We start from the raw sequence: 57,671 nt of genomic DNA on the forward strand, positions 1-57,671 counted from the left end.
AGCNNTTCAAGGCGCCAAGCGCTCGCGGGCTATGCACGTTGCGTGCAATTACCGCCGGTGGGGAATTGCACCCCGCCCTGAGAACGTTTTGCCACCAGATTGTTTGGCGGCGAAGCGTTTTTAACACATATTTCCGAGCCGTGCATTGCTGCTATCTGATGATTGCTATCGACTTTTTCGCTCACTTGACGGGTCTTTTCATTCGCCTGGGGTTGATTAATCGTTGTCATGACCTCAGTAATTCCTACCTGAAAGGGATTTTCCCCTGCTTACCGAGGCCCGATTCATGAGCGTTATCGATCTACGCAGCGACACCGTCACCCAACCGACCGCCGGGATGCTCGACGCGATGGCCACTGCGGCCACCGGTGACGACGTCTATGGCGAAGATCCGACGGTCAATCGTCTGGAAGCGGAACTGGCAAAACGGTTGGGTTTTGCCGCTGCGTTGTTCGTGCCGACGGGCACCATGAGCAACTTGCTGGGCCTGATGGCTCATTGCGAACGGGGTGACGAGTACATCGTCGGCCAGCAAGCGCACACGTATAAGTACGAAGGCGGCGGCGCGGCCGTCCTCGGTTCGATCCAGCCGCAGCCACTGGAAGTGCAGGCCGACGGCTCGCTGGACCTGACGCACGTCGCGGCGGCGATCAAGCCCGATGACTTCCATTTCGCCCGCACCCGGTTGCTGGCCCTGGAAAACACCATGCAGGGCAAAGTCCTGCCGCTGGAGTATCTCGCCCGGGCGCGCAGCTTTACCCGTGAACATGGGTTGCAGCTGCACCTGGACGGCGCCCGGCTCTACAACGCGGCCGTCAAGTTGGGTGTTGATGCTCGTGAGATCACACAGCACTTCGATTCGGTCTCGGTCTGCCTGTCCAAAGGCCTGGGCGCGCCGATTGGGTCGGTGTTGTGCGGCTCGGCGGAGTTGATCGGCAAGGCGCGTCGCCTGCGCAAGATGGTCGGTGGTGGCATGCGCCAGGCCGGTCTTTTGGCGGCGGCGGGGCTCTATGCGCTGGATAACAACGTTCAGCGTCTGGCCGACGATCACGCCAACGCGCAATTTCTGGCTGACGGACTGCAAAAGGCCGGTTACGAAGTCGAACCGGTGCAGACCAACATGGTTTACGTGAACATGGGCGACAAGGCCGAGGCGATCAAGGCCTTTGCCGCCGAGCGTGGCATTAAGCTGAGCGCTGCCGGACGCCTGCGAATGGTCACGCACATGGACGTCAGTCGCGCTCAAATCGAGCAAGTTGTGGCGACATTCGTCGACTTTTCTCGCAACTGATCGCCTTGGCGGTCCAATTGACCGTTTCTATCGTATAAACACGCTGTACCCCGCGCGCTGGGCCGATATAATGCGGCCCTTTGCCGTCGCTCCGTCTGATGATGTTGCGCACTGGCCTTTGGCCGCAGACTCCGTGGAAGAACCTAATGAAAAGCGCAGAAATCCGTGAAGCCTTCCTTCGCTTCTTCGAAGAGCAAGGTCACACCCGTGTAGCCTCCAGCTCCTTGATCCCAGGCAACGACCCAACCCTGCTGTTCACTAACGCGGGGATGAACCAGTTCAAGGACTGCTTCCTGGGCCAGGAAAAGCGCGCTTATACCCGCGCGNCNNCCAGCCAGAAGTGCGTACGCGCCGGCGGCAAGAACAGTGACCTGGAAAACGTCGGCTACACCGCTCGCCACCACACTTTTTTCGAGATGCTGGGTAACTTCAGCTTCGGCGACTACTTCAAGCGCGACGCGATCACCTACGCCTGGAACTTCCTGACCTCCGAGCAGTGGCTGAACCTGCCGAAGGAAAAGCTCTGGGTTACCGTCTACGCCAGCGATGACGAGGCCTATGACATCTGGACCAAAGAAGTCGGCGTCCCGGCCGAGCGCATGNTCCGCATCGGCGATAACAAGGGCGCGCCCTACGCTTCCGATAACTTCTGGACCATGGGCGATACCGGCCCGTGCGGCCCCTGCACCGAAATTTTCTACGATCACGGCGCCGACATCTGGGGCGGCCCACCCGGCTCGCCGGAAGAAGATGGCGACCGTTACATTGAAATCTGGAACAACGTGTTCATGCAGTTCAACCGCACCGCCGATGGCGTGTTGCATCCGCTGCCGGCGCCGTCGGTCGACACCGGCATGGGCCTGGAGCGGATCAGTGCGGTGATGCAGCACGTTCANTCCAACTATGAAATCGACCTGTTCCAGAGCCTGCTGAGCGCATCGGCCAAGGCGATCGGCTGCACCAACGACGCTCAGGCCTCCCTGAAAGTCGTGGCTGACCACATTCGTTCGTGCGGTTTCCTGATTGCCGACGGCGTGCTGCCGTCCAACGAAGGCCGTGGTTATGTGCTGCGTCGGATCATCCGTCGAGCCTGCCGTCACGGCAACAAACTGGGTGCCAAGGGCAGCTTCTTCTACCAGATCGTTGCGGCCCTGGTTGCCGAGATGGGCGAAGCCTTCCCTGAGCTGAAATCCCAGCAGGCGCACATCGAACGCGTCCTGAAAGCCGAAGAAGAGCAGTTCGCCAAGACCCTGGAGCAGGGCCTGAAGATTCTGGAGCAGGACCTGGCCGAGCTCAAAGGCACCGTGGTGCCGGGCGACGTGGTGTTCAAGCTGTATGACACCTATGGTTTCCCGATGGACCTGACCGGCGACATCGCTCGCGAGCGCAGCTTGACCATCGACGAAGCAGGCTTCGAACGCGAAATGGAAGCCCAGCGCGTCCGTGCCCGTTCCGCCAGTTCCTTCGGCATGGACTACAACAGCCTGGTCAAGGTTGATGTGGCCACCGAATTCACCGGTTACAAAGCCACCAGTGGTTCGGCGAAGGTCGTCGCTCTCTATAAAGATGGCCAGTCCGTGGACATCTTGAGTGAAGGACAGGAAGGCGTGGTCGTGCTGAACCAGACCCCGTTCTACGCTGAGTCCGGCGGCCAGATCGGCGACTGCGGCTACCTTCAGGCGGGCAGCAGCCGCTTTGACGTGCGCGACACCACCAAGACCGGCGGCGCGTTCCTGCACCACGGTGTGCTGGCATCGGGCAGCCTGATCGTTGGCGCACCGGTGGAAACCCACGTTGAAGCCGACGTGCGTCACGCCACTTCGCTGAACCACTCGGCCACTCACTTGCTGCATGCGGCGTTGCGCAAAGTGCTGGGCGATCACGTTCAGCAGAAAGGCTCGTTGGTCGACAGTCAGCGCCTGCGCTTTGACTTCAGCCACTTCGAAGCCATCAAGCCTGAGCAACTGAAGGCTCTGGAAGACATCGTCAACGCNGAGATTCGCAAAAACNCCGCCGTTGAAACCGAAGAAACCGATATCGAGACCGCCAAGAAAAAAGGCGCCATGGCGCTGTTTGGTGAGAAGTACGGCGACGAAGTACGCGTACTGAGCATGGGCGGTGATTTTTCCGTCGAGCTGTGCGGTGGCATCCACGCCAACCGTACCGGCGACATCGGTCTGCTGAAAATCATCAGCGAAGGCGGTGTGGCGTCCGGTGTACGTCGTATTGAAGCGGTGACCGGCGCTGCGGCCCTGGCCTACCTCAATGCGGCTGAAGAACAACTCAAGGAAGCGGCCGGCCTGGTCAAGGGCAGCCGCGACAACCTGATCGACAAGCTGTCGGCCGTTCTGGAGCGCAACCGTGCGCTGGAGAAACAGCTGGAGCAGTTGCAGGCCAAGGCGGCCAGTGCGGCGGGCGACGATTTGTCGGCTTCTGCCCTGGACGTCAAGGGTGTGAAAGTTTTGGCGGTGCGCCTGGACGGTCAGGATGGCAAGGCGCTGTTGGCCTTGGTCGATCAGTTGAAGAACAAGCTCGGCCGCGCAGTGATCCTGCTCGGCGGTGTCCATGAGGAAAAGGTCGTTCTGGTTGCCGGTGTAACCAAGGACCTGACTGGCCAACTCAAGGCCGGTGATTTGATGAAGCAAGCCGCCGCGGCAGTGGGCGGGAAGGGCGGTGGTCGTCCGGACATGGCGCAAGGCGGTGGTGTAGACGCTGGCGCACTGGACGCGGCACTGGCCCTGACTGTTCCATTTGTAGAGCAGGGTTTATAAGGCAGGGTGTCCGGCCTGCAGTCTAGTGGCGGGCCGGAACGCTGTTTGAGTGATTATTTGGGCGCCCTTCATGGGCAGAGGCGGCTTTGAAATGGCTTTGATCGTACAGAAATTTGGAGGCACCTCGGTCGGCTCTGTCGAAAGAATCGAGCAGGTCGCCGACAAGGTTAAGAAATTCCGCGATGCCGGCGACGACCTGGTGGTGGTGCTGTCGGCCATGAGCGGCGAGACCAATCGCCTGATCGATCTGGCCAAGCAAATCAGTGGCGACGGCCAACCGGTTCCGCGTGAGCTGGATGTGATCGTTTCCACGGGCGAGCAGGTGACGATTGCACTGTTGGCCATGGCGCTGATCAAGCGCGGCGTGCCTGCGGTGTCGTACACCGGCAACCAGGTGCGGATTCTGACGGACAGCGCGCACAATAAAGCGCGTATCTTGCAGATTGATGACCAGAAGATTCGCGGTGATCTGAAGGCAGGTCGTGTGGTGGTTGTCGCCGGNTTCCAGGGTGTGGATGAGCAGGGCAACATCACCACCCTCGGTCGTGGCGGTTCGGACACTACCGGCGTGGCGCTGGCAGCAGCCCTCAAGGCTGATGAGTGCCAGATCTATACCGATGTGGACGGCGTGTACACCACCGACCCGCGTGTGGTGTCCGTGGCCCAGCGTCTGGACAAGATCACCTTTGAAGAGATGCTGGAAATGGCCAGCCTCGGTTCCAAGGTGTTGCAGATCCGCGCGGTGGAATTCGCCGGCAAGTACAACGTTCCGCTGCGCGTATTGCACAGCTTCAAAGAGGGTCCGGGCACCCTCATTACTATTGATGAAGAGGAATCCATGGAACAGCCGATCATTTCCGGCATCGCTTTCAATCGCGATGAAGCCAAGCTGACGATCCGTGGCGTGCCAGACACCCCGGGCGTGGCCTTCAAGATTCTCGGGCCTATCAGCGACGCGAATGTTGAAGTCGACATGATCGTGCAGAACGTTTCGCACGATAACACCACCGATTTCACCTTCACCGTGCACCGCAATGACTTCCAGGCCGCACAAACCGTGCTGGAAAACACCGCTCGCGAGATCGGTGCCCGAGAAGTGGTGGGTGACATCAAGATCGCCAAGGTCTCGATCGTCGGCGTCGGCATGCGTTCTCACGCAGGCGTGGCCAGCCGCATGTTCGAATCCCTGGCCAAGGAAAGCATCAACATCCAGATGATCTCCACGTCGGAAATCAAAGTCTCGGTGGTGATCGAAGAGAAGTACCTGGAATTGGCTGTGCGCGCTCTGCACACGGCTTTCGAACTGGACGCACCGGCCCGAACGGGCGAGTGATGCGTTTGCCAAAGGGCGCGGTCTGACCGCGCCCTTTGTCTTTTTTGAATAGCGCGACCCAAGAACTGTTCTTTTGCTCGCGCTGGTCAATACTCAGGCATGTAGGGCTGCGATCGTTTCCGGTTGTAGGTCGAGNGCCTTTTTTTTGCAGACTGTTGTTCCTGAACTGAAATGCGTGAGGAGAAAGGTATGCTGATTCTGACTCGTCGGTGCGCAGAAAGCCTGATTATCGGTGATGGCGAAATCACCGTGACCGTGCTCGGCGTCAAAGGCAATCAAGTACGTATCGGGGTTAACGCTCCGAAAGAGGTAGCTGTCCACCGCGAGGAAATCTACCTGCGGATCAAGAAAGAGAAGGACGAAGAACCAAGCCTTTAATTTTTATCGTTTTTTATGTTTGCAAACGGGGATGAACGTGGTTAATATACGCCCCGTGTTGCGGAGAGCTGGCCGAGTGGCCGAAGGCGCTCCCCTGCTAAGGGAGTACACCTCAAAAGGGTGTCGGGGGTTCGAATCCCCCGTTCTCCGCCATTATTTGCTTAGTACGTTGCAATCTGGTTTTTTCGGTAAGTTGTTGAAATTACTCGAAAAAATAGCTTTACATAGAGATTGAACGGCCTATAATGCGCGGCAACAAATGCACTCGTAGCTCAGCTGGATAGAGTACTCGGCTACGAACCGAGCGGTCACAGGTTCGAATCCTGTCGAGTGCACCATTTAAGAGTCAGTTGCAGTAATGCAGGTGATTCGGCTTCAACCAGTTGTGATCTGGTCTAAAAACACAATCTGCACTCGTAGCTCAGCTGGATAGAGTACTCGGCTACGAACCGAGCGGTCACAGGTTCGAATCCTGTCGAGTGCACCATACAACAAAAAGCCCGCGTTTAACGCGGGCTTTTTGCCGTCCGGGATTTGGCATTTCCCTTGGTACATCCTTTCTCGTCGAACTCCACGTGTGCGCTGCGACCTCGCTTGATGTCGTAGCGGTAGCTCGTTGCGGAATTCCTGATACTTATCTTGTCCGGCTTGCCCAGGGCGCTCTCGACGTCCTGTTGTGTCATGCCCGCGACTATCCGTTGATTGATGATTGCTTCGCGACGCTCCTTGGCGGTCATCAGGTTTCCGCACTTGTCCTCAGGCTGGCCGACAACGGTTGGCTCCTTCCTTCCGGTTTTCGTCGTGGGTGTCCCCCGAGCGTCAGCCTCCGGCATGAGCGCTATCGCGTTGCCAGGCGTGAAAGTGCGCACATCTTGTAGAGAGAGGCTTTCACCGTCCGCGCAACTCAAAGTCGTGAAGGTGAGGCGACCGTCGGGTGCTTCGCAACGGTGAAGGGTGGTTGCCTGCAACCGGGGTGAAAGGCAGAGCAGGGCAAGCAGTAAAAAATAAAAGGTAATCGATGGCATTAAACGTCCTCCATGACGGTCCATGTCAGGGTAGCCGCTACATTTTTCGACGTGGGTGTGTTTTCTTTTCAGAATGAGTCGTCGCACTTGGAGAGATCAGGACTGCACTCAGCTTTGTCTTGCAACCGCTTGTTTCAGCCATGATTTTTTAACGTTTAAAACCGTCGGGCGGTGTATCATTGCGCCCGTCAGCCCCGCCGGGGCTTGTGGAATACCTCCATGGACTTACCCAGTAGTTACTCAGTACCCCGCTTTACCAATCATGAATTGACTGATTGATCCTTCCGGCGTGCCCCGCTGCTGGGAGTGGAGTTCGCCTATGACCGAAGTAGAAGTAAAGAAAACACAAGACAGCCTGCAGGATCGCCTGGCTCAAGTCATCGAGCTGCTGCAGCGCCAGCGCGTGGTCGAAGACCTNACTCATCGCCAGGAAGGTCCGCACCACGACCGCGTTGAAAACCTGGTTCACCGGCAAAACCTCGTCGAGCTGCAACGCAAGCTCGATGACCTGCACTCTGCCGACGTCGCCTATATCCTTGAAGCGTTGCCACTGGGTGATCGACTGACCCTCTGGCAGTTGGTCAAGGCTGACCGTGACGGCGACATCCTCCTCGAAGTATCCGACTCGGTCCGTGAAACCCTGATCGCCGACATGGACGATCATGAGCTCCTGGCTGCGGCCAGGGACATGGACGCCGACGAACTTGCTGACCTTGCTTCCGAGCTGCCGCGAGACGTCGTCCACGAGTTGATGGAAACCCTCGATGGTCAACAGCGTGAGCGCGTGCGCTCTGCGCTGTCCTATGACGAGGACCAGGTCGGTGCGCTGATGGACTTCGAGATGGTCACCATCCGCGAAGACGTCAGTCTGGAAGTCGTTTTGCGTTACCTGCGGCGTCTCAAGGAGTTGCCGGGCCACACCGACAAACTGTTTGTGGTCGACTACGATGGCGTGCTCAAGGGCGTGCTGCCGATCAAGCGTTTGCTGGTCAACGATCCGGAAAAACAAGTTGCGGATTTGATGGCCAGCGATACGGTGAGTTTTCACCCGGATGAAGACGCCTACGAGGCCGCGCAGGCGTTTGAGCGCTATGACTTGATCTCGGCCCCTGTGGTCGACAAAAACGGTAAGCTGATAGGCCGTTTGACCATCGATGAAATGGTCGACCTGATTCGTGAAGAGAGTGAAACCGAAGTCCTCAACATGGCGGGTTTGCGTGAAGAGGAAGATATTTTTGCATCGGTCTGGCGTTCCCTGCATAACCGTTGGGCCTGGCTGGCGATCAACCTGATCACGGCCTTCATCGCCTCGCGCGTGATCGGGCTGTTCGAAGGCTCTATCGAGAAGCTGGTGGCCCTGGCGGCATTGATGCCGATNGTGGCCGGTATTGGCGGCAACTCCGGTAATCAGACCATCACCATGATCGTGCGCGCGATGGCGCTGGACCAGGTGAGCACCGGCAATACCTCGCGATTGATGCGCAAGGAGCTGGCCGTCGGTTTGATCAATGGCCTGGTCTGGGGTGGCGTGATTGGCGTCGTGGCCTATCTGCTTTATGGCAGTTGGTCCCTCGGCGTGGTAATGACCGCCGCCATGACGCTTAACTTGTTGCTGGCGGCGTTGATGGGGGTCTTGATCCCGATGACCCTGGCGCGGCTTGGGCGCGACCCTGCGATGGGGGCGAGTGTGATGATCACCGCCATGACTGACAGCGGCGGGTTTTTCATCTTCCTCGGGCTGGCGACGATTTTCCTGCTCTGACTTGCCTGCTTTAAGAAACCCGCCAAATCGGCGGGTTTTTTATGGCCGAATTTCAGGCAAAAAAAAGCCAGCGATTATGCTGGCTTGGCTTTCGGGTCGAATCAGGAAGCGTCTGCGGCCATTTCGGCGTCATGGGCAATCAGCGAAACAAGAGCATTTTGCTGACGGTGGGAGAGTTGGCGGAAGCGTTGCAGCAATTCACGTTCGTGCAGTGACAGCTCTGGGCTGTCCAGGCGCATGCTCAACTCTTCGCCCAACGCACCTTCCTGAATAAGGCTCTGTTCCAGGCGCGCGATGATTTCGGAGTTCATGCTGCGGTGATGATTGCGAGCCACCTCGGCAATGCGTTCCCGCATTCCGTCTGGCAGACGTACGACGAACTTGTCAGCCGTACGGCTGGAATAAATTGCCTGTTTCAATGGGCGCATATATTTAACCGGTTAGTTCAGGGGAGCGGTTTTTGGAATTGGCCGCAAGATGACTGATAGGACAAGCTCTCTGGCCAAATGTTCAACCTGAATTGATAGAGGCTCGCATCATGCCTCAAAGCAGCCAGATCATTGGCGTCAATTCTGTGACAAATATTGAGCTGGGTAAAGGCGTTATGCCAGCACCCTTATCAAAAATGTGGACTGGTTAGAAAACTTTGGCCCATGCCCGTATCGCTGACCGCGTCCTTTACCTCGTCAGGTGATGCCCGAAGACGCCTGAAGGTGCATGCTACGCGGATTCGATCCTTGGTCCTTGCCTTATACAGGATAGTGGCAAATGGCCGATTTACTAGTGGCAGATCCGCATTGGGGGGTGATTCAGGATGGATGGCAGGTTGATTTACTTGATGGGGCCTTCCGGATCCGGCAAGGACAGCCTCATCGAAGCGGCTCGGAGACCTTTACGCTCGATAAACGGCGAAGTGGTACGGCGGGTCATTACGCGTTCGGCTGAATCCGTAGGCGAAGACGCCATCGGAATCTCTCGCAAGGCGTTCGCGCAACGCCGCGCCAACGGTGACTTCGCGCTGTCTTGGCATGCCAATGGCCTGGATTACGGCATTCCGGTCCAGATCGACCATTGGCTGAGGGACGGCTGTCTTGTGTTGGTCAACGGCTCTCGCGGCCACCTGGCCGAAGCGCTACAACGCTATCCCACGCTGCTGCCGGTGCTGTTGACGGTCAAGGATGAGGTGTTGCGCGAGCGCCTGATGAGGCGTGGTCGTGAAAGTACTGAGGAAATTGAAGCGAGATTGCGCCGCAACGGGCTGTTTGCGGCGCAGGATTCTCTCGGTGACGCGAAGATCTATCGACTCGACAACTCTGGCGAGCTTGCCGACACTGTCGCCAATCTTCTGAAATTGCTGAACATCAGCGCAAAACCGGATCGAACTTGATTTTGCGCCCGACAATCAGCGCCAGCACGAACAACGCGCCGAATACGCCGCAGGCAATCAGGGGCAGGGTGGCGAGCGCATCCGGAACCCATGACAAATGAAGAACGCCGCTCAGTAAGGCGAGGATCAAACATCCTGCGGCTGATTTGGACATGCTGTGCTCCTGATAGGGTGATTCAAAATACCAAGCGTTCTGAAGACTGAGACACCAGCGGATAAGTGTGCTGGCTCACATCCTGGCCAACAAAGCCGCGCTGATCGTTCATGACCGCCAATTGCGGGGCTTTTTGCAGCTGGAGGTAATGGGGCATCCGTTGCGCAACCTGCACAGCGCCGTTCTCCTCGGGGGCAAAGTGGACACCCAGCAGGACGGTGAGGGCGATCGCATTCGAGAGTAAAAGGACGCTGTTCATGAGGCTGACCTCGGTTGTTCGTAAGAACAGCTAAAGCAGCCCGCGTGCCAAGAGTCTAACGGGTATTAAATCCTTTAAAAACAAAGAATTAACTTATTGCTCAAAGAGGTCGTCGTTGCAAATTGCAATGATGGCATTTTGAGAGGATGCAATTTGCACGGTAAATTAAGCCACGATGAAAAAGGGCTGCTGCCTACACTTAAAAAGCCCTACGGACGACATGACAAAAGCAGGCCTGCCCGTTAACATGCACGCCGTCCCTCGCACCGCATTCCTCGCGGGCGATCTGTGTCNCAGTAGCTCAATTGGATAGAGCATCCCCCTCCTAAGGGGAAGGTTGGCCGTTCGAACCGGCCCTGGGACACCAGATTCGTGGCCCGTATAAAAAGCCTCGCACATAAAGCCCCGCACAGATTGCCAGCAGGGTGGCAGCAGCAGGCAAAAAGAAGCCCCGCCGGGCTATGCTCAGGCGGGGCTTTTTATTGCCGGTTTTCGACCCTTACGAAGGGTTGTATCGGCAGTGCTTAACCTCCCGTTTCGGTATGACAGGCGCGCTGCTTTGAATTTGGGCTTCTCAATCACCAGTGGCCAGTTTCCAGCCAGCGTTCGATGCTTTCTCGCATAGGCCCGGCATCGGCCCAGGCGGTGGCGTCTAAACGCTTGATCTGTCCCACCTTTTGCTCGAAGGTCCGCCAGTGCATGCCCTTCGGCTTTAGAATGTCTTCGGCAGGACAGGTTAGGAAACCTTCTGGGCAACCTAGGGCGCTGCGCAGCTTCCACGAATGATCTGCGGCACGGTCGCGCTTGTTGGCCTGCTGGCTCTCGTAGTTGAGGCGCAGACAGTGACGGCAGGCGAACACGCGGCTCAGGTACAGCATGGCGGCTCGCCCGCCACAACAGGGACACAGGAACCACGCTCGATTGCCCCCTAAGTGGCAGGGTGTCCAGGTGATCGGGACGGGATAATCCTTCGACTCAGATTCACCATTTGTTGTCACTCGATACCGCAAGCGCAGACGGGTCAGGCTTTCGACGTCGATGCCGATTGTCCCGACCAATTCGCCACTGCGCTTCCACACCCAGTTGCAGGCAAAGCCAGCGCGCAGCAGCCCGGCACGGTGTAGTGCAGATTTTACGTAGCAACGCAGTCTTCAAGACTGTGCCCGCTTTTTTTCAGCCTGAGGCGTTTTCTACCTGTCACGACTGACCGGCTGGGTCGTCAGCTAACCTCTGTGACCGGCAACTATCGGCCGAGGCTGTGTAAAAACGTTTTTGAGCGCGACAGGTACTCAAAACCGGACTGAAATTCGCGCTNCTACGCGAAATCCACATCTGCTGACGTGCCGATAAATTTCAGATTTAACGTAGACGCGCATACTTCAATTTTGGCGAAGCGTTTTTACACACTCTGGGCCGGTTGCTGCCGTTCGCGACCGGCAACTCTTGGCCAACATCGACCTTTCACCGCCATAAATGAATGACCCAATACAGTCCTGTTTTTTCATGTCTTTCACCCCGCGACTTTCAGCAGGGCATGTGAATTAGACGCCCTCGGACACTAACCCAGTAAAGCCACTAGATGGGGATTTGGAGTCTTATATTGCTGGCTGGAAGCGAATGACTTTACATACCGCACTTCAGGATTTGCTAGAGCAGTCTATTGATGGTATCAAGTTGCCATCTTTGAAGCTTCCGTGAATACTGAAAATTAGAGTTGGCGATCCTCTCTCCGGTCCCAACCAATTGAACGAGAAGGTCTCAATCGGCAAACCAGCATGAAGTCGGATTAACTTGGATTCGAGCCTTTAGAGCTGAGGGTAGGAACGGATGCCATTAACGCTTACGCCAATAATCCACGCGTCGCTCTGTCATGGAGCTCGCTGGGTAATAACTGATGAGGACGAGCTGGCGCGAATGGTGGGGCGCATAGCCCTCGGACAGTCGCGTCATGTAGCGGCAATACTTGCCTGCATCGATAAAAAAGCCCCTAGTACCCGCGCCGACACAGCTAAGGGTGCAATAACGCTGCTTTCAGTACCAGATGGTGCGGAACCATATCATCGAGATGGATGGGTCTTCCAAGCAATTTCCTGGATCGCTGCTCATCGGAGCTCGTTGGGCGCGATCGTTAGAGCTCCCCACAACATCGTCGCTCATAAGGGCTTTGACGGCATACAACTCAAGCTAGATGTAGCAAACGAAAATGTAATTGCAGTAGTCATTTTCGAAGACAAAGCCACGGAGCTCCAGAGGAAGACCGTCAGAGAGGATGTTTGGCCAGGCATTCGGGCACTGGAGGAAGGCCAGAGGATGCCTGAGCTAATTCAAGAAACCGGCGGGATTCTTGAGGCGCACATGAACCGTTTTCCAGATTTGGATATAGATGCGGCGGTCGAAGCAATAGTTTGGGAGCAGGCTCGACACTACCGCGTAGCCATGACCGCCGAAGCTGCTCACGACAAAGACAAGCGTCGTGCTTCTCTGTTCAAGGGTTTCGATACAGTCGCTCCCGGAGATGTTACGCGTAGACAGGCAGAAACCATCTATATTCCGGATTTGCGTAATTGGATGAGTCAGTTTTCGGCGAACGCCATCAAGCAGATTGAGGCATGGAGAGACGATGTTTGATCCGGTTACAGTCGGTTTGATTAATGCAGCGCCTCCTCTTCAATCGCTTAGTTTGGAAGAGCTACCACAGCAGTTCACAAATGCTTTCGCTGAGATTGTTGCCGCGCGTGTCAGATTGCGGGGGGCTATCGATACTGAGGGACGTAGTAAGGTGCTGGAAGAACTCCTTGAACAAATGGGTCGATTGGCGGCCACTCAGGAGCTTTTGGTCGCAACTTCTCCCGAGCGTTCGGACCGCATAGCCGCAGCATTTGTCGCTGGAACGGCACACCAGCTTTGTCTCATGGCACAAACTGTGGCTGAGGATATCGGAAAGCGAGGGTCTTATATTGGCGCCGCTCATGTGGCACCTGAGATATCTAGCACCTTGCTTTTCTTAATTGCGGACTCACAAAGCGACGCCGCCGAGATGGCGAAACGACTGACGCCCCTGAGTGGTGGGCGCTCTTCGGAAAGTCAACTAATCAGAGCCATTGGGGATCTGGCTACCGGCCGTCTTGAGGTTCCTTTCCCAGTAGATGAAGCGCTTCCTTATGATCTCCCCGTCGACACAAGTGGACCAGGGCGTGCGGTTGATGCGCTGTTTAGGCGGCTACATGAAGGCGTTCTGGAGTTAATGCGTGAGCTGCTCTCCCGCCCCGGGGCTTCTGTGTCGCGCGAGCTCCTCTCAGCGAAAGAAATTTTCTCTGAGGTCATAACTTTGTGCGTTGCCACCATCGAAGACGTTTTCGATGCTGATGGGCCTCGTGCAGTTAGTATTTTTCCTGGCCCCTTGCACCTCGCGAAGCTTCTATACGCCGTAGCGAGTGATCTCGCCTCTTCCAGTTTGTGCCGCGTGAATGCCCCTGCTGGTGTCGATGAGAATCAATGGTGGGGAGTAATCCGTAGAGCCGCCGGTAAGCGTCCGTATTTGTGGCGTAACCATCGTACTGCGCTCAATCAGGGATTTCTCACAAGGGGGATTTCTGCCACCGTTAGCTTCCCTACCGGTGGTGGAAAGTCGACCCTCGCGGAGCTAAAGATCGCTGCGACATTACTGCAAGGTCGTAAAGTAGTAGTTTTGGCACCGACTCTGGCGCTTGTCGATCAAACGGCTTTCACCCTTCAGAATGCATTTAGTGGCTTCAGCGTATTTGGTGACCTCGACGAGGAAATCTCTTTCGCTGTAGAGGCGGAGCTGCCAGAGATTATCGTAACCACCCCTGAACGATGTCTCATGCTGCAATCTTTGCAACCGGACTCGTTCAATGATGTTGGGTTGGTAGTATTCGACGAGTGCCATCTGTTGCACCCAAGAGAGGCGGACCGTAGCCGTCGCAGCATCGACTCAATGCTATGCATCCTTAATCTCACGTATTTAGCACCGGAGGCAGATCTTCTTTTGATATCAGCGATGATGCAGAACGCTGAAGAGATATCAGGATGGATTGCGGAGCTAATAGGTAGACCCTGTCTGGCACTTGATTTGGCTTGGAAGCCAACAAGGCAAGCACGTGGATGTGTAGCCTACAGTGCTGACCGTATATCAGAGCTTGAAACATTACTCCGTAAGGAACTTGCAAGCTCAACCACACAGGGGGTCCCGGCAAAGCTCAAGACCAAGCTAAATGCGCCACCATTCGCCTTTTTCTGTTTAAGACAGACTTGGGCCACACGGAATCGAGATGACTATGCCCTAATGGCGTTGCTCGACAAGCCGGTTGCGTTCGGAACCGGAGCGGTTAAAAAACCCAAAAAATGGTATCTCACTCCAAATGGGAACCAAGTCGCTGGAGCTATCGCCGCTGCCGCAGCAGAGGTAGGTCTGAAAACACTGACGTTTGTACAAAGCACGGTTATGGCAGAGTCTTCGGTTCGCCATTTTCGAGAACTATTGCCTACACGACGAACCTCACTCACTGACGAAGAGCAATCCTGGCGAAAGCTTGCAGAGGAGGAGCTTGGGGGAGCGCAATATTGTTACTTACAACTCGATTCTTCTGGTTGCGTTGAAGGTGGCGCTGCCAGTCACCACTCACAGTTGATCAAATACGAGCGACTGCTTCATGAGTCGTTGTTCAAGCGTCGCGACGGTATAAACGCGCTTTTCGCAACTTCTACACTCGCCCAAGGAATGAATCTACCTAGTGACATCGTTCTCATTGCTGGGGACAGCAGGTGGGACGTGGCAGGCGACAAGATGAAGCAACTCGACGCTCATGAACTGCTGAACGCGGCGGGGAGGGCGGGTCGGGCCGGTGAGGGAGGCCAAGGTTTCGTTCTAGTCATACCTAGCAAAATCATCAACCTAGACGATAAAAATAACAGCATCGCCAAGCATTGGATGACTTTGCAGGGGATTTTCTCCCAGTCTGACCAATGCTTGAAGATTGATGACCCTCTCACGAGTCTTCTGGACCGTATTCATTCTGGTGCTTTTGGGGGGAACGAAGACTACCTTCTTGCACGCCTACCAGTCGGCGACAAGGAAGCGCCAGACGATTTGGCAAGGTCGATGATCGGAAGATCCTTTGCTGCGTTTCGTATGCGGCGGGAGAAGAACCTAGAGTGGATCGAAAGTCGAATCGAATCAGCTCTTGGACGGCGCACCGAATTGACACCCACCCAAGAATTTAATTGGCTGGAGAGAGTGGCTTCATCATCGGGGCTTCCGTATGAGATCGTGGTTAGTTTAGAAAAATTGATCGGAACGGGTGCTTTCGCTGGAAACTCTTTGGATTGCATACAAGTGTTGTTCGACTGGATAGAAACTCAGCCTGAGTGGCTCCTCCAGTTGATTCGGCCGACTGATGTCGAAGGGTTGTTTGGAAATGACTATCGCGCACTCGAGAGCGATACTGCTAAAGCGAAGATGGCTCTCCCAGTGATAAAATTGCTCCTAAAAGCATGGATGGATGGAAAGCCACTTTGCGACCTAGAGCGTGCAATAGGGACTGCGGAAAAAAATATCAAAACCTGTGAGACTGCTCGCCATTTCTCCGTGCGCTTGGCAGCTGACCTTGCCTTTGTCGCAGGGCTTCCGGCCCGAATCCTTGCCGCTAAAGCAGTCGCTGCTGGTGAACCCCCATTAATTTCGACGACGTTGCTTACCTTAAGCGGAGTCGTTCGAAAGGGGTGCGCTAGTCCAGAACATCTTGCGAATGCGGTTTACCTCAAAGGAATTTCGCGGCCTAGCGCTCGTGCCCAATTCGTAAGGATTCAGCCTTACTTAGCTCCTAGCAACGGATATGAGAGTTTCGATGAGTTGTCAGCGCGGGTACGACAAGCCAGTGTGATGGCTGCTTTCGGAGGGCCAACGAAGAATATATAGCGGCTGAATGGCTACTTTATAGCTACTGAATCGGCCTAAAATTCGAAAACAGCATTACAGTCTGCTTCTGGCAGGTAGCGGTCTCTTGCGAACGTCCGCTTTTGGCCGCTTTCTGCCTGTCACGAAGGCCAGCAGTCGACGCATAGCGGAGTCTTTGCCAACCAACCCGGCAGCGAGATTAGGCGCCGCCGGGGAGTTTCGAAGCTTGGTCCCTGATCCTTTCGAGGGTCTCGTTGACGTGCTTCGGATATTCGCCGCTGAAATACTCAAAGGTGAGCGGGTTGGCAGTGTAGAAGTGACAGCATAAATCGACCCAGTCTTTCGTCTTCAGCGGGCCATTTATCTTGAAGAGCTTGTTTGATCTGGCCTTGATGTGCGCAGGGTTCTTCATCGTCATGTTGAAGTCGGAATCGCGCCGCTGGAAATATTCATCTTCCGTGAAAAGCTGGATCGCGCCGTCGAAGTGCCTGAAACAGTTGGTCGCGAGGTCGAACTCAGCGTGCAGGTAGCGGGCGGGGAAGTAGTGCTGCCCTTCAACCTCGATCCGAATGTCCTCCGTCTTCATTTCCAAGGCCTGAAACGACTTGATGCCATTCAACTCGCTCCATTTGATGTCGAGACAGTACGCGCTGGCAAAGAAGAAAGAGATGTGTCGAGGTTCGAGATCCAGGGGCGGGCGCAGCTTGGCGATTCCGGTTTTGATGTTTCGTATATCCTCGTCGAAGGGAGCACCGTACCAGGTGTCGGCCTCGAAATAGCCAAGCCCGTCGACATCGATCCGGACCCGGTCTTCGTCGAGGGCAATGTATTTTTCTATGCCGGAACTGTCGAAACGCCAAAACAGATCTATAAATCTCGGGGCCCAGTTATTAACTGGGTGCATTCCTCGTCGGTAACAGGAGTGGGCCATCAGAATAAATTCGGGGCCGGCAAAGCATCCTTCGTAATGGGGGCTGGGAGGGAATCGGTATGCGATCTCGTTGAACGGCAGCAGTCCATCGCGCTCGGCCTTGATTGGTCCCAATAGCGTTCTTGCGATGCCTGGCGCCTTGGCAACGATGCCGATGGTTTGGATGTACTCGAAGGACTCCGTGCCGAGGATCACGCCTTTGGATGCGGCTAGATCGGTGAACTTCGCAATTAGGTCAGTTGCGTCGGCAAGCCGTTTGCGGGCCTGTTTTTCGATGTCCGCTAAGTAACGGGCCATTATTTCTTCGTATTCTTGGTCAGCCATCGCTATTTCCGAGCAGATGATAGGGCGCATCCAATATACATTCGCAATACTTATGAATGGACGATTATCCCCGTAGAGCCAGTTCGGAAGCGCGGCGTCCAAGTCCTGGAGTGACCGCCACTGGCCAGCAGCATCTCTCGTCGAACGTCCACTATTGGCCGGTTGCTGCCTGTCGCGAAGGGCGGCAGCTGGTCGCTCTCTAGTTTTTGGTAAAAAGCTGGTCCGTCCAATCGGCCATGCCACAGACTGGCCGCCTGGTGATGATCCACGCGCGTACTGATAACAAACTATGAAACCTTCTCACCCATTAGCGGCTCCGAAATCATCGCTTACTTTGTAGCGACTGCTGAAAACAGCTCAATGGTTCTGGATTCGAACCATGCCGAAAAGCCGTTTTTATTGATGCTTTCAGGCGCTAGCTAAGTCCCTGATCCTGAGGACTGTTGTGGTTGAGCAGTTGGCGTGCCGGGCTGTTGCACGGATGCCAAGGCCTGCACCGAGCAGTTCCGTAACGCGCTTGTGCAGATCTTCATCAATCGGACGGCCCTGATACTTGCCGGCAGCTTTGGCCTTCTCGATACCTTGGGCCTGACGCTCGCGGCGTTGTTCGTAATCCTTGCGCGCAATGGCTGCCATCATTTCCACCAGCATCGAGTTGATAGCGCCAAGCATCCTTCCTGTGAACTCGTCGCCCTTCGTGTCCTGCATTCCCTGGTGGCTGGTCGGAAGATCAAGCGCGACGATGCGCAGGCCCTTGGAATCAATCGTTGCCTTGAGCTTCTGCCAATCCTCCACTGGCAAGCGGGAAAGCCGGTCTATCGACTCCACCAGCAGCACGTCACCCTTGCGCGCATCTTTGAGCAGGCGTAGCAACTCGGGCCGGTCTGCGGAGGCGCCGCTGGCATTCTCCAGATACACGCTCGCGATGACCTTGTTATGGTCGCTGGCGAATTGTTCAAGCGAGGCCTGGGCGCGGCTGGCGTCTTGCTCTTCGGTTGATGCTCGGAGGTATGCGCGGATGAACATGATGTGCCTTCCGTATCAGTTAGGGTGTTCTACTAATACTGTTGCACTATGAGTGTTACTTATCAAGCGGGAATGGAAAATAAATTTGAATGTGAGCGTATCAGCTAAGGCATACCTATAACTGCCGTAGTCGCAAAATGGCGTCTGTGATGTCTTGAGCATTCGCGTCCAGTGTTTCCATGAAGGCTTGAACTTGTCTACTAAGACGCTTGCGGTGCATCGAGCTTATTTAGCCGCAGTGCAAGGTGACCTGCCTACCGCGCAAAGTAGAGCAGCCGAAGTAGCCAAGCACTTTACGGATGAGGCACGCACAAGGTTTCTCGAGAAGCTCGCAGCGTTCGCAGCGGGCGCGCCGGCAGGTAACGGGAATGGTGCCCGAGCGAGCTTATAGTTATTGATGCAACAGCTTGGCGACGTCAGGGTGCCCTTAGATCGTCCGCATGAGTCAAAGTGGTCGGATGCGTTCGACCGCTTTTGGCCGTTTTCTGCGGTTCACGACCGGCAGCTTTTGGCCAGAAGCTGCCATTTGCTTAGGAATGCCATACAGCGAAGCAGGTGATCAGGGTCTTCGCTGAATGAGCCGGAGCTCAGGGGGACTTTTCAGTGGCTACTGTGCAGCGAATGAAGCTCTTGTTTCGATTGCCGCAAGTGCTTTGCGAGCACTCCCTGAGAGGTCTACTTGATCTACAAAAGTACGAAGCAGCGGCAAGTCTTCTGTCCCCCCGTAAGAACCAATCATGCAGATCGCAAATCGCTCGGCATCGCTACGCCCGAAGAAGTGAGGGCCAGAAAAGTATCCTTCCATAGGGCCTTCTCGCTGTAGGGCTGCGCGAGCAAGCATGACCATACGGGCGGGAAAGGCTGTAACCAGCAACGTGCCGCGCGGGTCATGGCCGATGATCGACCGGGAGATCTCGCACAGCACGCCAATTGCGCGCGATGGATCTACGGACAGAGCCTCGAGCGCAGCCACCACTTGTGGTTCCGCCTCTGCTGCTTCGCAGGTACGCCGTTGCAACCAGTAGTAGATCATCCCGCATGCGGACATCGCATCTTCACGGGGTCCGAGCCCCATCGGACACGACTCTACCGGTAGATCTGATTGAAGTTTCCCCAAGGCCATCAGTGCGAAAATATAGATTTCAACCGCGTTCTGTCGTACCGGAGTGGTCGGATCTGGCAAGCGTGCCCAGCGTAAGATCGCCGGAACCGCGAGGGCATCACCTTCACCGGCGAGCTTGTCCAGTAGCGACCCTACAAAGAAGCTGTACTCGGAAGCTCCCATGCAGGCCAATCGCATCAGTGTCAGTTGCTGCTCCTTTGAAAGGTCGTCGACAACGTTGATGTACGCTGAGTCGAAGGGGTGATCGAACTGGCCACTGTAGATCTCCCAAGCGATTTCCACCGCACCTTCGGCACCAGGAGAGCTGAGGACTTCGGTAACTTGTAGTCGAACATGGGCCTCGTGCTCACTGATCTCTTCATCCATTGCGCCCAGGCCGCTGAGGGCTTCGAAAGCAGTGCCTGCAAGAACGGGATCTAGCGTTGGAAGCAAACTTTCGAGCACCTTCGATAGCTTTTCTCGCAGGGCTATATCATCCCGCGGAAGAAAGCGCACAAAATGCATGAGATCTAGTTGAACGTGATATGGCAGATACTTCCAGCGCTCGATTTCGAACAGCGGCAGCGTTTGGTCAACCGCCAGTTTCAGAATGTCACGCTCCAGCCTGTAGGCCTCACGCGACAATGCCAGCGCAAAGTAGATTTGCCCCGGCGTAGCCACGTTTAGCCATATGTATCGAAGGCTCGCTTGTAGTTCCGCCTGCTGCGAAAAGGGCTCTACACCACCACTGTGGAGAATTGACATGACAAGCGAAATTCCAAGGTCGCCCTGATCAAATACGTAGGCAATAGCAAATAAACTGGTTCTTAGCTTCACAAAACCCTTTTCAATTGCCTCACCTCGAAGTCGCGCTCGCTCTCCGTCCAGCTTCTGATCAAGCAATCGGAGGATATCCAGCAACTCCCGTGAGTACTGATCGAGAGCCAATGCGGCGGGCAAAGCAGACAGCATCGCTCGTTCATGCTCGGTCCAGGCGATGCAACTGGTGGGGTCAACGCCAATCCTCCAGAGCTTGTCAGGAGCAATGAAGAAACGGACCGTTTCGACCTCACTCCGCAGTTTGCGCATTACGGTGTTTAATCCTTGGGTCACGAACCATTTAGCGTCGTTGCCACATTCTCCCTTCATGCTCGCCTTCAGCAATTGCGCGTCCGTAGTCGCGCTTATTAAGCGGGCGAGCAACTCCCGATCCTCGATAGCGCCAGCCACAAATGCTCGCAGCTCACCGAACCGTGGCAACGCAAATGCCCGAGTCAATGTGTCGAAGTCCGAATTAGCGTGCCGCACTATAGACTCGGCCGCGAATGCATTCAGGTACATTTCATGGATGAAACTAAGGCGCTCTCCTCGCAAGATCAGCAGTCGCGCCTGGAGAACCTCTTGGAGCACCTCAAGTCCGAGCCGCTCCCTAACCAGGATACGGTCAACCTCGCGCGTGGATAAGCTGAAAGTCATGCGTTCGAACAGGAGTTCCGCAACGCAACACAAGAGCGTCACGCCCTCGCTCGCGCTAGCACCGAGGCGACGTCGGACAAAGCCGTCAAACAACGCTGATCTGCTCGCAACTCTGTTAACTTCACGCCCCATTTGACCAACGAGGCTAGCTTCAATACCGGAAGCAATTGTTTGCAGTAGAGGAGCGAGCAATTCAGCAGAGGCGGCATCAAGGGACGCTATTTTGACCTTGAGATCATGGCTCGGAGCTGAAACGGTAACCTTTCGAAGCGGAAGCAAATCAGGCCTGTCGATCTCAATTTGCGAACTCACGACAATCGCTGCGTCATACATGATCGAAGCCGCGCGGAGCGCCCGGGTCAGCTTAAACCTCAAGCCTCTAGGGCATTCGTTGTAGCCATCCACGATTATGGCGATCGGTCGCGATAGCGTACGAACTGCAGCCAATAGCTTCTTGGTTGATGGTACGTCCAGCAACGCTGCTTCACGGTCCAGCGCCAGGCCCAGTTGGCCCTCGAATAGCTTTCCCTCCACGATGATCGGTATCACATCTTTGGCGCACAACTGGTTTCCCAGCACCACCGACAGCAATGACTTACCGCAGCCTGAAGGCCCTTGGATTAGGAGGTCCGTACGAGTCTCCTGCAGCAGATGTTCGAGGAATGGCAAATCTACGAGCTCTCCGTCGACATCGTAAATATCCGCCTTGTACTCGGCTTCTGCAGGAGCATACGTAGCGTTGAAGGCGGCGATATACCGCGCAAGTGTTCGCTGCGCATCTAGAGAGCGAGGGTCCAAAGCGCTGGCAAGATCGAATACCTGTTCAAGTCTGTGCCGTACCGCAAATGCGCGCCATTGTTCGGTAGTGCAACGGAGCTCAGAACGTCCGGCTAGTTGTGTAGCGAGCCCGTTTATCCCTCCATAGGTGACTTTGAAGTCAAACGACAACTGTGAGCCTGTAGCTAGCTCGGGGACGAATACCACATGGGCATCTGGATACCCTTCAACCTCACCTAAGAAATCGCGGAGAGCGTCGCGAAGAGCGTTCTTTTCGCCAATGGCTTGGGAGTAGGCATTACCCGTAGTTCTTGAACGCCCCGAGCGGGTATATACGGTCCACGGGCCATTTGTCGTCCCGCTGAGCGGCATCGTACTGGCTTTAGCTTCAAGGACCAGAGTTAGACGATCCGTCCCGACCACTATGTCTAGCTGCCGCCCTTTAAGGTTTATGTTGACCATAACCGTGGCTGTCTCGCCGGACATCTCGAGCAATCGCAACAGCTCAAGGAGTACAGTCCGCTCCGACTCATGCTCAATCGGAGAGCCTATAAACACAGCGATATGATTAGGGATCATGGGGTGAGCCGAAATATTTTAGGAGTGGTCCGTCCGGCTAGCATAGCTGTAAACCAAACCGGGAAATCCAGAGACCACCGGATAGATGCCCCCACACTGGGGAAATACCTCGAAATCGAGGGCTTTCGAACCACAGAGAAATCCTCAATGGTTTGCGGCTAGGGCATAGTGAGGGAAAACTACTTTGCTCACGAAGGCTCGAATTTTTGCCATCAACCTCTTTTTGATGTCTTTTTTAGCCTGCTTTCAGGCCGTCTATTCAGGAATCAAAAGCTCGTTGTACTTCTTGGGTATCAATGCAATTTCTCCCCAAGCGAGGTGCTCAGCCCCGATACCACCACCATTTCTGGTGATTACTCCGTAGAACATGACGATCCTGCCTACAGATGCGTCATTAATATTTTTGGCTTGGCAAAAACCATCTGGCATTTTCACCGTAAAGTCACCTGCACCTTGGCCGCAACGCAAACGGGTCATGCGGATGGATGTGTTAAAGCGTCCAGCATTCCAGCTGCGGAGGATTTTTCCATAATAGAGTTTGGGCTTCTGGGGCTTATCGAGCACGCTTCGATCAAGGTCTGCAACATCTGTGAGAAGTTCTGCGAGCTTCACCGCATGTATCGCGCCCGGTAGAAAAAAATATTTGTCTTTGTTTTTTTCAAAGTTGCGGCACATACCAGCGACAGTCGTTATTTTGCTAGGAAGCTCGAAAGATTCGCCCTGGTGTCTGCCAATAGGGACTTCCGATATTGGACCATCCATATCCTCAACCGGGGTCTCGTCGTACTCTCCACTCGGCTCGAGATCGATCTCGGGCCGCTCCTGCAGGAACTCTTTTACAATGGCCAGATGTTCGTGCTCGATCGCCCTTTTCGCCTCCTCCCATGAGTCGTAGCGCTTGCCGATAGGCTTCTTGGCTCTCAGCACGCATGCTACATGACTCCATCGCTGCAGATGGCGGTAGAAAGGGTCACGCTGGTTCGTAAACAAGTCTTTCTCTTTGGGGGTGCGTTCGACGTTGGTGAAGCATCCGGGGCAATACAAGGCTCCTCTCATATCCTCCTCATACTCATCCGGTGTCACACGCCTGCTTGCCTTCAAGGCCTCCCGATTGCCGCCCTCAACTGTCCATCCCGGTAGGTGGTGTGCATAAGCAATCTTCCGTTTGTTCGCCATCGCTCATTCATCCATGTGTGAATGATTTCAAATAGCCATACCAAGCAAGGCAAATCAAGTCAAAATGCGGCGACTGCTACTTTAGTTTACTGAGCTACGTCGAACGCCACTGGCGTGATTGCGAGCTGAAGTTGGTGAGCTGGAATCTATTCTTGTCATAACGGAAGGGGCTGCAAATGCTCACCCACTGGATATTCGTAATGTTCATCGGCGGCCAGCCTGTCATAACGGAGCAAAAGGCTTCTGAGGCTGATTGCAATCTGACGTTGGTGCGTGTTGTAACGCTGGCTCGGGCTCATGGGAAGGACGCGATCGGTGCTTGTTATCTTCGTGCAACGTCAGATGCTTGATCCCCTGGGGGCATAGTGAGACCAAATAGTCTCATTGAGATCAAAACTTCACATATCTCGATATTCCACTGGGAGCAGTCGCGGGCTGTTATTGGATCTTGTTTGGTTGACGACTACAGAGGTCCGCTATTGGTTTCGGTCTGCTGCTCGCGCACAATGACGTTTTGCCTATGGAAGGGGAGTAAGGTTAATGATACTGACACCAGAGCAGGAGGCATTTGCGCTTGGTCTTATTGACGGTGCTTTGAGCGTATTTGAGAACGCTGATCGGCTATTCTATGAGGCTGGTATATTGGCTGATGTCGAAGCGTTTCCTAGAGCATATCTGTTACACCAAATATCCCTTGAAGAATGCGGAAAAGTCGAAATATTAGGTGCCGCAGTCGTCTCTTGTTTAATTGGAGTAGAGGTGGATGTGAAAACTCTTTCCAAGGTTTTTAGGCGACACGAAAGTAAGAATAAAATGAATGCGTACTTTCTTCCTCGTTCGGAGGAGGAAGTGTTAGCAGAGAAGAATAATGATCTCCCGGCAGCGGTCAGCGCGTTTAAAGCTGTTCAAGAAGAATTTCATCAGGAGTCAAATCGTCTAAAGAACTCTTCTTTGTATGTTGATTTTGATGGTGGGTTCACATCTCCTCAGGATGTAATATCTAAAGCTGATTACGAGAAAATTCGTGATCAAAACGCTGAATTTATGGGGCTTAACAACCTCAAGGTACAAATGCTATCAAGGTGGAAAAATAATCTAGCTTCGGCTGCTGGTGAAGTCCAACAGCTTTATGCGTTGCTTGAGGAAGAGCGGCACAGTGAAAATCCTTTGGCTGAAGTGCTTAACGCATTGCGGGAAAAATTAAAAGGCCGTCATACATCTTGGAGTTAAAAAATTATAAAACATCATCACCACTTGCCGCTCGCATCTCTTGCAACATCCGACGTGCTCGGTTTTGAGCACGTCTCCATGCAATGTTGATCACTGAAGAGTCGTTGTAAGGAGCCGCTCAACGTCATCGATCATGCCTTTCACTTCCGCTGCCGTGAACTCCTCAGGTTTGCCATGAGCGGCGCTGTTGCGAATTGCCGCTAAGGCTGTGATCCGCTTTTTTTGAGTCGCGTTGTATGCGCCGACCTTAGCCAGGTCATCGTTCATTTTGTTCAGGCTACCGTGCTCTAAATCATGGACGGAACACAGGTCGCGCAAAGTCGTTTCAAGTACAACTCCTGCAATGACTGCCGCTGCTGTTGCGTAGCCTGCCTTGAGGAGCTCCTCGGCTTGCTCTAGCTCGCTGGTGAACACCTCTGCCTGAACTAGATTACGGATAGTGTTGAGGTGGCCACCTTCAAAGTCCTCTTTAGCCGCCAGAAAAATTGCTTTAAGTCTGTTCAGACGATCTACATATGATTCGTACATTCCTTGTACATCTGCATCCGCATACATCTTGAGGTGCGTCGAGTTAGCGCCGCAGACACGCGCCATCAACGATTTAGCTTTGACATTCCAGTTGAGTATCAAGTCGGGTGATATGTAAAGCTCCGAGGTCCCATCGTAATCATTTCGCTTGAGGGTGGCGTTATTCAGCAATACCTCTAATTGGTTCTCGAGCTCGGTGAAGCGCTTGCCAATCAGTACCGTCATTTGGTTATCCTTCCGTGAGAGGTGGCTGATCTTGGCCTGCGAGTATCGTTACGACAAGCCTCTCTGAGTACGACCTTTGGTGTGAAAGCAGGAAAGCATTGAATCAGGCCATTTTTGGCTCGAACGACTCGGGCACCGATCTGTCTCGATTAGACGCCTATGTGTGGCGGAAAGGAGACATCACGAATGTGATGTGTTGACGCTATCCTCAGGCTTGAGGTCAATTTAAGTCAGCGGCGTCAGTATTGAGGTTTTTGATATATGTCTAATGGACACGGCATCGAAACCCCTGCCAGCAAAATTGCCACGGCACTGGCCACCCTCGGCTTGGCGATTCGCCTGAATGCGGAGGTAAATCAGAAGCGTATTGACGTTTCGATCTTCCATCGGGCTGTGAATATCCACACTGGTGGGGATGGCTTGCGTCTGCCCGCATACCCCCAAGCGACACAAGCCGATCTAAACGATGGAATTTACAATATCGTTCAGATTGCACTGAGTACATCTGCGCTTACCGCCGACGAAGCCATGCTTCAAGTCTTCGGTCCGATCGCCTCTATCAAGGCATCGAACCTTCTCGGCATACGCATAATGATTAATCAAGTGCGCAACGCGTTTGCACACAACCCATGGCGTCCTAGGTGGGTCGTTTATGAGAAGTATCGGAAGGCTTACCAGATCGTACTGGATGGCGGTACGGAGTTCACTTTCGACGCAACGAGCCTAGACGGAAATGGATTGAATCCTGATCAGTTTGGTGGCTTGGAGCGCTGGGTGGAGGTGCTGCAGCAGTGTGAGCGGTTGGTCGCAAATCATCCTGACACCGCGTGATACAGGGTTGGTATGGTAGATATCTATAAGGGTGTATTGATTCCGTACAGGACGAATTGATTTAGTGGTATTGAATCAATACACAATAAGGCAGTTGCCGAATGCAACCGGACGGAACCGTACATTTGTTTTTTTTACCCGTATTGAATCAATACTGGTGTGCGTATTGATTCAATACAGGATCAATTGGAGCTTGTCAGTTCCCTTATGGTTTTCAGCGGGGAGGTAGTAGCGGAAATTTCTAGTTCTTTCCCCGGGCAGTCGTCAATTGCGTACCAGGAAAGTGCGTATAGCGCGCATCTTGACCCGTGGCGGGAAAAGTAGCTGCTGCGGGTCAGGATAATCCATCCACCTCTCAATAGATCTGCCAGCGCCTTTTGCAGGATATTTGGAGAACTCACTCCCCATTCTTTTGCCATCGTCCGTGTGGCGGAAAGATCGCCGTTATTTTTCCCGTTGTATTGCATGTGCAATTCCATTAGCACCCCCCTAGCAGTGAAGCTCAGCGCACGATAGGGGGCAGACTGCCCCAGTTGCCAGTACATCATGGCAAATGGTTTGGCCTTGGGCTTGAAGCCTTTTCTTTTTGTCGCCATACGGCCACTCATAGGCAGGCGCGAAAATGCCCTCAAAACTGAGGGCATCTTCGCTCTCTTTGGTTTAAGACGCTTCGCGCATGAGGATGTACTTGGCTACGCGGTGAGGTGGGCGGCCTGGTTCGGTGGACTGATGAGTCCAATGAGTGCGGATCTCGAAACCTTTCTTCCGGAGGCGTCGGATCGTATTGGGTGGCTGGACGATATCCAGGTCTTGGGCCGCTTCGATGGTTGATACCGGGCCTTTACGCAGCGCCTCTATCATCTTACGGTCTTGCTCGGTTGAAGAGTGGCGTGTCATAGTTCGTCCTTCACGTTGGTGCTATCCAGTGTGTTTTCGCTATGGCGGTGTTACAGCACCGCCTTAGCAATTTCCGCGCAGCCCTGCGCAACCCCTCTCCCTTTATTTCGCAAATTACCGTGCGCCGATTTTGGCTGCGCGCTCAATGAATGCCTTCAGTTCAGATGCCAATGCCAGGCGACGACGACCAATCTTGAAAGTCTTGATTTCACCCTTAGCGATCAATTCATAAGTCGCCGACCGGGAAATACCCAGAATCCGGGCGGACTCCTCGACACTTACCGACAGCGGCGGCATCTGCTGCGCTTGTTCCATGGTTGTTCTCCCAAATGCCCGGTCTCGAGAGGTGCCGGGTGATGGAAGAGTACAATGTGTAAATCTGATAATGCAAGCAATTGCTATACAGTCATGCATTCGCATGGATTGACAGGCGTTTGCGCGTCGCGCAAGCTGTGCCCAATAGTTCAGTTCGAATGACCACTGCGGAAGGGGAAATTTATGGCTACTAAGACAAGTAAGCGGGCGGGTGAATCGAGCACTACTGTAAGTGTTGGAATCAGGATTGACCCTAAAATCAAATTCGCGCTGGATATTATGGGGCGTTTACAAAAGCGTTCCCTGACTGCGGTGGTTGAATGGGCAATTTCTAACGCAATTGCTCAACAGTCCCTGGGCGTAGATGGAAGCACTCTAGCGAGTGTAATCGACAAGGTTTGGTCTACAGATGAATCCACTCGCCTTGTGTCGCTAGCGCTGAATTTGCCAGAAGCGCTAACGTACGATGAACTGCGAATATGGGAAACAATTAAGGTGAGTTCAGGCTTTTGGAAGGACTCCCCCGACGGCTCCATCAATATTGCTGCTGAAAATATTCAGCTTTTCACCCTCAGTGTTCATTGGGGCGAATTGATGGCTCATGTCGATAGGTACAAGTTGAGCAGCACTATCGTCCCAATGAAGGAGGAGAATATTATTCCGTTCGGTTAAATTAAGTCGACTGCTGCTGCCTTTGTGCCCGGTGCCAAATGGGCATAACGTAGCGTCATCTTGATGTCAGCGTGCCCTAGCAGATCCCTAACCGTGTTGAGTGGTACGCCTGCCATTACCAAGCGTGACGCGAAGTCGTGGCGCATATCGTGCCAGCGAAAGTCCTCGATATTGGCTCGCTTAAGCAGCTTGAGCCAGGCGCTTTTAACATCCTCCAGGCGATCTCCTTCCTGGTTCGGGAAAACGTACTGAGACTTTCCGACCTGCTTTTGCCAATCCTCCAGCACGCCGATTGTCTCCCTGTTCATCGGGATATGCCGCGTATCGCTCGTTTTGGTGGTGGCGCCGATGGCGGTGATCGTCTTCGTTTGGAAGTTCACCGCCGACCATTTCAGGTCGAACAGTTCGCCCCGCCTCATACCAGTATTCAGTGATACCAGCACCAGGGACTTCAGGTGGTCAGTGAAGGGCAACTGCAGCAAACTTTGCATCTGCTCTTTGCGGCGATCTGCCCGCCACTTGTTTGCAGTCTCGCGCTCGGCCCGCGCCTCGTCTTGGCGCGCGTCCAGAGCTTCGCGCAGGCGCCTGGTCTCATCGGCATTCAGATATCGGACCTTTCCCAGCGAGTCGACCTTGAGTTGCTTCAGTTTGGCCAGCGGATGCGTGGCGATGTATTCCCATTCGACGGCTCGGCTAAACACGCCGCTGATCGATCCCATTTTTCTGTTCACCGTTGAAGGTTTGTTTCCGGACTGCATCCATCCTGTACGGATCTGCTCGAGGTCGCGGCCGGTGATAGAGTCGAGCCTCTGAGGCATGATCGTCGCGAAGTTATTGTTGAGGGTGTGCAGGGTCTTCTCGTGGCCTTTATGGTGAGTTTCAAACCACGGCATATAGGTGTCGTCGATGAAGTCGCGCAAGGATGGTAGGACCACACCCTTACGGCCTTGGGTGATTGCCAGCGGCTCGCCGTGCTCGTGTGCGTCTGCTAGATACCTGGCAGCCTCGGTACGCGCCTGGTCAAGCGTCATCACCCCAACGCGGCCGAGAGTGGCATTCTTGTTGCGGCCCCAGGTGACCATGTAGGATTTATGCCCACTCGGCAGCACGCGGATGAACAGGCCCGGCTGCACGGTGTCATGCACCCGGTACGCCTTCCGCTCGGTAGGCAAGCTATAGATGAGCTTTTGGGTGATCTTCGTTTTCAATCAATACAGCTCCGTGACAGCACCGTGGCAGCAAAAAGAACTATACGGCCCCGTTTTCACGGACGCAACTGGACGGATAGACCAGTGTTTATGTNTGTCTCAGTAGCTCAATTGGATAGAGCATCCCCCTCCTAAGGGGAAGGTTGGCAGTTCGAACCTGCCCTGGGACACCATCTGATTTTCAGCATCGCGCTGTGACAAAGCCCCGCCCGAGAAATCCTCGAGCGGGGCTTTTTTGTGCCCGGTCAACCCGACGACCTACATGGCAAGTCCGTCATTGCTGTGCCTTACTCCTCGTACCACTCAGGGAGCGAAGCCATGCGACACAGAGGCGCACATTTCTGGTTATGGACCAACAGCCGGCTGCCTCTCCACACCCATGAAGAAGTGCTCAGCGATGGTGTGCAGGTCGAGGTTCAGGCACGGGTGGGCCATGAGGGCATGACCCAGGTGTTTATCGGTATTTATGCCGACAGTGGCTGGGCAATTTGCGAGGAATTTCACGACAGGACTGTGGGTGAGTATTACTGCGTCGCATTGAAGTGGGGCGCTCGGCGGGCGAGAGAGCTGGTGGCGGACACTCAGGCGTTTGTCGCGCCACACCGGGTGCAGTTCACGTTAACCCCAGTGATCACCGATGAACCGACGCTGGCGCTGCGGCGGATGGAAATGACTGAACGTGAGCGTTTGAAAATCCGCTCCGAAGACGCCTGGTCGGAGTATCTGGCAGCCAAAGCCGCGATGCTTGAGCTGATGCGCGCCACCAAAGTCGACCCCGGTGTGTGGGCGGACCACAAAGAGCGCCTGCGACAGGCGATTGATCGGCGCATCAGTGTGCAACGCGCCTATCTGTGCTGAGTCATTTGCCGATCGACAGGTTCGACGAGCGCCGCAGTTCTTCGATGGTCTCGATCAAGTCATCGTAGGAGACCGGTTTGCCAATGTGCTGGTCGAAGCCTGATTGCCGGGATTTCTGAATATCGCTTTGGGCACCGTAACCCGTCAGCGCAATGGCCGGCACGTCCCTGAGCAGCGGGAGTTGCCGCAAGGCGCTCATTAGCTCGTGACCGTTCATGACCGGCATGCCCAGGTCCGAAATGATGAGGTCGAAGTGCGCGCCTTTTGCGGCGTCCAGAGCGGCCACCGGACGGTCGAAGGCAATCACTTGCGCGTCCTCCATTTCCAGCAGCAACTTCAAGGTTTCCAGTACTTCGGCAGAGTCGTCGACCAGCAGGATGGTCAAACCGCTCAGCCGTCCGGCACCTTCGACCTGCGTAGCGGTTTGAGCGTCATGTTCAGTCTTGGCCATCGGCAAGTAGACACTGAACGTGCACCCTGCGCCCAACCCGGGTGAACTCACTTTAACCGAACCCCGTTGCGCTTCTGTCAGTTGGCGGACCAGCGACAGGCCAATCCCCAGCCCTTCACGGTTGTGCGTGGCATGTTGCTTCTCTGCCTGCCCAAACAGATCGAACACGTGCTCAAGATTCTCGGCGGCGATGCCGGTGCCGTTGTCTATGATGTCCAGTCGCACTCTGTTCCCATCCTGGCTGGCGACCAGCTGCACTTGCCCAGTGGGTGGGGTGAATTTCAGTGCGTTGTTCACCAGATTCCAGATGATCTGTTCCAGGCGTGTCGGATCGGCATGCACCATCAAAGGCTGCGAAGGCACCTGCAACTCGACCGTGGTTTCGTGCCGCTCGTTGAGGACGACGCTGTGGATATCGCGCAGCACGCTGACCAGGTCCACGGCAACCGGTTGCAGTCTGAGCTTGCCAGTACGGACCCGCGCGACATCCAGCAGATCATCGATGATCCGGGCCTGGCTGTTGACCGCATCGCAGATCGTGTTGACGGCCTTGGCGGCGGGCGCCAGCGTCTTGGTCGCCGGCAGGCGCCGCAGCAGTTCGGCGTTGAGCTGGATCAGGTTCAGCGGGTGCTTGAGCTCATGGGACATGACCGCGAAGAACTCGTCCTTGAGGTAGTTGGTGTTGCGGGTCTCGGCCAGCGCCAGGCTTTGCTCCTCGTGCTGGCGTTTATGCCCGGTCAGGTCCCGGGCGATTTTAACGTAGCCCTGCAGGTTGTCGCCGCTGAGCAGGGTCATCTCGCCGCTGCAGAAAAACCGGCTGCCATCCTTGCGCAGGTGCCAGCGTTCGTCATCGCAGCGGCCATGAGTGCGAACCGCCAGCAGTTCGTTTTCAGGCACCCCGGAGGCGCGGTCTGCTTCAGAGAAAATAAAGTCGTAGTAAGCGCCTTCGGCTTCGGACTTGCTGTAACCGAAAATCAGCTCGGCACCTTTGTTCCAGCTGGTGATCACCCCTTGCTCATCAAGGGTGATGATCGCGTAATCGCGGGTGCTTTCAGCCACCAGGCGCATGCGTTCTTCGCCCAGGCGCAGGTCTTCTTCGGCGGCGCGGCGCTTGGTGATGTCGATGAAGGTCAGCACCGTGCCATCGATGTGGTCTTCGCTGGAGCGGTAGGGCAGCAGGCGGGCGATGTACCAGCGGTTGTCGGTGCTGCTGACTTCGCGCTCGATCATGTTCAATGATTCGAAGACCAGCGCTGCATCGCGGGCCAGGTCGTCGTAGTGCAGACGGTGGGTGATGTCGAGCAAGGAGCGCCCGGTATCCACCGGCAACATGCTGAAGATGTCCGTGGCGCGGGGGGTGAACCATTTGATGCGCATGCTGCGGTCGACGAACACTGTGGCGATGTCGGTGGAGGCGATCAGGTTGGTCAGGTAGTCGTTGATCTTGTCGGTTTCTTCAACTTTGGTTTTCAGCTCGTAGTTGACCGTCAGCAACTCTTCGTTGATCGACTGCAGTTCTTCCTTGCTGGTCTCCAGCTCTTCAGTGGCCGAGCGCAGTTCTTCGTTGATCGCCTGCATTTCTTCGTTGGAAGCCTTGAGCTCTTCGCTGGAGACTTCCGATTGTTCGATGGTGTCCTGCAAGTGCAGTTTGGTGCGTTGCAGTTCGCGTTCAAGGTTGGACAGCACTTGGCTTTCGGTTTGCAGCAGGGTGGTGGCCTGTTCGGAAGGATCGACTTCGGCCTCTTCGAAAATCACCAGGACGAACTCGCCGTCCGACGCTTCGTCCTTATAAGGCTGCGCCACCAGGTCGACCTTGTAGCGCCGGTTGTCACGGGAGATCGGTACCGCGCGGGATTTCACCACCAAACCGCTCTGCTGGACCTGAAACAGCGTGGTGCGAATCTCCAGGCGCAACTCGGGAAGGATCAGCGTCAGCAGGTTGCGTGACAACTCACCGCCGACATGGCGCAGGAAACGCCCGGCGCCTTCGCTCATGTGCAGGATGTCGGCGTTGGCATCGACAATCATGCTCGGCGGTGCCGCGCGTTCGAGGGCGCGCTGATGAATGTCGGCAAAGGACAGTTTGCGTTGCACCGCGTTTTGCGGCGTCTCACGGGAAATATTGCTGCGCACGTAACCGCCACGCGGCATGGTCGGAGTGCGTCGGCTACTGGCGGTGCCGGTCTTGGCGCGGAAGATACGGTTGCGCTTGTCCACCGGGGCGAACAGCTCGTGACAAGCGTCCGCGCTCTCGGAAGAACCCAGGAACAGGAAACCACCCGGGCGCAGTGCGAAGTGGAACATCTGCAGGATTTCACGCTGCACTTCGCGATCCAGATAGATCAACAGGTTGCGGCAGACGATCAGGTCGATTTGCGAGAAGGGCGGGTCGGACAACAGGCTGTGTTTGGCAAACAGGACCTTTTCGCGAATCTCCTTGCGAATCCGGTAGTGGTCATCTTCCTTGACGAAGTAATGCCGCAGGCGCGTCGGTGGTACATCGGTCACGATCGCTTGCGGGTACAGACCGGCCCGGCCGATGCTGATGGCGCGCTCGTCGATGTCGGTGGCGAACAGTTGCAGTGAGGCTTTGCTGGCGTCCAGTTGCAGTTGATCGTTGAGCAGCATCGCCAGGCTGTAGGCTTCTTCGCCCGTGGAACAACCGGCGGACCAGACGCGGATTTCTTCCTTCTCGGGCTGCGCCGACACGGCGGCACTGACCAGTTGCGGCAGCACGTCCCGCTCCAGGGCTTCGAACGCCTCGCGGTCACGGAAGAAGTTGGTCACGCCAATCAACATGTCGCCCAGCAGGGCTTTGGTTTCTTCGGGATTGTTTTGCAGGTAGTGGAAATAGGCGCCCAGATCGGGTTGGGTCGTGACCTGCATCCGGCGCTCAATCCGCCGTAACACGGTCGCGCGTTTGTAGTGCTTGAAGTCATGACCGGTGCCGGTGCGCAGCTGGATCAGGATGTCGTGGAGCAGCTGTTCGGCGAGCGCTGCATCACGCTCTGACACGGAGACGAACGTTTGCAGGTCTGGGTCGTTGGCGGTGGGCAGGCTGATTTCCTGGGAGTTTTGCCACAGTTCCAGCAGCTTTTGCGGCATTTCCACCACCGGCAACACCAAATCGACATTGCCGGTTTCAATGGCGGCGCGAGGCATGCCGTCAAACTCGGCATCTTCCGGCGCCTGGGCCATGGTGATGCCACCGTGTTCCTTGATGCGCGACAGCCCGACTGCGCCATCGGAGCCACTGCCTGACAGCACCAAGCAGAAGGCTCGCTCGCGGTGGACTTCGGCCAGGTCGCGAAAGAACAGATCAATCGAGGCGTGTCGGGCCTCACGCGGGTCGTTGCTGCTGACTTCAAGCACTCCGTCGTTCATCGTCAGCCGCTGAGCCGGTGAGATGACATAGACGTGGTTTTTCTCGATCGGCACCGTTTCGGTGACTTGCAGGACCGGCATCCGGGTCGATTCCTGGATGATCTTGTCCGCGATGCTCTGGTGATCGGGCGACAGATGAAGAATGATCACGAACGCCATGCCGTTGTCATGCGGCATGTTCTCGAAAAACAGTTTGATGGCTTGCAGTCCACCCGCCGACGCGCCAATGCCTACCACTGGAAAATCCAGGGTGCTGGGCTTCAGGGCCTTACGCTCAGGAGCTGGGGCCGAGTGCTGGGGGGTGCTGGTCATTTCTTCTGCCTTTGTCGGCGACTGCGGTCTATTGAGAACTGCGGTTATAAAAAGCGCATCAATAAAGCAGGATAATCCCGTTTATGAATAACACCTTCAAATATTTAGAGACACTTGATTAGCCGGAATTCTCAAGGGAACGGCACTCCTGGCCGATAACCCGAACGGTCATGGTCTTCTTCTCAAATTGCCTGGAAATCTTCGATGCTGTCGTATCACCAAAAGAGTTTTCTGATCGTCGATGATTTCTCGGATTTCCGCAGTTCCGTCAGGTCAATGCTGCGTGAACTGGGGGTCAAGGACGTCGACACCGCGGACACCGGGGAGCAGGCGCTACGCATGTGTTCGCAGAAGGCCTACGATTTCATCCTGCAGGACTTCCACCTCGGCGACGGCAAGAAAAACGGCCAGCAAGTCCTCGAAGACTTGATGATCGAGAAGCTGATCAGCCATGAAAGCGTGTTTGTCATGGTCACTGCCGAAACCAGTCAGGCCATGGTGCTCAGCGCGTTGGAACACGAACCCGACGCTTACCTGACCAAGCCGTTCAACCGTTCCGGCCTGGCCCAGCGCCTGGAGCGTCTGGAACAACGCAAGAATTTGCTCAAGCCGATCCTGCAAGCGCTCGATCGTGGCAAGCCGCTCGAAGTGCTCAATGCCTGCATCGAGCTGTGCAAGAAGGACATCCGTTATTCGCCGCTGTGCCTGCGTTACCGCGCGGACGCCTTGCGCGACCTGAATCAGAACGAAGCGCTGGAGCGTCTCTACGACAGCATCATTGCCGATCGCCCCTTGCCGTGGGCGTTTGCCGGGCTGGGCAAGTTGCTGTTCAAGCGCGGCCAGGTCAGCCAGGCCAAAGGCATCTACGAAAAAGCCCTGAAAGTGTTTCCGATGATGCCGGCGCTGTATGACGGCATGGCCGATGTGCTGGTGGTCGAAGGGGATAACAAGGGCGCGCAGAAAGTATTGGAAGAGGCGATTCGCCTGTCGCCGCTGGCCGTGCGTCGGCAAGCGCTGCTGGGCAAACTGGCGATGGCCAACGAAGATTTCGACACGGCCTCCAAGGCGTATCGTCAGGCCGTGTCCCAAGGCGCTCAATCGCGGTTCAAGGATGCCGAAAGCAACCTCGGCCTGGCTCACGCCTTGATCAGCAAAGGCAGCGAGAAAGGCCTGGATACCCGCACCCGACTGGAGATCAACACGACCCTCAGTCTGGTGGCCAAGGAAAATCCTTCTGATCCTGGCTTGCAGATCCGTGCGCGCCTGATGAAAGCCACCAGCCTGTTGCTCAACGACGCCGAAACCGCCGAGAAGCTCACCGAGCAGGCGATGATGCGCCTCGATGGCATGGAGCAGTTCATGAGCGCCGAAGCGGCGTTGTTGGTGGCCAAGCAGCTGCAAATGCTTGGCCAGGCGAGCGCCGGCGCGTCGATGCTTAAAAACTGCGCGGAAATCTACGGCGACGATCCGGTGGTGATGCAAGGGATCGCCAAACTGACCGATGACCCGACGATTCTCAGTCAGAGCAACGCGGCCTCCGAACTCAACCGTCAAGGCGTGCAGGTGTACAAGACCGGCAACCTGGCGGAAGCCCGGGCGGTGTTTCGCAAGGCCCTGCACATGCAACCGAAGAACATCAGCATCGCGCTGAACATGGCGCAGTCGCTGCTGCACGGCACGGACACCAGCGTACCGTCGGCCGAACTAGATGAATGCCGGGCCTGCCTGAAACTGGTCGGCATGATGCCCGACACCGATGCGCGTTACCCGCGCTACCAGAAACTGAAAATCAAGGCGTTCAGCGGATGAGCCAAGACAACTCTGCACTGGATTTTTCGACGGTGATTGCCTCCACCGTGCACGACATGAAGAACTCGTTGGCCATGCTGATGCAGGCCCACAGCCAATGGCTGGCCCGCCTGCCCGATCCCGAGCGGCACAGCCCGGAGCAGGGCGTCATCGAGTACGAATTCGCGCACCTCAACGGCATGCTCGTGCAGTTGCTGGGGCTGTACAAGCTGGGCGTCAATCAGCTGCCATTGCAGCCGGCCTACCATGAGCTGGATGATTTCCTCGAAGCACAACTGGCTTGCCATCAAGAGGTGTTCGCCAGTCGGGGCATCGTCGCGACCTATGAAGTCGACCCGTTGAGCCCCCTGGGTTTCTTCGACCGGGAGCTGGTGGCCTCGGTGCTGGCCAACTGCATCAACAACGCCATTCGTTACGCCCGTCAATCGTTGCTGATCAGCGTCGTCGATGAGGCCGGCGAATTGGTGCTGACCGTCAACGATGATGGCGACGGCTATCCAGCCGAGATGATCGAGCTTCAGGCGGACTATGTGCAGGGCATCAACTACAGCAGTAGCAGCACCGGCCTGGGCCTGTACTTCGCCGGGCGGATTGCCGCGCTGCACCAGCGCAATGGCGTGGGCGGGCGCACCCGAATCAGCAACGGCGGCCCGTTGGGCGGCGGTGTATTCAGCCTCTATCTGCCCTGACGTTTCTTTTTGTGTGCGCTGCTTGATATTCCGAACAGGCGGAGCCTATTTTGTACGGGTCGCCGTTCGCGGCTCGCACAATTACAAAGGATTGCGTCATGACAACCGATGGCCAGCGTTCACTCGCACAGCGATTGACGGGCATTGATGAGATTGAATGTGTCACGCCGGATTTGAACGGCGTGCCCCGTGGCAAGGTAATGACCGCCGAGGGGTTTCTCGAAGGACGGCGTTTGCAGATGGCGCGGGGTGTGCTGCTGCAATGCATCATGGGCGGATATCCGCCGGCACGTTTTTACGGCAGCGATGATGGTGACCTGGCGCTGGTGCCTGACCCGGCGCACATTCACCGCCTGCCCTGGAGCCAGCAACCGCGGGCACTGGCCATTTGCGACGCCGATGAACTGAGCGGCGAAAGCTCGAAGCTGTCGACCCGTGGCCAACTCAAGGCGGTTATCGCCCGTTACGCGGCGCTGGGTCTGGCGCCGGTGGTGGCAACCGAGCTGGAATTCTTCGTGTTCGCGCCCAATCCCGACCCGACGCAACCGTTCCAGCCGCCGCTGGGCCTGGACGGTCGTCGCGAGGAGGGGCATTCGGCGTTCAGTGTCAGTTCCAATAACGGTCTGCGGCCGTTCTTCAGTGAAGTCTATGCCTGCATGGCGGCCCTGGGCTTGCCGCGTGACACCTTCATGCACGAGATGGGCGTCAGCCAGTTCGAGATCAACTTGCTGCACGGTGATCCGTTGCTGCTGGCCGACCAGACATTCCTGTTCAAACACCTGCTCAAAGAAGTCGCGCTCAAGCACGGCCTGACCGTGGTGTGCATGGCCAAGCCGCTGGCGCACACGCCGGGCAGTTCGATGCACATTCACCAGAGCATCGTCGAGATCGGCAGCGGCCGGAACGTGTTCAGCGACGAGGCCGGTCAGCCGACGGCGACCTTCCGTCATTTTATTGGGGGGCAGCAGGCCGGCATGGCCGATTTCACCGCGCTGTTTGCGCCGAACGTGAACTCCTATCAGCGACTGTGCCATCCGTTCGCTTCGCCGAACAATGCCTGCTGGTCCCACGACAACCGTGCCGCCGGATTGCGCATTCCGGCCAGTTCGCCGGCCGCTCGTCGGGTCGAGAACCGCTTGCCGGGGGCCGATGCGAATCCGTATCTGGCGATCGCCGCGAGTCTCGCCGCCGGTTTGTATGGCATTGAAAACGAACTGGAGCCAAGCGCGGCGATCCAGGGTGAGTTCGAGGTGCCGGATAATCTTTCATTGCCGTGTACCTTGCACGCCGCTCTTGAGCGTCTGAAACGTAGCCAATTGGCGAAGGAACTGTTTGGCAAGGAGTTCATCGAAGGCTACGTCGCTTCGAAGACCCTGGAGTTGACCAGCTTCTTTGATGAAATTACGCCCTGGGAGCGCCGTACCCTGGCTGCCCAGGCCTGACGACCTGTCGTCTTCGGGCTATCTTTTCGGATAGCCCGTTCTTACCGCAAGGAGCCGCTCGGAACGCCGATGCGCCAAATCTGGAAATCTTTTCGAGCCCTTTATTTCGCCTCCTTGATGATGTTGATCGGCTCAGGCTTGCTGAGTACGTACCTGGGCCTGCGCCTGGCGGCGGATAACGTCGACAGCTTGTGGGTCGGTGCGNTCATGGCCGCCAACTACTTTGGCCTGGTGCTGGGTGGCAAGATCGGGCATCGCCTGATCGCCCGGGTCGGGCACATCCGTGCATATGCCACCTGCGCCGGGATTGTCGGCGCGGCGGTGTTGGGACATGGCCTGATCAACTGGCTGCCAGCCTGGATCGTGCTGCGGATGATCGTGGGTCTGGGCATGATGTGCCAGTACATGGTCATCGAAAGCTGGCTCAATGAGCAGGCGGATGCCAAGCAGCGGGGCGTGGTGTTCAGCGGCTANATGATCGCTTCCTACCTGGGGCTGGTGCTGGGCCAGCTGATTCTGGTCATGCACCCGGCCCTGGGCCTGGAACTGCTGATGCTGGTCGCCTTGTGTTTCGCGTTGTGCCTGGTGCCGGTGGCCATGACTCGGCGGATTCACCCGGCGCCTCTGCATCCTGCCCCGATGGAGCCGCGCTTCTTTATCAAGCGGGTGCCGCAGTCGCTCAGTACGGTGTTGGGCGCGGGTTTGATCGTGGGTTCGTTCTACGGTTTGGCGCCGCTCTATGCCTCTCAGCAGGGGCTGACCACCGAGCAGGTCGGTCTGTTTATGGGTAGCTGTATTTTCGCCGGGCTGCTGGTGCAGTGGCCATTGGGCTGGCTCTCTGACCGTTATGACCGAGCGTTGTTGATCCGCTGTTTTGCGGTGGTCCTGGCCCTGACCGCGTTGCCGCTGGCGATCATGCAGCAGGTACCGCTGGAGGTTCTGTTTGTCGCCGGGTTCTTCTGCTCGCTGGTGATGTTCTGCCTGTATCCGCTGGCGGTGGCCTTCTCCAACGACCANGTGGAGGGTGATCGCCGAGTGTCGCTGACGGCCATGTTGCTGGTGACTTACGGGGTCGGTGCGAGTATCGGGCCGCTCTTGGCCGGTGTCCTGATGAAGCTGTTTGGCAGCCACATGCTGTATGCCTTCTTCAGCTTCTTCGCGTTGGTGCTGGTGTGGCGGATTCGCCCGAAAGCCGTCACCAACCTGCATCAGGTCGAAGATGCGCCGCTGCATCACGTGGCCATGCCGGACAGCATGTCGAGTTCGCCACTGGTGGCGTGCCTTGACCCACGGGTCGATGAACAGGTGGTGCAGGACCAGATGCAGAACCCGATCAACCCTGATCCGGAGCCCGAACCCGAGCCGGATCCCGAAAACGATCCACCGCCAGAAGACCCGGATGCAGGTCGCGAGCAAAGCTTTACCGAGGCCAGGCCTTAAAGCTGGCGCATAAAAAAACGGGCAGTCGCCGCAAGGGACTGCCCGTTTTTTGTTGAAGCGTTGTATTACATGTCGTCTTTATCGAAGCGGCGCGCTTCACGCTGAAGCTGATAGACGAAACGTTCCACCTGGCGCTGCACCAGGCCGCTCATGTTGTGGAAACGCACACCGGCGAAGGTGGTGTTGATCTTGTCTTCGAAGTGCAGGTAACGCAGCTCGACGGAAGTGGTCATGCTGCCGAAGGGCAGGGCGGCGATAAAACGGTCGTAGACCTGGCCCAGTTGCAGGCGCTCGGAAATATCACCTTCAAAGCGCAACTTGCAGCCAGTGGCGGATATATCCAGCAGCTTGCCGCTGATGGGGGCCTTGAGCTTTTCGCCGCCCAGCTCGANATCGACCAGTTGCGCCAGCTTCAGCGCAGCCCGGAAGGCATTGCGGCGCTGGTGGTAGACCACTTCATCGGGAAGAGTGCCGCGGTAGCAGCGACCGCCACCGGACTCATCGATGGTCAGTGTGCCGTTGCTTTCCCACGCAATGCGCACGCCCTCGTGGAAGCCTTCAACCCGAAATGATTCGCCGGCCAGCAGATAGCGTTCGCCGTCGCGGGGAATCATTTCGTCCAGGGCCAGCGTCTTGCTGTCCCGGTCAACGTCCACCAGGTAGCTTTGGAAGCGCTGGCTGCGTTCGTGGAAGGTGATGATCAGCGGATCATGACTTTCTTGCAGCATCCGCAACGTGCTGGCGATTTCCAGAGGCGTGGTGAGCACCTTGGGTGGCTGCGGAGCATCTTCCGCGTTAAGGGCGTTGAACACGGTTCNTCATTCTCCAGACAAAATATGACTGCGACTTGCTAGCATACTGCCAGCATGTGAGGCGTCTTGATAGAGCGTGCTCATTAACAGGCTCAAGCCTGACTAAGCGGGCGCGGCTTCGCGAGCATGGAGGTTGATCCGCGGGCATCGTAAAGCGCTGGCGGTTCGCCGCCGGTGAGGATTTTCAGCTGGTTGGCCGTGGCGGCCTGCTGGACCAGGATCGACTGGCCATTATTGACGTTGGCCGCCTGGCATTGAGCCAGCAGATCGGTCAATTTCTCGCTCTGTTCCAGCAATTGATCGCCGATGCTCGACTGGCTGGCAAGTTGCTCCAAGCCACTGCGATCGGTCGGCAGATTCAGGCTGGCGAGGATTTCACTGCGCTTGCGGCCATGCTGTTCAAGCAGAATGATCATTGCCTGTTTCTGCGCCAGAATATCTTCGAGCAGCGGCATGTCGCGACCGTGCAAGGCGAGGGACTCGGTTTGCAGTAACTCCAGCAGGTATTGCGCTGGAGCAAAGTCGTCGGTGATCAGTTGCAGTAAATTAGTGTCGTGCATGGCTGGCCTTGGGTTTTAAGCGTCCAAAAGCCCTGCGCAGGCCTTTGCCTAGCGCTCGGCTTCGAAGTTAAGCAGCTTGCTGGCTACACGGTTGCTGTCGACTTTATAGCTGCCATCGGCGACGGCCTGCTTCAATTCGGCCACGCGGGCTTTATTGACAACGGGTTGATCGCGCAGCGAGTCAGTGACCTTCTGCAACTGTTGAGCCTCATTGCTCAGGTGTACCGATTCCCCGCTTTTGGCGGTACTGGCCTGTTCGGCCGGGGTATTCAGCGGCGCGGATTTGCCGGTTTCGGCGGTTTCCTTCGCGGTGCTGGTACGCGTACTACCGGTAAGTGACGAGGAGCTGTTCAAACGGCTGAAATCAATGACCATGATAAAAAACCTCTGGGTATTTGGACGCTTGCCATGTTTTCGGCTCTCCCTGCGAAAACTTTAGGCCCATTTATCAATGAGCTTGCATGCGTCAGCGCTTGTCCTGCCTGCAGCACAGTTTAGGGAACCGCCGGGCGGCGCGCCATCTTTCACCAGCAGATCGTACTACATGGCCACTTCCACCTGGCCCGGCGCGGTGACTTGCGCCTTGATGACCCGTTGGGAGTTGAGGTTTTTCACACGAATCTGTTCACGCAGGCCGCCGTTGGATAGGGCTTCGCCCGGCATACGCACGCTGAGCGTACCACTGCGGGCGGTAATCACCACTTGATCGCCCTTGCTGATGACTTCCGCCTGTTCGAGATGGACCAGCGTCAGGACCTGGTCGGTGACCATTGGTCGGGTAAGTTTCTGCCCGACGGCNTGTTCCAGGGAAGTGAAATAACCCTGGTTGATCAGGCTGATGTCCCGCTCGCGCAGCATGACGTCGCCTGGCTCGATGACCCCGGCGCGTTTGAGCGGTCGGGTGGTGGTGACAACGTCCCGAAACAGGCGGACTTGAGCGGGCACGAAGACTGTCCAAGGGGATGTGCTGTCGCAGCGGACCTTGACCGTGACCCGCCCGATCGGGGTCGCCGGGCTCTCAAGGGTGGCTGTCAATTCCTTGTCGCACATGGGCATGCGCAGTCGCGGATCGAGCTGGTTGACCTCGATTTCGTAGCGACCTTCCGTTTGACTCGTAGCCAAATAGTCTTCTACGGTGAACTCAAGAAAGCCCTGAGTGACGCCGATAAGCATGTCAGGCAAGGTAACCGCGTCAGCAAGGGCAGGGCTGCCAGCGTTGAACAGGCAAACGGCCGACATCGCGCAAAGCAATTTGCGGAAGGTTGATGTCAGGCGTCGGAAAAATGTCGGTTCTGTGTTCATAAGAGTTAAAAAGCAAGCGCCGTGCCGTTTAGCAATGAACGTGCGTCGCAACACACTTAAGCGTTGGTGTAGGAGTCTGTGCATGGCTGGTGTAATGGATGCAGTAAACCAGCGCACGCAATTGGTTGGGCAGAATCGCCTTGAGCTGTTGTTGTTCCGTCTCGACGGCCAGCAGCTGTATGGGATCAACGTGTTCAAGGTTCGGGAAGTGCTGCAATGCCCCAAACTGACCCTGATGCCCAAGTCCAGTCCTGTCGTGTGCGGTGTGGCAAGTATCCGGGGGGCGACCATTCCGATTCTTGATCTGGCAATGGCGACCGGCTCCGGCGCCCTTAAAGATCAAAGCAACCCGTTCGTGATCATCACGGAGTACAACACCAAGACCCAGGGTTTCCTGGTGCGCTCGGTGGAGCGCATCGTCAACATGAACTGGGAGGAGATCCATCCGCCACCCAAGGGCACCGGGCGCGATCACTACCTCACGGCGGTGACNCGGGTCGACAATCAGTTAGTCGAAATCATCGACGTCGAGAAAGTGCTGGCAGAAGTGGCGCCGACACCGGAAGCGATTTCGGTCGGCGTGGTGGATGTCGAAACCCAGCACAAGGCGCTGTCCTTGCGGGTGTTGACGGTCGATGACTCGTCGGTGGCGCGCAAGCAGGTGACTCGTTGTCTGCAAACGGTCGGCGTCGAAGTGGTGGCATTGAACGACGGCAGGCAAGCGCTGGATTACTTGCGCAAGCTGGTGGATGAGGGCAAGAAGCCGGAAGAAGAATTCCTGATGATGATTTCCGACATCGAGATGCCGGAAATGGACGGTTACACCCTGACGGCCGAGATACGTAACGATCCACGCATGCAAAAATTGCATATCATCCTGCATACTTCATTGTCGGGTGTATTCAATCAGGCGATGGTCAAGAAGGTCGGTGCTGATGACTTTTTGGCCAAATTCCGCCCTGATGACCTGGCATCCCGGGTAGTCGACCGGATCAAGGCAGCAGATCACGGCTAGGGGGNTTCTGCCCCTGGCGGTTAACACGATTAAAGAGGCGGTATCNTTGTCTACGGGTAATTTGGATTTCGAACAGTTCCGGGTCTTCCTGGAAAAAGCCTGTGGCATATTGCTTGGTGAAAACAAGCAATACCTGGTATCCAGCCGTCTCAACAAACTGATGGAGCAGCAGGGCATCAAGTCCCTGGGTGAGTTGGTTCAGCGCATTCAGGGTCAGCCGCGCAGTGGGCTCAAGGAAATGGTGGTCGATGCCATGACCACCAACGAAACCTTGTGGTTTCGCGACACCTACCCCTTCGAAGTGCTCAAGAACAAGGTGTTGCCCGAAGCGATCAAGGCGGCCCCCGGCCAGCGCCTGCGGATCTGGTCGGCGGCGTGCTCGTCGGGTCAGGAACCGTATTCGCTGTCGATGTCCATCGATGAGTTCGAGCGCGTCAACATGGGCCAGTTGAAGATGGGCGCGCAAATCGTCGCGACCGACTTGTCCGGCACCATGCTCACCAATTGCAAGACTGGCGAGTACGACAGCCTGGCCCTGGGCCGTGGTTTGTCCCCGGAGCGCCTGCAACGTCACTTCGACCCGAAAGGGGCCGGGCGTTGGGCGGTGAAGGCGCCGATCAAGAGCCGGGTGGAGTTTCGTTCGTTCAACCTGCTCGACAGCTACGCCAGCCTGGGCAAGTTCGACATGGTGTTTTGCCGCAACGTGCTGATCTACTTTTCGGCCGAAGTGAAGAAGGACATCCTGCTGCGTATTCACGGCACGCTCAAGCGCGGCGGTTACCTGTTCCTCGGCGCCTCCGAAGCGCTGAACGGTTTGCCGGATCATTACCAGATGGTCCAGTGCAGCCCGGGGATCATTTACCAGGCGAAGTGATTCGTTGGCAGCATCAAAAAAACGGGAGCCCTCAGCGGCTCCCGTTTTTTTTGCCTGCCAATATCTCACCAACACCGCTGAACCCTGTGGGAGCGAGCTTGCTCGCGATTGCGGTGGGTCAGACCATGCAGATGTCGGCAGACACGACGCCATCGCGAGCAAGCTCGCTCCCACAGGGGGTGGTGGTGTTCTTTAGAGGGGATAAGCGGCAGAAAAGCGGCAGACGGCGGACATCGGTTGCCGCTTTTCTGGCATTGCCGCCTTGCCACTGCCGGCAAAGCCCCGGTTTCCGGGCTTTTTTGAATTGGCACGCCGCTTGCTATGTCTCTGATACGAAAAATCAGGTCACCCGAAGGTTTCCCGCCATGAGCATCAGCTTCGATAAAGCGCTCGGTATCCACGAACAAGCCCTGGGCTTCCGCGCCCAGCGTGCTGAAGTCCTGGCCAACAACATTGCCAACGCCGATACCCCGAACTACAAGGCTCGGGACCTGGACTTCTCCGCTGTGCTCGCTGCACAGCAGGACAAGACCAAGAACGGCACCTTTGCCTTGAACATGACCAACAGCCGTCATATTGAAGCGCAAGGCCTGGGCAATGGTGACGAGTCGCTGCTGTATCGCACGCCGATGCAACCGTCGATCGATCAGAACACCGTCGATGCCCAACTTGAGCAATCGGCCTACGCCGAGAACTCGGTGAACTTCCAGGCCAGCTTCACCCTGCTCAACAGCAAATTCAAAGGGCTGATGTCAGCCCTGCGTGGAGAGTAAGCCATGTCCCTAGCCAGTGTTTTCAATATTGCCGGCAGTGGCATGAGCGCGCAGACCACGCGTTTGAACACCGTCGCCAGTAACATCGCCAACGCCGAGACCGTGTCTTCGAGCATTGATCAGACTTACCGCGCCCGTCACCCGGTGTTCGCCACCATGTTCCAGGGCGGCCAGAGCGGCNGCGGCGATTCGCTGTTCCAGAATCAGGATGCCGCAGGCCAGGGCGTGCAGGTACTCGGTGTGGTCGAAGACCAGAGCAACCTGGAAGCCCGTTACGAGCCAAACCATCCGGCCGCCGATGCCAAGGGCTACGTCTACTACCCCAACGTCAACGTGGTCGAAGAAATGGCCGACATGATTTCCGCCAGCCGCTCGTTCCAGACCAACGCGGAAATGATGAATACCGCCAAAACCATGATGCAGAAGGTCCTGACCCTCGGTCAGTGATAAGGGGCGACTCAGATGAGTGTTACCGATACCACCAGCGGCGTGAACATCAAGGATGTCTTGGCCAATTCGTCGGTCAAGACCAACACCAGCGCCGACGGCCTGACCTCGGCGACCAACAGCGCTACCGGCAAGAAGGCGTTGGGCAAGGATGCGTTCCTGCAATTGCTGGTCACCCAGCTGAAAAACCAGAACCCGCTCGAGCCTCAGGACAACGGTGACTTCGTCGCTCAGCTGGCACAGTTCAGTAGCCTGGAAGGCATCACCACGCTGAACGATACGGTCAGCGGCATTGCCGGCAACTACAACTCGTCGCAAGCGCTGCAAGCGTCTTCGCTGGTGGGCCGCTCAGTGGTCGCGCAGACCGACACAGCGGTCGTCGATACCTCCAAGAGCTTCAACGGCACGGCCGTGGTTCCGGCATCGGTGGATCCGGTGACGATCAAGATCACCGACGCCGATGGCAAAGTGATTCGCACCATCGACCTTGGCAGCCAGAAGGCCGGCAACGCCAGCTTCATCTGGGACGGCAAGAACGATGCAGGCGAAGTGGCCAAGGCCGGCAAGTACAAATTTGCCGCCACCGCGACCTATGACAGCAAGGCGACCTCGCTGGTGACTTACCTGCCGGCAACCGTCAACAGTGTGACCATCAGCCAGACCGGCGGTGAGTTGATGCTGAACCTGGCAGGCCTGGGCAGTGTTGCCCTGTCCAAAGTACAAACCATTGGTATATAGAGCCGACTAACACGGCACAAAGGAGTGGAATATGTCTTTCAATATCGGCCTTAGCGGTCTCTATGCGGCCAACAAACAACTGGACGTAACCGGCAACAACATTGCCAACGTAGCGACCACCGGTTTCAAATCGTCCCGTGCAGAATTCGAAGACGTGTACTCGGCCACGCGCCTGGGTACCGGCAGCAAGACCATCGGCAACGGCGTGCGTCTGGCCAACGTTTCCCAGCAGTTCGGCCAGGGCGACGTGAACAACACCGGCAACGTGCTGGACATGGGTATCCAGGGCAACGGTTTCTTCATCCTCAGCGACAACGGCTCCCTGAGCTACACCCGTGCCGGCGCGTTCAAGACTGACGCTGAAAACTACGTGGTCGACAACAACGGTAACCGCTTGCAGGGTTATGGCGTTGATGCCAACGGCAAGATCATCAACGGTGTGCTGACCGACCTGAAAATCGACACCTCAAGCCTGGCGCCACATGCCACGACCCGTATCGATCAGACGCTGAACCTGAACTCGTCGGACCCACTGCCGACAGTGACGCCGTTCAACGTCAAAGACACCAATAGCTACAACAAAACCATTTCCACCCCTGTGTACGACACCCAAGGTAACGAGCACAGGATGGATCAGTACTACGTAAAAAATGCGGCATCCAACTCCTGGACCGTTTACACCTACATGGACGGTCGTAGCCCAACGGACCCGACTGCCGTTCCTCAGGTGCCAATCACTGCCGACATCACCTTCAACCCTGATGGCAGCATCAAGACGCTGACGGCCGGTGCAGGCTGGACTAAAGTCGGCAACACCCTGACCATGACAGGCTGGAAGCCGGGCGTGTTGGTTAACCCAAATTCCAACCCGCCAACCTGGGCCCTGAACGGCTCGGACGCAGCCGCCGGCGGTATTGCGTTCGACATGACCAAAACCACCTCCTACGCTTCGCCAACCGCCCGTACTGCGCAGTACCAGGACGGTTATGCCACCGGCCAGATTGCCAGCCTGACCATCGACGAAAGCGGTGTCATGACCGCCAACTTCAGCAACCAGCAAACCAAGGCCATCGGCCAGGTAGCGGTCGCCAGCTTCGCCAACGAGCAAGGCCTGCAGCCAATCGGCGGTACCCGCTGGAAAGAAACCTTCGCTTCGGGTGTGGCGGGTGTCGATGCACCGAAAACCGGTACGCTGGGTGCGGTCGTGTCCAAATCCCTGGAGAACTCCAACGTCAACCTGACCAACGAGCTGGTGGACCTGATCAAGGCCCAGAGCAACTACCAGGCGAACGCCAAGACGATCTCCACCCAGAGCACCATCATGCAGACGATCATTCAGATGACCTGATGCAGGTTAGCGCTGAATAAAGAGCCCCTCGCCAGAGGGGCTTTTTTATGGCCGGGATTTGTCCCTGGCGTAGACATCTTGGTTATCAGTGCTGGCCTCATCGTCGGAACGCCGCCCGGAGCAGGCTCACTCCTACAGTTGATCGCATTCCTCCGAGCCAACTCGGTCCCCTGAGCGAGGTTTGCCGGCGAAGGCGTCAGCCCGGCCACCACTTTCCTTCAGGCAAAAGAAAACCCCCGACCAATCCAGAGGACTGATCGGGGGTTATCCAGGTAAGCGCCTTTCAGCGCTCACCGGCTCAGTTTATCGGCATCATTGGCAAGCTTCGCAATCCGGCTCGTCGATGGCGCAAGCCTTCGGCACTGGAGCAGGGCCGGCCGGTGCTGCCAGGACCGAATCTTCACCGTGGTTGCCGCCGCTGGAAACAGCGTTCAGCTTACCGGTGTTGATGGTCGACTTCTCGGTGCTGGTCGCAGCCAGGGCACGGAGGTAGTAAGTGGTTTTCAGGCCACGGTACCAAGCCATGCGGTAGGTCACGTCCAGCTTCTTGCCCGAAGCGCCGGCGATGTACAGGTTCAGCGACTGAGCCTGGTCGATCCACTTCTGACGACGGCTGGCGGCGTCAACGATCCACTTGGTGTCCACTTCGAAGGCGGTCGCGTAGAGCTCTTTGAGTTCTTGCGGGATGCGTTCGATCTGCTGCACGGAACCGTCGTAGTACTTCAGGTCGTTGATCATGACCGAGTCCCACAGGTCGCGGGCTTTAAGGTCGCGAACCAGGTACGGGTTGATCACGGTGAATTCGCCCGACAGGTTCGATTTCACATACAGGTTCTGGTAGGTCGGTTCGATCGACTGCGACACGCCAGTGATGTTGGCGATGGTGGCGGTCGGTGCGATGGCCATGATGTTGGAGTTACGAATGCCTTTCTGCACACGGGCACGTACCGGTGCCCAGTCCAGGGATTCGTTCAGGTCAACGTCGATGTACTTCTGGCCACGTTGCTCGATCAGGATCTGTTGCGAATCCAGCGGCAGGATGCCTTTGGACCACAGCGAGCCCTGGAACGTCTCGTAGGCACCGCGCTCATCGGCCAGGTCGCAGGAAGCCTGGATCGCGTAGTAGCTGACCGCTTCCATCGACTTGTCGGCGAACTCGACAGCAGCGTCGGAACCGTAAGGAATGTGCTGCAGGTACAGTGCGTCCTGGAAGCCCATGATGCCCAGCCCGACCGGACGGTGCTTGAAGTTGGAGTTCTTCGCCTGTGGCACCGAGTAGTAGTTGATGTCGATAACGTTATCGAGCATGCGAACGGCGGTGTTCACGGTACGTTCCAGCTTGGCGGTGTCCAGCTTGCCGTTGGTGATGTGGTTCGGCAGGTTGATCGAGCCCAGGTTGCAAACGGCGATCTCGTCCTTGTTGGTGTTCAAGGTGATCTCGGTGCACAGGTTCGAGCTGTGGACCACGCCCACGTGCTGCTGCGGGCTGCGCAGGTTGCACGGGTCTTTGAAGGTCAGCCACGGGTGGCCGGTTTCAAACAGCATGGAGAGCATTTTGCGCCACAGGTCTTTGGCCTGGATGGTCTTGAACAGCTTGATCTTGCCCGGGTACTGGGACAGGGCTTCGTAGTACTCGTAACGCTCTTCGAAGGCCTTGCCGGTCAGGTCGTGCAGGTCCGGTACTTCGGATGGCGAGAACAGGGTCCACGGGCCGTCATCGAAGACGCGCTTCATGAACAGGTCCGGGATCCAGTTGGCGGTGTTCATGTCGTGGGTACGACGACGATCATCACCGGTGTTCTTGCGCAGCTCGATGAACTCTTCAATGTCCATGTGCCAGGTTTCCAGGTAGGCACAGACAGCGCCTTTGCGCTTGCCGCCCTGGTTGACCGCTACGGCGGTGTCGTTCACCACTTTCAGGAACGGTACAACGCCCTGGGACTTGCCGTTGGTGCCCTTGATGTACGAACCCAGGGCACGTACCGGGGTCCAGTCGTTGCCCAGGCCGCCGGCGAATTTGGACAACATGGCGTTGTCGTGGATCGCGTGGTAGATGCCCGACAGGTCATCCGGCACGGTGGTCAGGTAGCAGCTGGACAGCTGTGGACGCAGGGTGCCGGCGTTGAACAGCGTCGGGGTCGACGACATGTAGTCGAAGGACGACAACAGGTTGTAGAACTCGATGGCGCGGTCTTCTTTGTGCTTCTCTTCAATCGCCAGGCCCATGGCCACGCGCATGAAGAACACCTGCGGCAGTTCGAAGCGGATACCGTCCTTGTGGATGAAGTAACGGTCGTACAGGGTTTGCAGGCCCAGGTAGGTGAACTGCTGGTCGCGCTCGTGGTTGATCGCCTTGCCGAGTTTTTCCAGGTCGAAGGTGGCCAGGATCGGGTTCAGCAATTCGAATTCGATACCCTTGGCGATGTAGGCAGGCAGGGCCTTGGCGTACAGGTCGGCCATTTCGTGGTGGGTAGCGCTGTCGGCGACGCCGAGGAAGCCCAGGCCTTCGGCACGCAGGGTGTCCATCAGCAGGCGCGCGGTCACGAACGAGTAGTTCGGCTCACGTTCAACCAGGGTGCGGGCGGTCATCACCAGTGCGGTGTTGACGTCGGTCAGGGCCACGCCGTCGTACAGGTTTTTCAGGGTTTCGCGCTGGATCAGGTCACCGTCGACTTCTTCCAGGCCTTCACAGGCCTCGGTGATGATGGTGTTCAGGCGGCCCAGGTCCAGCGGCGCAAACGTGCCGTCTGCNNGGGTGATGCGGATCGACGGGTGAGCGTTGACCGCTTCCTCGGCCGGTGCGTGGGCGGCGCGTTCTTTCGAACGACCGTCACGGTAGATCACGTAGTCGCGCGCCACTTTCTGCTCGCCGGCACGCATCAGGGCCAGTTCGACCTGGTCCTGGATTTCTTCGATGTGGATGGTGCCGCCCGATGGCATGCGACGCTTGAAGGTTGCGCTGACTTGTTCGGTCAGGCGGGCAACGGTGTCGTGGATGCGCGACGANGCAGCAGCGGTGCCGCCNTCAACTGCGAGAAACGCTTTGGTGATCGCGACGGTGATCTTGTCATCGGTGTAAGGAACGACAGTGCCGTTACGCTTGATCACGCGCAATTGGCCAGGTGCGGTGGCGGACAGATCCAGGTTCGAATCAGCGGCCTGCGGCACGGAGCCCTGCGGGTTCTCGCGAGTTGTGTCGGTTTGCATGGGGGATTGTCTCCACATTCTCTATGTTTGTTTGNGCACCATCACGGTGCCCACCGTTCCGTCCTGAAGCACTTACAACAGGCCGGCGTCGGGCATAACAACTTCGGGACAGTAGGAAAAGGCTAATGATGCCGCTTCCTTGCCGAAGTCTTTGGTCGCGAGCCAGGGCTCGAAACCGGATTCCATTCAGGGTGACAGTAATGACTGCAACACCCGTACCGTTCTGGCTGTTCTGGCCTCAAAAAACGGTGCCATCCGCAGGTGCGGTTTGGGCTTTCAAAAACACGCTTGGTTCAACCGGAATCAGCAATAAAGCGCTTGAGTTTCTGGTCTGAAATGTGGTTGGGCTTTTTCGCTTGAAACCCTACATGTAGGGTTTTTTTAGCGCCGAGGTACAAGATAATGCGTTTTGGGGGTCTTAGCAACGCACTACCTGTGGATAANNCTGTGCGTAAATTGTGTGTGAAACAGGGAACAGGCGTGTAGGCCGCGACCTAGCTGGAGCGGGCCGTTTTTCACTGATTTTCAGCGACTGAAAACAGTCATTCGGATTTTTAAGGGCGCGAACCCTATCACAAAAAACCAGGTTGTCCGAACGCATTTGCCGGCTTGTGTTCTCGGCGTTCGGCGTTTATACAATCGGCCAGTGTGTACGCATTCTTATCCTCCCCAATCATTACAAAAAGACGGGCGGATCCTTCCTTATAAGTGTTGTTGGCAAGCAGAGGTCACCGTGGAGCAAGAAGCCTGGCAGATATTGATTGTGGAGGACGACCAGCGTCTGGCCGAACTGACCCGCGATTACCTGGAAGCCAATGGCCTGCGCGTATCGATTGAGGGCAATGGCGCCCTGGCTGCGGCNCGCATCATCGCCGAACAGCCTGACCTGGTGATCCTCGACCTGATGCTGCCCGGCGAAGATGGCCTGAGCATCTGCCGCAAAGTCCGCGACAAGTATGACGGTCCGATCCTGATGCTCACCGCCCGCACCGACGATACCGATCAAATTCTTGGTCTGGACCTGGGCGCCGACGATTACGTGTGCAAACCGGTGCGCCCGCGTCTGCTGCTGGCGCGCATCCAGGCGCTGTTGCGCCGCAGTGAAGCCCCTGAAGTGGCCCCGGAAAAACAACGGCGTCTGCAGTTCGGCCCGCTGGTGGTGGACAACGCCTTGCGCGAGGCTTGGTTGAATGACAACGGCATCGAACTGACCAGCGCTGAGTTTGATCTGCTGTGGCTGCTGGTGGCCAACGCCGGGCGCATCCTGTCTCGGGAAGAGATTTTCACCGCCCTGCGCGGCATTGGCTATGACGGCCAGGATCGCTCCATCGACGTGCGCATCTCGCGCATCCGCCCGAAAATAGGCGACGACCCGGAGCATCCGCGACTCATTAAAACCATCCGCAGCAAAGGGTATCTGTTCGTCCCGGAAGCCTGTACCCCGTGAACTCGATCTTCCTGCGTATCTACGGCGGCATGTGCGCGGCGTTGATTCTGGTCGCGGTGCTCGGCGTGCTGGCCTTGCACCTGCTCAACCAGGTGCGCAGCGAGCAATACCGCGAACGCCTGGCGCACGGCACCTTCTCGTTGATGGCCGACAACCTGCAACCGATGAACGAAACCGAACGCCACCGCGCCTTGCTGGTGTGGGAGCGTTTGCTCGGGATTCCGTTGGCGCTGAAGACCTTTGCCCAGACCGACCTCGACCTGACGCAGCGCACCCGCGTGCTGCGCGGCCAGGCGCTGGTGGAACAGACCGGCCCGCATGCGGCGAAGGTCTATCGACTGGTCAGCGACAAGGAACAGTTGGTTCTGACGGGTGAAGTCCAGCAGATCAGCGAGCAGCTGGCGCGAGCGACTATCTACCTGCTGGCCGACGAATTGGTGCGCGTGCCGGTGGCTGAACAGCCCAAGCGCCTGGCGCAATTGAAACAAGAAAAGGGCTTCGGTTTCGACTTGCGCCTGGTCACCGTCGACCAGGCAGACATGGACGAAGACCAGAGCCGCCGGATCTCCGAAGGCGACACGGTGATGGCATTGGGCAAGGGCGGTGACTCGATCCGNGTGTTTGCCGGCATGGTCGGTACGCCGTGGGTCCTGGAAATTGGCCCGCTGTACCAGATGAATCCTTATCCGCCGGAATGGCTGGTGCTGATTGCGGCCCTCGGTTTGAGCCTGATCGGTTTGATCGTCTATTTATTGGTGCGCCAACTTGAGCGCCGCTTGCGTGGCCTCGAAGCTGCTGCCACGCGCATTGCCAAGGGCAGCCTGGAAACCCGCGTGCCGGCGCGCGGCGCGGACTCGGTGGGGCGACTGGCCTCTGCGTTTAATGGCATGGCCGAGCACTTGCAGCAGTTGCTGGCGATCCAGCGTGAACTGGTGCGCGCGGTGTCCCACGAATTGCGCACCCCGGTGGCGCGCCTGCGTTTTGGCCTGGAGATGATCGGCTCGGCCACCACGCCACAGGCTCTGGAGAAATACCGCGAAGGCATGGACCACGACATCGAGGACCTCGACAAACTGGTGGACGAGATGCTGACCTACGCGCGTTTGGAGCAGGGCTCGCCAGCGCTGAATTTCCAGAGGATCGATCTGGATGCGTTGGTCAATCAAGTGATCGAGGAATTGGCACCGTTACGCGCCGAGGTCACGGTGCAGCGCGGGCTGTGCCTGTCCGCCGCCGATTGTGACGATGCCTGGGTCGAGGCCGAGCCGCGCTACTTGCACCGGGCCCTGCAAAATCTGGTGAGCAACGCCATGCGCCATGCCTCGTCGCGGGTGACCGTCAGCTATCAGGTGGGGCAGCAGCGTTGCCGGGTAGACATCGAAGATGACGGGCCGGGCGTGCCGGAGTCGGCCTGGGAGAAAATCTTTACGCCGTTCCTGCGCCTTGATGACAGCCGTACCCGGGCATCGGGCGGGCATGGCTTGGGGCTTTCCATCGTGCGACGGATTATCNATTGGCACGGCGGGCGGGCGTTGATCAGCAAGAGCAATAATTTGGGCGGGGCATGCTTTAGCCTGAGTTGGCCGCGGGATCAGGATAAACCCTGACACTGCTATCGCGGGCAAGCCCGCTCCCACAGTTGGAATGCATTCTCCTGTGGGCGCTGGCTTAGTCTGGGTGGGGCGTGTTTCAGCCTGAGTTGGCCGAGGAATCAGGAGAAGCGATGAGGCCCTTCAATACACCGCAAATCCTCAGGCCTTGATACTGACCAGACTCAACAATTGCCCATCCACCACCCCAAACTGAGCATCCAGCTCCGTACCATTGCGCCATTCGCTGGACAGGTCCGTGAGCAAACGCAGCCGCACTTCACCCGCCTCGGTCCATTCCAACACCTCGGCATGTTCAAAATAAAACCGCTGTTGAACAATCGGATACAGCGCCTTGAACAGACTCTCCTTCACCGAAAACGTCAGCGTGACCAGCATCGCTAACTGGTCACGATGACCTGCGGCCATGCGCTGCAACTCCGGCGGGGTGAGGATTTCCCCGGCCAGGCGCTCGGCCCGTTCAGGGTTTAGCAGGTTTTCCAGGTCCATCCCCAATCCACGCCAGTGGGTCTTGTTCGCGACAATCGCCGCGGCCCAGCCGGTGCTGTGGGTAATTGAGCCGCTGATATGCGCAGGCCACACCGGCGCCCGGTCTTCACCGATGGCCGGGCTGAAACTCAGTCCTTCCAGCTGCTGCAGCGCCGCCCGGGCGCACACCCGACCGGCCAGAAACTCGGCCTGACGCTTGGCGACCGAGCGCTGGATGCTCGCCGGCGGCTCGATGGCGCTGCGCCGGAAATCATCGCTGGCCAGTTGCGAGGTATCGAAGTGCGTACTCAACAGCACCGTGTCAGGCAGCACAAACGGCAGCGGCCAATGGGCATCGAGCGGGGTGCAGCAGGCGGGTAGGGCGGGGGTGGGGTTCATGTCGGGCATTTTGCCGGGTTGCTCTCAGGCTGGGTAGTCCCGACGTTAGACCGAGGTGTTGCCATTCGCGAGCAAGCCCGCTCCCACATTGGATCTTCGTCGTGACACAAATCCAATGTGGGAGCGGGCTTGCTCGCGAAGGCAGCGACGCGGTCTATCTGTTCAACCAAAAATCTTCTTGAAGAACGCCTGCATATCCGCCCAGGACTTTTCATCCGCCGTCTTGCTGTACCCGATATCCGGCCCACCATGATCGCCATGGCCCAACCGATCCGCGTCCGGATTGCTGAATCCATGCTTGGCGCCCTCAAGGCTGACGAATTGATAGTCGGCCCCGGCCTTGTCCATCTCAGCCTTGAACGCCGCGACGTTATCCGCCGTCACCATGCTGTCCAGCGCGCCATGTTCCACCAGGATTTTCGCTTTCACGCTGCCCGGCGTTGCGGGCGTTTTGGTCGCCAGCGCGCCGTGGAAACTCACCACGCCCGCCAGCGGTACGCCTTGACGCGCTGCATTCAACACCACGGCACCACCGAAGCAGTAACCGATGGCAGCGACTTTATCCGGATTGGTCTGTGGCTGTTTCTTCAGCAAATCGAGCCCGGCCTGGAAGCGGGCGCTGGACGCCGCACTGTCTTTCGACGCCGCTTGCATGAAGGCCATGGCGTCCTTGGGATGCTCGGTGTTCTTGCCATCGCCATACATATCAATGGCCAGCGCGCTGTAACCCAGGCCGGCCAAGTCGCGGGCGCGGCGCTTGGTGTAGTCGTTGAGGCCCCACCATTCATGCACCACCACCACGCCCGGACGTTGGCCTTTAATAGCATCGTCGTAAGCGTAATAGCCGATCAGCTTCGTGCCGTCGGGGCTCTGATAGGGGATTTCCTGAGTCTTGATCGCGGCGTGGCTGAGCCCGCTCAAGGCCAGTAATACGAGGGCGAGGAAAACGCGCATTGTCGGATCTCCTGCATAAAAGTCATCAAAACAGCCGGGTAGAGTTGATTCAGCTTAGGTTCAGAGTGCGTTCAGGGGGAGTTCAGGGGTGGGTGCGTAACCTTGCCCCGTACCCAAAAAGCAAATAGCGCATGAGGAAATTCCCCAATGACTCACTTCAAAAAACTGCTTCTGGCTTTCACCGTCATGGGCGCGAGCGCGGCGGCTTTCGCTTCCGACGATAATTTCGCCAGCCTTACTCTTGGACAGACCAGCGACAAGGTCAAAAAGTCCCACGCCCTGAACGACAACCTCAACAGCCCGAACGCCGACGGCGTGATCGGCAAGGACACCACCTGGGGTGTGCGTCTGGGCCAGCAAAACAGCCAGGGCCGCTACTACGCCACTTACGACAACGTGTCGGGCTCGCACAATGGCATTAAACTGCGTCAGGAAAACCTGTTGGGCAGCTACGATCTGTTCTACCCGGTGGGCGGCAGCACCAAATTGTTCGGCGGTGCCACGGCCGGTCTGACCAAAATGACCCAGGAGTCCCCAGGCTTCAGCCGCGACAGCAACATCGGTTACGCCATCGGCGGCCAAGTTGGCGTATTGCAGCAAGTGTCGCAAAACACCTCGGTCGAGATGGGTTACCGTTACCTGCGCAGCAACGCCAGCACCGAGATGAGCGAGCGCGGTGGCAGCAAACAGGGTTCGCTGGACCTGACCAGCAGCGCCCAGACGTACCTGTCGGCGAACTACGCTTTCTGATAGGCGCAACCCTTGTGGGAGCGGGCTTGCTCGCGAAGACGGCGGCACAGTCGACATTGATGTTGCCTGACACGCCGCTTTCGCGAGCAAGCCCGCTCCCACAGGTTTCGCGGTGTAACTGAGAGCTGTGCTGCTGGAGATAACGATTTGCCTAGGAGAGCGTTATGAAACTGCTGGTCGTTGAAGATGAAGCGCTGTTGCGCCATCACCTGCAAACCCGCCTGACGGACAGCGGCCACGTGGTCGAGTCCGTGGCCAACGCCGAGGAGGCGCTGTACCAGACCGAGCAGTTCAACCACGACCTGGCGGTGATCGACCTCGGCCTGCCGGGCATGAGCGGGCTCGACCTGATCCGTCATCTGCGCAGCCAGGCCAAGACCTTCCCGATCCTGATCCTGACCGCGCGCGGCAACTGGCAGGACAAGGTCGAGGGCCTGGCCGCCGGCGCCGACGATTACGTGGTCAAGCCGTTCCAGTTCGAAGAGCTGGAAGCGCGGATGAACGCCTTGCTGCGCCGCTCCAGCGGGTTTACCCAGTCGACCATCGTCGCCGGGCCGCTGCTGCTGGACCTCAATCGCAAGCAAGCCTCTCTGGATGAGCAACCGCTGGCGCTGACCGCCTACGAGTATCGGATTCTCGAATACTTGATGCGTCACCATCAGCAGGTGGTGGCCAAGGATCGCTTGATGGAGCAGCTCTACCCCGATGACGACGAGCGTGATCCGAACGTGATCGAAGTGCTGGTCGGGCGCCTGCGCCGCAAGCTGGAAGGCCCGGCCGGGTTCAAGCCGATCGACACCGTGCGCGGCCTGGGCTACCTGTTCAATGAGCGCTGCCGTTGATTCGCTCGTTACGTGTGCGCTTGATGCTCGCGGCCACCACCCTGGCCGTGCTGTTTATGCTGGGCTTGTTGCCCGCCATGCAAGGCGCGTTCAGCCTGGCGCTGCAGGATTCCATCGAGCAGCGCCTGGCGTCGGACGTCACCACCCTGATATCCGCCGCGCGGGT

51 protein-coding genes and 5 tRNA genes (1 of these 56 running past the window's edge) are annotated in these 57,671 nt (G+C 56.9%); 33 read left to right on the top strand and 23 right to left on the bottom strand.

What is annotated here, in order from left to right:
• Positions 1–29: 29 nt before the first annotated feature.
• Positions 30–230 carry a hypothetical protein gene (locus B7L09_RS31755; RefSeq protein ID WP_141213504.1) on the bottom strand — a complete coding sequence of 67 codons (201 nt, stop codon included), beginning with the start codon at positions 228–230 and terminating at the stop codon, positions 30–32.
• A gap of 56 nt (positions 231–286) precedes the next feature.
• Between B7L09_RS31755 and ltaE the strand changes: the two genes are divergently transcribed.
• From ltaE to B7L09_RS25155, 7 genes are all read left to right on the top strand, one after another.
• The gene (ltaE, locus tag B7L09_RS25125) at positions 287–1,291 is read left to right on the top strand and encodes a low-specificity L-threonine aldolase (RefSeq protein ID WP_094471112.1); all 1,005 of its coding nucleotides are present in this window, start codon (positions 287–289) and stop codon (positions 1,289–1,291) included.
• A 146-nt stretch (positions 1,292–1,437) separates the two neighbouring features.
• Positions 1,438–4,062, top strand: coding sequence for an alanine--tRNA ligase (gene alaS, locus B7L09_RS25130; RefSeq protein ID WP_094471113.1), 2,625 nt, complete (start codon positions 1,438–1,440; stop codon positions 4,060–4,062).
• 91 nt (positions 4,063–4,153) lie between these two features.
• A complete protein-coding gene (locus B7L09_RS25135; RefSeq protein ID WP_094471144.1) occupies positions 4,154–5,395 on the top strand; it encodes an aspartate kinase in 1,242 nt (413 codons plus the stop codon).
• Between the two features lie 189 nt (positions 5,396–5,584).
• Positions 5,585–5,773 carry a carbon storage regulator CsrA gene (gene csrA / locus B7L09_RS25140; protein ID WP_003175645.1) on the top strand — a complete coding sequence of 63 codons (189 nt, stop codon included), beginning with the start codon at positions 5,585–5,587 and terminating at the stop codon, positions 5,771–5,773.
• 62 nt (positions 5,774–5,835) lie between these two features.
• Positions 5,836–5,926: transfer RNA gene (locus tag B7L09_RS25145), tRNA-Ser, on the top strand.
• A 108-nt stretch (positions 5,927–6,034) separates the two neighbouring features.
• A tRNA-Arg gene (locus tag B7L09_RS25150) sits at positions 6,035–6,111 on the top strand.
• Positions 6,112–6,183: 72 nt separating this feature from the next.
• Positions 6,184–6,260: transfer RNA gene (locus tag B7L09_RS25155), tRNA-Arg, on the top strand.
• 19 nt (positions 6,261–6,279) lie between these two features.
• Here B7L09_RS25155 and B7L09_RS25160 read toward each other — a convergent pair.
• Positions 6,280–6,798 carry a cell envelope protein SmpA gene (locus B7L09_RS25160; protein WP_094471114.1) on the bottom strand — a complete coding sequence of 173 codons (519 nt, stop codon included), beginning with the start codon at positions 6,796–6,798 and terminating at the stop codon, positions 6,280–6,282.
• A 319-nt stretch (positions 6,799–7,117) separates the two neighbouring features.
• Between B7L09_RS25160 and mgtE the strand changes: the two genes are divergently transcribed.
• On the top strand, positions 7,118–8,560 hold the full coding sequence (gene mgtE, locus B7L09_RS25165; protein WP_094471115.1) for a magnesium transporter: 1,443 nt from the start codon (positions 7,118–7,120) through the stop codon (positions 8,558–8,560).
• Positions 8,561–8,661: 101 nt separating this feature from the next.
• Here mgtE and B7L09_RS25170 read toward each other — a convergent pair whose 3' ends face one another.
• Positions 8,662–8,988, bottom strand: a complete 327-nt coding sequence (locus B7L09_RS25170; RefSeq protein WP_003178899.1) for an Arc family DNA-binding protein — start codon at positions 8,986–8,988, stop codon at positions 8,662–8,664.
• A gap of 386 nt (positions 8,989–9,374) precedes the next feature.
• On the opposite strand from B7L09_RS25170, the gene phnN reads away from it, so the two are divergent.
• Complete coding sequence (phnN, locus tag B7L09_RS25175) at positions 9,375–9,947, top strand: phosphonate metabolism protein/1,5-bisphosphokinase (PRPP-forming) PhnN (protein ID WP_094471116.1); 573 nt, start codon at positions 9,375–9,377, stop codon at positions 9,945–9,947.
• Here phnN and B7L09_RS25180 read toward each other — a convergent pair.
• Together B7L09_RS25180 and B7L09_RS25185 are read right to left on the bottom strand one after the other, a co-directional pair.
• Complete coding sequence (locus B7L09_RS25180) at positions 9,922–10,101, bottom strand: PA3371 family protein (RefSeq protein WP_094471117.1); 180 nt, start codon at positions 10,099–10,101, stop codon at positions 9,922–9,924. The two genes, phnN and B7L09_RS25180, sit on opposite strands and share 26 nt — an antisense overlap.
• Positions 10,102–10,123: 22 nt before the next feature.
• Positions 10,124–10,360, bottom strand: coding sequence for a hypothetical protein (locus B7L09_RS25185; RefSeq protein ID WP_094471118.1), 237 nt, complete (start codon positions 10,358–10,360; stop codon positions 10,124–10,126).
• Positions 10,361–10,650: 290 nt separating this feature from the next.
• Between B7L09_RS25185 and B7L09_RS25190 the strand changes: the two genes are divergently transcribed.
• A tRNA-Arg gene (locus tag B7L09_RS25190) sits at positions 10,651–10,727 on the top strand.
• A gap of 211 nt (positions 10,728–10,938) precedes the next feature.
• Here the strand turns inward: B7L09_RS25190 and B7L09_RS25195 are convergent.
• Positions 10,939–11,238 carry a hypothetical protein gene (locus tag B7L09_RS25195; protein WP_010457205.1) on the bottom strand — a complete coding sequence of 100 codons (300 nt, stop codon included), beginning with the start codon at positions 11,236–11,238 and terminating at the stop codon, positions 10,939–10,941.
• A gap of 949 nt (positions 11,239–12,187) precedes the next feature.
• Here B7L09_RS25195 and B7L09_RS25200 point away from each other — a divergent pair.
• Together B7L09_RS25200 and B7L09_RS25205 are read left to right on the top strand one after the other, a co-directional pair.
• Positions 12,188–12,988, top strand: coding sequence for a hypothetical protein (locus B7L09_RS25200; protein WP_042932637.1), 801 nt, complete (start codon positions 12,188–12,190; stop codon positions 12,986–12,988).
• A complete protein-coding gene (locus tag B7L09_RS25205) occupies positions 12,981–16,298 on the top strand; it encodes a DEAD/DEAH box helicase (protein WP_010457201.1) in 3,318 nt (1,105 codons plus the stop codon). The genes B7L09_RS25200 and B7L09_RS25205 overlap by 8 nt, the downstream gene beginning before the upstream one ends.
• A 178-nt stretch (positions 16,299–16,476) precedes the next feature.
• Here the strand turns inward: B7L09_RS25205 and B7L09_RS25210 are convergent, their stop codons facing one another.
• The 4 genes from B7L09_RS25210 to B7L09_RS25230 form a co-directional block, all read right to left on the bottom strand.
• Positions 16,477–17,532 (bottom strand): hypothetical protein, encoded by a 1,056-nt coding sequence (locus B7L09_RS25210; RefSeq protein ID WP_010457199.1) that lies wholly within the window; start codon positions 17,530–17,532, stop codon positions 16,477–16,479.
• 408 nt (positions 17,533–17,940) lie between these two features.
• Complete coding sequence (locus B7L09_RS25215; protein ID WP_010457197.1) at positions 17,941–18,558, bottom strand: recombinase family protein; 618 nt, start codon at positions 18,556–18,558, stop codon at positions 17,941–17,943.
• Positions 18,559–19,165: 607 nt separating this feature from the next.
• Positions 19,166–22,492 carry an NACHT domain-containing protein gene (locus B7L09_RS25225; RefSeq protein ID WP_010457195.1) on the bottom strand — a complete coding sequence of 1,109 codons (3,327 nt, stop codon included), beginning with the start codon at positions 22,490–22,492 and terminating at the stop codon, positions 19,166–19,168.
• Positions 22,493–22,747: 255 nt separating this feature from the next.
• A complete protein-coding gene (locus B7L09_RS25230) occupies positions 22,748–23,668 on the bottom strand; it encodes a hypothetical protein (RefSeq protein WP_010457193.1) in 921 nt (306 codons plus the stop codon).
• A 540-nt stretch (positions 23,669–24,208) separates the two neighbouring features.
• Between B7L09_RS25230 and B7L09_RS25235 the strand changes: the two genes are divergently transcribed.
• Entirely contained in the window at positions 24,209–24,898 is a 690-nt protein-coding gene (locus B7L09_RS25235) for an AbiV family abortive infection protein (RefSeq protein ID WP_010457191.1), read from the top strand.
• A gap of 90 nt (positions 24,899–24,988) precedes the next feature.
• Here B7L09_RS25235 and B7L09_RS25240 read toward each other — a convergent pair whose 3' ends face one another.
• Positions 24,989–25,651 (bottom strand): DUF4145 domain-containing protein, encoded by a 663-nt coding sequence (locus B7L09_RS25240; RefSeq protein ID WP_010457190.1) that lies wholly within the window; start codon positions 25,649–25,651, stop codon positions 24,989–24,991.
• A gap of 261 nt (positions 25,652–25,912) precedes the next feature.
• On the opposite strand from B7L09_RS25240, the gene B7L09_RS25245 reads away from it, so the two are divergent.
• Positions 25,913–26,482, top strand: coding sequence for a hypothetical protein (locus B7L09_RS25245; protein ID WP_010457188.1), 570 nt, complete (start codon positions 25,913–25,915; stop codon positions 26,480–26,482).
• Between the two features lie 182 nt (positions 26,483–26,664).
• Here the strand turns inward: B7L09_RS25245 and B7L09_RS25250 are convergent, their stop codons facing one another.
• The 3 genes from B7L09_RS25250 to B7L09_RS25260 form a co-directional block, all read right to left on the bottom strand.
• Entirely contained in the window at positions 26,665–27,126 is a 462-nt protein-coding gene (locus B7L09_RS25250; protein WP_238547508.1) for a hypothetical protein, read from the bottom strand.
• A 16-nt stretch (positions 27,127–27,142) separates the two neighbouring features.
• Complete coding sequence (locus tag B7L09_RS25255) at positions 27,143–27,379, bottom strand: helix-turn-helix domain-containing protein (RefSeq protein ID WP_042932640.1); 237 nt, start codon at positions 27,377–27,379, stop codon at positions 27,143–27,145.
• A gap of 114 nt (positions 27,380–27,493) precedes the next feature.
• Positions 27,494–27,694: a helix-turn-helix domain-containing protein gene (locus tag B7L09_RS25260; RefSeq protein ID WP_010457184.1), complete on the bottom strand. Its 201-nt coding sequence runs from the start codon at positions 27,692–27,694 to the stop codon at positions 27,494–27,496.
• A gap of 183 nt (positions 27,695–27,877) precedes the next feature.
• Here B7L09_RS25260 and B7L09_RS25265 point away from each other — a divergent pair, with 183 nt between their 5' ends.
• Positions 27,878–28,366 (top strand): hypothetical protein, encoded by a 489-nt coding sequence (locus B7L09_RS25265; RefSeq protein WP_010457182.1) that lies wholly within the window; start codon positions 27,878–27,880, stop codon positions 28,364–28,366.
• Here B7L09_RS25265 and B7L09_RS25270 read toward each other — a convergent pair.
• On the bottom strand, positions 28,363–29,574 hold the full coding sequence (locus tag B7L09_RS25270; RefSeq protein ID WP_010457180.1) for a site-specific integrase: 1,212 nt from the start codon (positions 29,572–29,574) through the stop codon (positions 28,363–28,365). The genes B7L09_RS25265 and B7L09_RS25270 overlap by 4 nt on opposite strands.
• A 96-nt stretch (positions 29,575–29,670) precedes the next feature.
• Between B7L09_RS25270 and B7L09_RS25275 the strand changes: the two genes are divergently transcribed.
• Together B7L09_RS25275 and B7L09_RS25280 are read left to right on the top strand one after the other, a co-directional pair.
• Positions 29,671–29,747: transfer RNA gene (locus tag B7L09_RS25275), tRNA-Arg, on the top strand.
• Positions 29,748–29,892: 145 nt separating this feature from the next.
• Entirely contained in the window at positions 29,893–30,432 is a 540-nt protein-coding gene (locus B7L09_RS25280; RefSeq protein ID WP_094471119.1) for a hypothetical protein, read from the top strand.
• 1 nt (position 30,433) lies between these two features.
• On the opposite strand, the gene B7L09_RS25285 is transcribed toward B7L09_RS25280, so the two are convergent.
• Positions 30,434–34,579, bottom strand: coding sequence for a CheR family methyltransferase (locus B7L09_RS25285; RefSeq protein ID WP_094471120.1), 4,146 nt, complete (start codon positions 34,577–34,579; stop codon positions 30,434–30,436).
• 204 nt (positions 34,580–34,783) lie between these two features.
• Here B7L09_RS25285 and B7L09_RS25290 point away from each other — a divergent pair, with 204 nt between their 5' ends.
• From B7L09_RS25290 to B7L09_RS25305, 4 genes are all read left to right on the top strand, one after another.
• Entirely contained in the window at positions 34,784–36,388 is a 1,605-nt protein-coding gene (locus B7L09_RS25290; RefSeq protein ID WP_094471121.1) for a tetratricopeptide repeat-containing response regulator, read from the top strand.
• Positions 36,385–37,077 carry a sensor histidine kinase gene (locus B7L09_RS25295; protein WP_094471122.1) on the top strand — a complete coding sequence of 231 codons (693 nt, stop codon included), beginning with the start codon at positions 36,385–36,387 and terminating at the stop codon, positions 37,075–37,077. The genes B7L09_RS25290 and B7L09_RS25295 overlap by 4 nt, the downstream gene beginning before the upstream one ends.
• A 200-nt stretch (positions 37,078–37,277) precedes the next feature.
• Entirely contained in the window at positions 37,278–38,519 is a 1,242-nt protein-coding gene (locus B7L09_RS25300; RefSeq protein ID WP_176457769.1) for a glutamine synthetase family protein, read from the top strand.
• A gap of 69 nt (positions 38,520–38,588) precedes the next feature.
• Complete coding sequence (locus B7L09_RS25305; protein ID WP_094471124.1) at positions 38,589–39,959, top strand: MFS transporter; 1,371 nt, start codon at positions 38,589–38,591, stop codon at positions 39,957–39,959.
• A gap of 65 nt (positions 39,960–40,024) precedes the next feature.
• On the opposite strand, the gene B7L09_RS25310 is transcribed toward B7L09_RS25305, so the two are convergent.
• The 4 genes from B7L09_RS25310 to flgA form a co-directional block, all read right to left on the bottom strand.
• Positions 40,025–40,771, bottom strand: coding sequence for a flagellar brake protein (locus tag B7L09_RS25310; protein WP_094471125.1), 747 nt, complete (start codon positions 40,769–40,771; stop codon positions 40,025–40,027).
• A gap of 92 nt (positions 40,772–40,863) precedes the next feature.
• The gene (locus B7L09_RS25315; protein ID WP_094471126.1) at positions 40,864–41,331 is read right to left on the bottom strand and encodes a flagella synthesis protein FlgN; all 468 of its coding nucleotides are present in this window, start codon (positions 41,329–41,331) and stop codon (positions 40,864–40,866) included.
• Between the two features lie 48 nt (positions 41,332–41,379).
• The gene (gene flgM, locus B7L09_RS25320) at positions 41,380–41,706 is read right to left on the bottom strand and encodes a flagellar biosynthesis anti-sigma factor FlgM (protein WP_094471127.1); all 327 of its coding nucleotides are present in this window, start codon (positions 41,704–41,706) and stop codon (positions 41,380–41,382) included.
• 165 nt (positions 41,707–41,871) lie between these two features.
• Positions 41,872–42,633: a flagellar basal body P-ring formation chaperone FlgA gene (flgA, locus tag B7L09_RS25325; protein ID WP_094471128.1), complete on the bottom strand. Its 762-nt coding sequence runs from the start codon at positions 42,631–42,633 to the stop codon at positions 41,872–41,874.
• A gap of 82 nt (positions 42,634–42,715) precedes the next feature.
• Here flgA and B7L09_RS25330 point away from each other — a divergent pair, with 82 nt between their 5' ends.
• The 6 genes from B7L09_RS25330 (at position 42,716) to flgE (ending at position 47,828) form a co-directional block, all read left to right on the top strand.
• Positions 42,716–43,648 (top strand): chemotaxis protein CheV, encoded by a 933-nt coding sequence (locus B7L09_RS25330; protein ID WP_094471129.1) that lies wholly within the window; start codon positions 42,716–42,718, stop codon positions 43,646–43,648.
• A 46-nt stretch (positions 43,649–43,694) separates the two neighbouring features.
• A complete protein-coding gene (gene cheR, locus B7L09_RS25335) occupies positions 43,695–44,522 on the top strand; it encodes a protein-glutamate O-methyltransferase CheR (protein WP_094471130.1) in 828 nt (275 codons plus the stop codon).
• 365 nt (positions 44,523–44,887) lie between these two features.
• Positions 44,888–45,295, top strand: coding sequence for a flagellar basal body rod protein FlgB (gene flgB / locus B7L09_RS25340; RefSeq protein ID WP_003214246.1), 408 nt, complete (start codon positions 44,888–44,890; stop codon positions 45,293–45,295).
• A gap of 3 nt (positions 45,296–45,298) precedes the next feature.
• Positions 45,299–45,742: a flagellar basal body rod protein FlgC gene (gene flgC, locus B7L09_RS25345; protein WP_094471131.1), complete on the top strand. Its 444-nt coding sequence runs from the start codon at positions 45,299–45,301 to the stop codon at positions 45,740–45,742.
• A 15-nt stretch (positions 45,743–45,757) separates the two neighbouring features.
• Positions 45,758–46,480: a flagellar hook assembly protein FlgD gene (gene flgD, locus B7L09_RS25350; protein ID WP_094471132.1), complete on the top strand. Its 723-nt coding sequence runs from the start codon at positions 45,758–45,760 to the stop codon at positions 46,478–46,480.
• Positions 46,481–46,511: 31 nt separating this feature from the next.
• Positions 46,512–47,828 carry a flagellar hook protein FlgE gene (gene flgE / locus B7L09_RS25355; RefSeq protein ID WP_094471133.1) on the top strand — a complete coding sequence of 439 codons (1,317 nt, stop codon included), beginning with the start codon at positions 46,512–46,514 and terminating at the stop codon, positions 47,826–47,828.
• Positions 47,829–48,140: 312 nt separating this feature from the next.
• Here flgE and B7L09_RS25360 read toward each other — a convergent pair whose 3' ends face one another.
• Complete coding sequence (locus B7L09_RS25360; RefSeq protein WP_094471134.1) at positions 48,141–51,035, bottom strand: ribonucleoside-diphosphate reductase subunit alpha; 2,895 nt, start codon at positions 51,033–51,035, stop codon at positions 48,141–48,143.
• Between the two features lie 200 nt (positions 51,036–51,235).
• On the opposite strand from B7L09_RS25360, the gene B7L09_RS32495 reads away from it, so the two are divergent.
• The 3 genes from B7L09_RS32495 (at position 51,236) to B7L09_RS25370 (ending at position 54,089) form a co-directional block, all read left to right on the top strand.
• Entirely contained in the window at positions 51,236–51,370 is a 135-nt protein-coding gene (locus B7L09_RS32495; RefSeq protein WP_255142588.1) for a hypothetical protein, read from the top strand.
• A 398-nt stretch (positions 51,371–51,768) separates the two neighbouring features.
• On the top strand, positions 51,769–52,482 hold the full coding sequence (locus B7L09_RS25365; protein ID WP_094471135.1) for a response regulator: 714 nt from the start codon (positions 51,769–51,771) through the stop codon (positions 52,480–52,482).
• Positions 52,479–54,089 carry an ATP-binding protein gene (locus tag B7L09_RS25370; protein WP_094471136.1) on the top strand — a complete coding sequence of 537 codons (1,611 nt, stop codon included), beginning with the start codon at positions 52,479–52,481 and terminating at the stop codon, positions 54,087–54,089. The genes B7L09_RS25365 and B7L09_RS25370 overlap by 4 nt, the downstream gene beginning before the upstream one ends.
• A gap of 144 nt (positions 54,090–54,233) precedes the next feature.
• Here B7L09_RS25370 and B7L09_RS25375 read toward each other — a convergent pair whose 3' ends face one another.
• Together B7L09_RS25375 and B7L09_RS25380 are read right to left on the bottom strand one after the other, a co-directional pair.
• Entirely contained in the window at positions 54,234–54,959 is a 726-nt protein-coding gene (locus tag B7L09_RS25375) for a 4'-phosphopantetheinyl transferase family protein (RefSeq protein ID WP_217902021.1), read from the bottom strand.
• 162 nt (positions 54,960–55,121) lie between these two features.
• Entirely contained in the window at positions 55,122–55,913 is a 792-nt protein-coding gene (locus B7L09_RS25380) for a dienelactone hydrolase family protein (RefSeq protein ID WP_094471138.1), read from the bottom strand.
• A 147-nt stretch (positions 55,914–56,060) separates the two neighbouring features.
• Here B7L09_RS25380 and B7L09_RS25385 point away from each other — a divergent pair, with 147 nt between their 5' ends.
• The 3 genes from B7L09_RS25385 to B7L09_RS25400 all read left to right on the top strand — a co-directional run.
• The gene (locus tag B7L09_RS25385; RefSeq protein ID WP_094471139.1) at positions 56,061–56,663 is read left to right on the top strand and encodes a hypothetical protein; all 603 of its coding nucleotides are present in this window, start codon (positions 56,061–56,063) and stop codon (positions 56,661–56,663) included.
• 164 nt (positions 56,664–56,827) lie between these two features.
• Entirely contained in the window at positions 56,828–57,505 is a 678-nt protein-coding gene (locus tag B7L09_RS25395; protein WP_094471141.1) for a response regulator, read from the top strand.
• Positions 57,502–57,671: the start of an ATP-binding protein gene (locus B7L09_RS25400; protein ID WP_094471142.1), read on the top strand. It continues 1,177 nt past the right edge of the window; 170 of the gene's 1,347 nt are visible here — the first part of the coding sequence; its start codon is at positions 57,502–57,504; its stop codon lies beyond the right edge, outside the window. Before B7L09_RS25395 ends, B7L09_RS25400 begins: the two co-directional genes overlap by 4 nt.

Origin of the sequence: Pseudomonas mandelii (genome assembly GCF_002251635.1) — a bacterium.
In the GTDB taxonomy this organism is placed as follows: Bacteria; Pseudomonadota; Gammaproteobacteria; order Pseudomonadales; family Pseudomonadaceae; genus Aquipseudomonas; species Aquipseudomonas mandelii_B.

Bases quoted from the DNA above. Each gene is read 5' to 3' on its own strand.
- B7L09_RS31755 (WP_141213504.1), bottom strand. From the start codon at position 230: ATGACAACGATTAATCAACCCCAGGCGAATGAAAAGACCCGTCAAGTG.
- ltaE (WP_094471112.1), top strand. From the start codon at position 287: ATGAGCGTTATCGATCTACGCAGCGACACCGTCACCCAACCGACCGCC.
- csrA (WP_003175645.1), top strand. From the start codon at position 5,585: ATGCTGATTCTGACTCGTCGGTGCGCAGAAAGCCTGATTATCGGTGAT.
- B7L09_RS25160 (WP_094471114.1), bottom strand. From the start codon at position 6,798: ATGCCATCGATTACCTTTTATTTTTTACTGCTTGCCCTGCTCTGCCTT.
- B7L09_RS25170 (WP_003178899.1), bottom strand. From the start codon at position 8,988: ATGCGCCCATTGAAACAGGCAATTTATTCCAGCCGTACGGCTGACAAG.
- phnN (WP_094471116.1), top strand. From the start codon at position 9,375: ATGGATGGCAGGTTGATTTACTTGATGGGGCCTTCCGGATCCGGCAAG.
- B7L09_RS25180 (WP_094471117.1), bottom strand. From the start codon at position 10,101: ATGTCCAAATCAGCCGCAGGATGTTTGATCCTCGCCTTACTGAGCGGC.
- B7L09_RS25185 (WP_094471118.1), bottom strand. From the start codon at position 10,360: ATGAACAGCGTCCTTTTACTCTCGAATGCGATCGCCCTCACCGTCCTG.
- B7L09_RS25195 (WP_010457205.1), bottom strand. From the start codon at position 11,238: ATGCTGTACCTGAGCCGCGTGTTCGCCTGCCGTCACTGTCTGCGCCTC.
- B7L09_RS25200 (WP_042932637.1), top strand. From the start codon at position 12,188: ATGCCATTAACGCTTACGCCAATAATCCACGCGTCGCTCTGTCATGGA.
- B7L09_RS25205 (WP_010457201.1), top strand. From the start codon at position 12,981: ATGTTTGATCCGGTTACAGTCGGTTTGATTAATGCAGCGCCTCCTCTT.
- B7L09_RS25210 (WP_010457199.1), bottom strand. From the start codon at position 17,532: ATGGCTGACCAAGAATACGAAGAAATAATGGCCCGTTACTTAGCGGAC.
- B7L09_RS25215 (WP_010457197.1), bottom strand. From the start codon at position 18,558: ATGTTCATCCGCGCATACCTCCGAGCATCAACCGAAGAGCAAGACGCC.
- B7L09_RS25225 (WP_010457195.1), bottom strand. From the start codon at position 22,492: ATGATCCCTAATCATATCGCTGTGTTTATAGGCTCTCCGATTGAGCAT.
- B7L09_RS25230 (WP_010457193.1), bottom strand. From the start codon at position 23,668: ATGGCGAACAAACGGAAGATTGCTTATGCACACCACCTACCGGGATGG.
- B7L09_RS25235 (WP_010457191.1), top strand. From the start codon at position 24,209: ATGATACTGACACCAGAGCAGGAGGCATTTGCGCTTGGTCTTATTGAC.
- B7L09_RS25240 (WP_010457190.1), bottom strand. From the start codon at position 25,651: ATGACGGTACTGATTGGCAAGCGCTTCACCGAGCTCGAGAACCAATTA.
- B7L09_RS25245 (WP_010457188.1), top strand. From the start codon at position 25,913: ATGTCTAATGGACACGGCATCGAAACCCCTGCCAGCAAAATTGCCACG.
- B7L09_RS25250 (WP_238547508.1), bottom strand. From the start codon at position 27,126: ATGCCCTCAGTTTTGAGGGCATTTTCGCGCCTGCCTATGAGTGGCCGT.
- B7L09_RS25255 (WP_042932640.1), bottom strand. From the start codon at position 27,379: ATGACACGCCACTCTTCAACCGAGCAAGACCGTAAGATGATAGAGGCG.
- B7L09_RS25260 (WP_010457184.1), bottom strand. From the start codon at position 27,694: ATGGAACAAGCGCAGCAGATGCCGCCGCTGTCGGTAAGTGTCGAGGAG.
- B7L09_RS25265 (WP_010457182.1), top strand. From the start codon at position 27,878: ATGGCTACTAAGACAAGTAAGCGGGCGGGTGAATCGAGCACTACTGTA.
- B7L09_RS25280 (WP_094471119.1), top strand. From the start codon at position 29,893: ATGCGACACAGAGGCGCACATTTCTGGTTATGGACCAACAGCCGGCTG.
- B7L09_RS25285 (WP_094471120.1), bottom strand. From the start codon at position 34,579: ATGACCAGCACCCCCCAGCACTCGGCCCCAGCTCCTGAGCGTAAGGCC.
- B7L09_RS25290 (WP_094471121.1), top strand. From the start codon at position 34,784: ATGCTGTCGTATCACCAAAAGAGTTTTCTGATCGTCGATGATTTCTCG.
- B7L09_RS25295 (WP_094471122.1), top strand. From the start codon at position 36,385: ATGAGCCAAGACAACTCTGCACTGGATTTTTCGACGGTGATTGCCTCC.
- B7L09_RS25300 (WP_176457769.1), top strand. From the start codon at position 37,278: ATGACCGCCGAGGGGTTTCTCGAAGGACGGCGTTTGCAGATGGCGCGG.
- B7L09_RS25315 (WP_094471126.1), bottom strand. From the start codon at position 41,331: ATGCACGACACTAATTTACTGCAACTGATCACCGACGACTTTGCTCCA.
- flgM (WP_094471127.1), bottom strand. From the start codon at position 41,706: ATGGTCATTGATTTCAGCCGTTTGAACAGCTCCTCGTCACTTACCGGT.
- flgB (WP_003214246.1), top strand. From the start codon at position 44,888: ATGAGCATCAGCTTCGATAAAGCGCTCGGTATCCACGAACAAGCCCTG.
- flgD (WP_094471132.1), top strand. From the start codon at position 45,758: ATGAGTGTTACCGATACCACCAGCGGCGTGAACATCAAGGATGTCTTG.
- flgE (WP_094471133.1), top strand. From the start codon at position 46,512: ATGTCTTTCAATATCGGCCTTAGCGGTCTCTATGCGGCCAACAAACAA.
- B7L09_RS32495 (WP_255142588.1), top strand. From the start codon at position 51,236: ATGACTGCAACACCCGTACCGTTCTGGCTGTTCTGGCCTCAAAAAACG.
- B7L09_RS25375 (WP_217902021.1), bottom strand. From the start codon at position 54,959: ATGAACCCCACCCCCGCCCTACCCGCCTGCTGCACCCCGCTCGATGCC.
- B7L09_RS25380 (WP_094471138.1), bottom strand. From the start codon at position 55,913: ATGCGCGTTTTCCTCGCCCTCGTATTACTGGCCTTGAGCGGGCTCAGC.
- B7L09_RS25385 (WP_094471139.1), top strand. From the start codon at position 56,061: ATGACTCACTTCAAAAAACTGCTTCTGGCTTTCACCGTCATGGGCGCG.
- B7L09_RS25395 (WP_094471141.1), top strand. From the start codon at position 56,828: ATGAAACTGCTGGTCGTTGAAGATGAAGCGCTGTTGCGCCATCACCTG.